Origin of the sequence: Amycolatopsis sp. NPDC051061, assembly GCF_040682935.1 — a bacterium.
Lineage (GTDB): Bacteria > Actinomycetota > Actinomycetes > Mycobacteriales > Pseudonocardiaceae > Amycolatopsis.
Genome location: NZ_JBFBBZ010000065.1, coordinates 1 through 46,419, shown reverse-complemented (window position 1 = coordinate 46,419; position 46,419 = coordinate 1). Strand labels below are relative to the sequence as shown.

47 protein-coding genes and 5 pseudogenes are annotated in these 46,419 nt (G+C 69.6%); 29 read left to right on the top strand and 23 right to left on the bottom strand.

Going from position 1 to position 46,419, the window contains the following annotated elements:
• Positions 1-566: 566 nt before the first annotated feature.
• Both rlmN and AB0N03_RS46530 read left to right on the top strand, forming a co-directional pair.
• A pseudogene (gene rlmN / locus AB0N03_RS46535) lies at positions 567-1,139 on the top strand (23S rRNA (adenine(2503)-C(2))-methyltransferase RlmN); the annotation flags it as partial.
• Positions 1,140-1,360: 221 nt separating this feature from the next.
• Positions 1,361-1,648 carry a hypothetical protein gene (locus tag AB0N03_RS46530; protein WP_364386897.1) on the top strand — a complete coding sequence of 96 codons (288 nt, stop codon included), beginning with the start codon at positions 1,361-1,363 and terminating at the stop codon, positions 1,646-1,648.
• An 87-nt stretch (positions 1,649-1,735) separates the two neighbouring features.
• On the opposite strand, the gene AB0N03_RS46525 is transcribed toward AB0N03_RS46530, so the two are convergent.
• The gene (locus tag AB0N03_RS46525; RefSeq protein WP_364386895.1) at positions 1,736-2,377 is read right to left on the bottom strand and encodes a DUF6000 family protein; all 642 of its coding nucleotides are present in this window, start codon (positions 2,375-2,377) and stop codon (positions 1,736-1,738) included.
• Positions 2,378-2,626: 249 nt separating this feature from the next.
• Here AB0N03_RS46525 and AB0N03_RS46520 point away from each other — a divergent pair, with 249 nt between their 5' ends.
• Both AB0N03_RS46520 and AB0N03_RS46515 read left to right on the top strand, forming a co-directional pair.
• Complete coding sequence (locus AB0N03_RS46520; protein WP_364386893.1) at positions 2,627-3,382, top strand: class I SAM-dependent methyltransferase; 756 nt, start codon at positions 2,627-2,629, stop codon at positions 3,380-3,382.
• Between the two features lie 112 nt (positions 3,383-3,494).
• Positions 3,495-4,286: a hypothetical protein gene (locus tag AB0N03_RS46515; RefSeq protein ID WP_364386891.1), complete on the top strand. Its 792-nt coding sequence runs from the start codon at positions 3,495-3,497 to the stop codon at positions 4,284-4,286.
• A gap of 105 nt (positions 4,287-4,391) precedes the next feature.
• Here AB0N03_RS46515 and AB0N03_RS46510 read toward each other — a convergent pair whose 3' ends face one another.
• The gene (locus tag AB0N03_RS46510; RefSeq protein ID WP_364386889.1) at positions 4,392-4,646 is read right to left on the bottom strand and encodes a hypothetical protein; all 255 of its coding nucleotides are present in this window, start codon (positions 4,644-4,646) and stop codon (positions 4,392-4,394) included.
• 529 nt (positions 4,647-5,175) lie between these two features.
• Here AB0N03_RS46510 and AB0N03_RS46505 point away from each other — a divergent pair.
• Positions 5,176-6,371: pseudogene (locus AB0N03_RS46505) on the top strand (IS701 family transposase).
• A gap of 38 nt (positions 6,372-6,409) precedes the next feature.
• Here the strand turns inward: AB0N03_RS46505 and AB0N03_RS46500 are convergent.
• Positions 6,410-7,015: a phosphotransferase gene (locus tag AB0N03_RS46500; protein ID WP_364386887.1), complete on the bottom strand. Its 606-nt coding sequence runs from the start codon at positions 7,013-7,015 to the stop codon at positions 6,410-6,412.
• 182 nt (positions 7,016-7,197) lie between these two features.
• Between AB0N03_RS46500 and AB0N03_RS46495 the strand changes: the two genes are divergently transcribed.
• Together AB0N03_RS46495 and AB0N03_RS46490 are read left to right on the top strand one after the other, a co-directional pair.
• Positions 7,198-7,920, top strand: coding sequence for a class I SAM-dependent methyltransferase (locus tag AB0N03_RS46495; RefSeq protein ID WP_364386885.1), 723 nt, complete (start codon positions 7,198-7,200; stop codon positions 7,918-7,920).
• A gap of 28 nt (positions 7,921-7,948) precedes the next feature.
• On the top strand, positions 7,949-8,221 hold the full coding sequence (locus AB0N03_RS46490; protein ID WP_364386883.1) for a hypothetical protein: 273 nt from the start codon (positions 7,949-7,951) through the stop codon (positions 8,219-8,221).
• Between the two features lie 142 nt (positions 8,222-8,363).
• Here AB0N03_RS46490 and AB0N03_RS46485 read toward each other — a convergent pair whose 3' ends face one another.
• Complete coding sequence (locus AB0N03_RS46485) at positions 8,364-10,271, bottom strand: prolyl oligopeptidase family serine peptidase (RefSeq protein ID WP_364386881.1); 1,908 nt, start codon at positions 10,269-10,271, stop codon at positions 8,364-8,366.
• Between the two features lie 1,138 nt (positions 10,272-11,409).
• A complete protein-coding gene (locus AB0N03_RS46480; RefSeq protein WP_364386879.1) occupies positions 11,410-11,892 on the bottom strand; it encodes a nitroreductase/quinone reductase family protein in 483 nt (160 codons plus the stop codon).
• Between the two features lie 135 nt (positions 11,893-12,027).
• Here AB0N03_RS46480 and AB0N03_RS46475 point away from each other — a divergent pair, with 135 nt between their 5' ends.
• The gene (locus AB0N03_RS46475; RefSeq protein WP_364386877.1) at positions 12,028-12,645 is read left to right on the top strand and encodes a TetR family transcriptional regulator; all 618 of its coding nucleotides are present in this window, start codon (positions 12,028-12,030) and stop codon (positions 12,643-12,645) included.
• 75 nt (positions 12,646-12,720) lie between these two features.
• Here the strand turns inward: AB0N03_RS46475 and AB0N03_RS46470 are convergent, their stop codons facing one another.
• From AB0N03_RS46470 to AB0N03_RS46460, 3 genes are all read right to left on the bottom strand, one after another.
• Positions 12,721-12,927 (bottom strand): hypothetical protein, encoded by a 207-nt coding sequence (locus AB0N03_RS46470; protein WP_364386875.1) that lies wholly within the window; start codon positions 12,925-12,927, stop codon positions 12,721-12,723.
• 433 nt (positions 12,928-13,360) lie between these two features.
• The gene (locus AB0N03_RS46465; protein ID WP_364386873.1) at positions 13,361-14,017 is read right to left on the bottom strand and encodes a response regulator transcription factor; all 657 of its coding nucleotides are present in this window, start codon (positions 14,015-14,017) and stop codon (positions 13,361-13,363) included.
• Positions 14,005-15,288, bottom strand: coding sequence for a sensor histidine kinase (locus AB0N03_RS46460; RefSeq protein WP_364386871.1), 1,284 nt, complete (start codon positions 15,286-15,288; stop codon positions 14,005-14,007). Before AB0N03_RS46460 ends, AB0N03_RS46465 begins: the two co-directional genes overlap by 13 nt.
• A gap of 186 nt (positions 15,289-15,474) precedes the next feature.
• Here AB0N03_RS46460 and AB0N03_RS46455 point away from each other — a divergent pair, with 186 nt between their 5' ends.
• Positions 15,475-15,966: a hypothetical protein gene (locus tag AB0N03_RS46455; RefSeq protein ID WP_364386869.1), complete on the top strand. Its 492-nt coding sequence runs from the start codon at positions 15,475-15,477 to the stop codon at positions 15,964-15,966.
• A 492-nt stretch (positions 15,967-16,458) separates the two neighbouring features.
• Here the strand turns inward: AB0N03_RS46455 and AB0N03_RS46450 are convergent.
• A pseudogene (locus AB0N03_RS46450) lies at positions 16,459-17,333 on the bottom strand (aldo/keto reductase family oxidoreductase); the annotation flags it as partial.
• A 282-nt stretch (positions 17,334-17,615) separates the two neighbouring features.
• On the opposite strand from AB0N03_RS46450, the gene AB0N03_RS46445 reads away from it, so the two are divergent.
• Complete coding sequence (locus AB0N03_RS46445) at positions 17,616-18,299, top strand: recombinase family protein (protein WP_364386867.1); 684 nt, start codon at positions 17,616-17,618, stop codon at positions 18,297-18,299.
• Positions 18,266-19,051 carry a zinc ribbon domain-containing protein gene (locus AB0N03_RS46440; protein ID WP_364386863.1) on the top strand — a complete coding sequence of 262 codons (786 nt, stop codon included), beginning with the start codon at positions 18,266-18,268 and terminating at the stop codon, positions 19,049-19,051. Before AB0N03_RS46445 ends, AB0N03_RS46440 begins: the two co-directional genes overlap by 34 nt.
• Positions 19,052-19,280: 229 nt before the next feature.
• Here the strand turns inward: AB0N03_RS46440 and AB0N03_RS46435 are convergent, their stop codons facing one another.
• From AB0N03_RS46435 to AB0N03_RS46425, 3 genes are all read right to left on the bottom strand, one after another.
• Positions 19,281-19,628: a beta/gamma crystallin domain-containing protein gene (locus AB0N03_RS46435; protein ID WP_364386861.1), complete on the bottom strand. Its 348-nt coding sequence runs from the start codon at positions 19,626-19,628 to the stop codon at positions 19,281-19,283.
• Positions 19,629-19,931: 303 nt separating this feature from the next.
• Positions 19,932-20,372, bottom strand: a complete 441-nt coding sequence (locus AB0N03_RS46430; RefSeq protein ID WP_364386859.1) for a hypothetical protein — start codon at positions 20,370-20,372, stop codon at positions 19,932-19,934.
• Between the two features lie 78 nt (positions 20,373-20,450).
• Positions 20,451-20,858: a hypothetical protein gene (locus tag AB0N03_RS46425; RefSeq protein WP_364386857.1), complete on the bottom strand. Its 408-nt coding sequence runs from the start codon at positions 20,856-20,858 to the stop codon at positions 20,451-20,453.
• On the opposite strand from AB0N03_RS46425, the gene AB0N03_RS46420 reads away from it, so the two are divergent.
• Together AB0N03_RS46420 and AB0N03_RS46415 are read left to right on the top strand one after the other, a co-directional pair.
• Positions 20,853-21,326 carry a hypothetical protein gene (locus AB0N03_RS46420; protein WP_364386855.1) on the top strand — a complete coding sequence of 158 codons (474 nt, stop codon included), beginning with the start codon at positions 20,853-20,855 and terminating at the stop codon, positions 21,324-21,326. The two genes, AB0N03_RS46425 and AB0N03_RS46420, sit on opposite strands and share 6 nt — an antisense overlap.
• Positions 21,327-21,685: 359 nt before the next feature.
• A complete protein-coding gene (locus tag AB0N03_RS46415) occupies positions 21,686-22,513 on the top strand; it encodes a methyltransferase domain-containing protein (protein ID WP_364386853.1) in 828 nt (275 codons plus the stop codon).
• A 323-nt stretch (positions 22,514-22,836) separates the two neighbouring features.
• Here the strand turns inward: AB0N03_RS46415 and AB0N03_RS46410 are convergent, their stop codons facing one another.
• Together AB0N03_RS46410 and AB0N03_RS46405 are read right to left on the bottom strand one after the other, a co-directional pair.
• Positions 22,837-23,169 (bottom strand): hypothetical protein, encoded by a 333-nt coding sequence (locus AB0N03_RS46410; RefSeq protein WP_364386852.1) that lies wholly within the window; start codon positions 23,167-23,169, stop codon positions 22,837-22,839.
• Positions 23,170-23,217: 48 nt separating this feature from the next.
• The gene (locus tag AB0N03_RS46405) at positions 23,218-23,346 is read right to left on the bottom strand and encodes a hypothetical protein (RefSeq protein ID WP_364386850.1); all 129 of its coding nucleotides are present in this window, start codon (positions 23,344-23,346) and stop codon (positions 23,218-23,220) included.
• A 214-nt stretch (positions 23,347-23,560) separates the two neighbouring features.
• Here AB0N03_RS46405 and AB0N03_RS46400 point away from each other — a divergent pair.
• The 3 genes and pseudogenes from AB0N03_RS46400 to AB0N03_RS46390 form a co-directional block, all read left to right on the top strand.
• A pseudogene (locus tag AB0N03_RS46400) lies at positions 23,561-24,134 on the top strand (radical SAM protein); the annotation flags it as partial.
• A gap of 32 nt (positions 24,135-24,166) precedes the next feature.
• The gene (locus AB0N03_RS46395; protein ID WP_364386899.1) at positions 24,167-24,433 is read left to right on the top strand and encodes a hypothetical protein; all 267 of its coding nucleotides are present in this window, start codon (positions 24,167-24,169) and stop codon (positions 24,431-24,433) included.
• Between the two features lie 173 nt (positions 24,434-24,606).
• Positions 24,607-25,167, top strand: a complete 561-nt coding sequence (locus tag AB0N03_RS46390; protein WP_364386848.1) for a DivIVA domain-containing protein — start codon at positions 24,607-24,609, stop codon at positions 25,165-25,167.
• A gap of 1 nt (position 25,168) precedes the next feature.
• Here AB0N03_RS46390 and AB0N03_RS46385 read toward each other — a convergent pair whose 3' ends face one another.
• From AB0N03_RS46385 to AB0N03_RS46350, 8 genes are all read right to left on the bottom strand, one after another.
• Positions 25,169-25,606, bottom strand: coding sequence for a hypothetical protein (locus AB0N03_RS46385; protein ID WP_364386846.1), 438 nt, complete (start codon positions 25,604-25,606; stop codon positions 25,169-25,171).
• Positions 25,603-26,097, bottom strand: coding sequence for a MarR family transcriptional regulator (locus tag AB0N03_RS46380; RefSeq protein WP_364386844.1), 495 nt, complete (start codon positions 26,095-26,097; stop codon positions 25,603-25,605). Before AB0N03_RS46380 ends, AB0N03_RS46385 begins: the two co-directional genes overlap by 4 nt.
• 149 nt (positions 26,098-26,246) lie before the next feature.
• Positions 26,247-27,044 (bottom strand): arginine deiminase-related protein, encoded by a 798-nt coding sequence (locus AB0N03_RS46375; protein WP_364386842.1) that lies wholly within the window; start codon positions 27,042-27,044, stop codon positions 26,247-26,249.
• A gap of 86 nt (positions 27,045-27,130) precedes the next feature.
• Positions 27,131-27,277, bottom strand: a complete 147-nt coding sequence (locus AB0N03_RS46370; RefSeq protein ID WP_364386840.1) for a hypothetical protein — start codon at positions 27,275-27,277, stop codon at positions 27,131-27,133.
• 90 nt (positions 27,278-27,367) lie between these two features.
• The gene (locus AB0N03_RS46365; protein ID WP_364386838.1) at positions 27,368-27,850 is read right to left on the bottom strand and encodes a hypothetical protein; all 483 of its coding nucleotides are present in this window, start codon (positions 27,848-27,850) and stop codon (positions 27,368-27,370) included.
• A gap of 301 nt (positions 27,851-28,151) precedes the next feature.
• Positions 28,152-29,477, bottom strand: coding sequence for a helix-turn-helix domain-containing protein (locus AB0N03_RS46360; RefSeq protein ID WP_364386836.1), 1,326 nt, complete (start codon positions 29,475-29,477; stop codon positions 28,152-28,154).
• 203 nt (positions 29,478-29,680) lie between these two features.
• On the bottom strand, positions 29,681-30,895 hold the full coding sequence (locus tag AB0N03_RS46355; protein ID WP_364386834.1) for an MFS transporter: 1,215 nt from the start codon (positions 30,893-30,895) through the stop codon (positions 29,681-29,683).
• Between the two features lie 234 nt (positions 30,896-31,129).
• On the bottom strand, positions 31,130-31,426 hold the full coding sequence (locus AB0N03_RS46350) for an antibiotic biosynthesis monooxygenase (RefSeq protein WP_364386832.1): 297 nt from the start codon (positions 31,424-31,426) through the stop codon (positions 31,130-31,132).
• Positions 31,427-31,637: 211 nt separating this feature from the next.
• Between AB0N03_RS46350 and AB0N03_RS46345 the strand changes: the two genes are divergently transcribed.
• The 13 genes from AB0N03_RS46345 to AB0N03_RS46285 all read left to right on the top strand — a co-directional run bounded on the left by AB0N03_RS46345 (position 31,638) and on the right by AB0N03_RS46285 (position 46,038).
• Positions 31,638-33,023 carry an AlkA N-terminal domain-containing protein gene (locus tag AB0N03_RS46345; RefSeq protein ID WP_364386830.1) on the top strand — a complete coding sequence of 462 codons (1,386 nt, stop codon included), beginning with the start codon at positions 31,638-31,640 and terminating at the stop codon, positions 33,021-33,023.
• Between the two features lie 22 nt (positions 33,024-33,045).
• Positions 33,046-33,876: an isocitrate lyase/phosphoenolpyruvate mutase family protein gene (locus AB0N03_RS46340; protein ID WP_364386828.1), complete on the top strand. Its 831-nt coding sequence runs from the start codon at positions 33,046-33,048 to the stop codon at positions 33,874-33,876.
• A gap of 162 nt (positions 33,877-34,038) precedes the next feature.
• A complete protein-coding gene (locus tag AB0N03_RS46335) occupies positions 34,039-35,214 on the top strand; it encodes an acyl-CoA dehydrogenase family protein (RefSeq protein WP_364386826.1) in 1,176 nt (391 codons plus the stop codon).
• A gap of 36 nt (positions 35,215-35,250) precedes the next feature.
• Positions 35,251-36,915: an ABC transporter substrate-binding protein gene (locus AB0N03_RS46330; RefSeq protein ID WP_364386824.1), complete on the top strand. Its 1,665-nt coding sequence runs from the start codon at positions 35,251-35,253 to the stop codon at positions 36,913-36,915.
• Positions 36,916-36,974: 59 nt separating this feature from the next.
• Positions 36,975-38,321: a SidA/IucD/PvdA family monooxygenase gene (locus tag AB0N03_RS46325; RefSeq protein WP_364386823.1), complete on the top strand. Its 1,347-nt coding sequence runs from the start codon at positions 36,975-36,977 to the stop codon at positions 38,319-38,321.
• On the top strand, positions 38,318-38,689 hold the full coding sequence (locus AB0N03_RS46320) for a cupin domain-containing protein (RefSeq protein ID WP_364386821.1): 372 nt from the start codon (positions 38,318-38,320) through the stop codon (positions 38,687-38,689). The genes AB0N03_RS46325 and AB0N03_RS46320 overlap by 4 nt, the downstream gene beginning before the upstream one ends.
• A complete protein-coding gene (locus tag AB0N03_RS46315; protein ID WP_364386819.1) occupies positions 38,686-40,224 on the top strand; it encodes a class I tRNA ligase family protein in 1,539 nt (512 codons plus the stop codon). The genes AB0N03_RS46320 and AB0N03_RS46315 overlap by 4 nt, the downstream gene beginning before the upstream one ends.
• An 86-nt stretch (positions 40,225-40,310) precedes the next feature.
• Positions 40,311-41,426 (top strand): FAD-dependent oxidoreductase, encoded by a 1,116-nt coding sequence (locus tag AB0N03_RS46310; protein ID WP_364386817.1) that lies wholly within the window; start codon positions 40,311-40,313, stop codon positions 41,424-41,426.
• Positions 41,423-42,721, top strand: a complete 1,299-nt coding sequence (locus tag AB0N03_RS46305; protein WP_364386815.1) for an ATP-grasp domain-containing protein — start codon at positions 41,423-41,425, stop codon at positions 42,719-42,721. Before AB0N03_RS46310 ends, AB0N03_RS46305 begins: the two co-directional genes overlap by 4 nt.
• Complete coding sequence (locus tag AB0N03_RS46300; RefSeq protein WP_364386813.1) at positions 42,718-43,056, top strand: hypothetical protein; 339 nt, start codon at positions 42,718-42,720, stop codon at positions 43,054-43,056. Before AB0N03_RS46305 ends, AB0N03_RS46300 begins: the two co-directional genes overlap by 4 nt.
• Entirely contained in the window at positions 43,053-44,399 is a 1,347-nt protein-coding gene (locus AB0N03_RS46295) for an FAD-binding oxidoreductase (RefSeq protein WP_364386811.1), read from the top strand. The genes AB0N03_RS46300 and AB0N03_RS46295 overlap by 4 nt, the downstream gene beginning before the upstream one ends.
• Positions 44,400-44,422: 23 nt before the next feature.
• Positions 44,423-44,929 (top strand): flavin reductase family protein, encoded by a 507-nt coding sequence (locus AB0N03_RS46290; protein ID WP_364386809.1) that lies wholly within the window; start codon positions 44,423-44,425, stop codon positions 44,927-44,929.
• A 56-nt stretch (positions 44,930-44,985) separates the two neighbouring features.
• Positions 44,986-46,038, top strand: a complete 1,053-nt coding sequence (locus AB0N03_RS46285; protein WP_364386807.1) for a radical SAM protein — start codon at positions 44,986-44,988, stop codon at positions 46,036-46,038.
• Between the two features lie 117 nt (positions 46,039-46,155).
• Here AB0N03_RS46285 and AB0N03_RS46280 read toward each other — a convergent pair.
• A pseudogene (locus AB0N03_RS46280) lies at positions 46,156-46,419 on the bottom strand (hypothetical protein); the annotation flags it as partial.

Here is a 46,419-nt window from a genome sequence, read left to right as displayed (position 1 = left end):
GGGAGAAAACTTTCGACGCCGTTCCGGCATTGATCATCCTCCATTCCAGACTGGACCTTATTAGGTCCACTGTCCGGAAAGCAGGAGGCGCGCCAAGAAACGTCCGCTCATCGGCTACCTAAGGCGGGCCGGTAGGACGGGTTCGGCTGGTTGGTGAGCAATCGAGCAGCGCGGATGCGGCGGTCCGGATCTCTTCGTCCTCGGTGAAACGCGCCAGCCGCCAAAGTAGGCGATCCAGTGGAGTTGTTGGTGATCGCGTGAGCCACCGCCGTTACGTGATATTGACGATCACCATGTCGGCGAGGTGGCGCAGTGCGGCGATGCGGACGGGCAGGCACTTGCCCTAGGACCATCACGTTGATAACGCTTATCGGTCTGTAAGACAGACACGCTGGAACAACTGCACATGGCCGCAATGCGACGACCCCGGAAGCGGCCCCTGGAGTCCGCCGCTTCGGGAGTGGTCAAGCTGGACAAAGTCGACGCGCGTCAGAGTGACGAGGAACACACGCGAGTGTGCAGCGCTCTGACCTGCGTGAACATCAGTCTCAGTGCTTTGTAAAAGGGTAGGCATGGGTGAACCACTCGCGAATTTTCGTCGCGTTATATCGGCGATATATCGAATCGTTGATACGACTCCTGCCGGGCTTGGTATTTCGCAGCGGTCGGTGACGGTGTCGACGGTAGGTTTGGCGCCGGCGATTCGGAAGCTGGCGGACGAGAACATGCAGGTGCGCCTCGCGGTGTCGCTGCACACGCCGGACGACGAGCTGCGCGACACGCTGGTGCCGGTGAACAACCGGTGGTCGATCGACGAGGTGCTGTCGGCCGCGCGGTACTACGCGGACACCTCGGGCCGCCGGGTGTCGATCGAGTACGCGCTGATCCGGGACATCAATGACCAGCCGTGGCGGGCGGAGCTGTTGGCGAAGCGGCTGCGGAAGCACTTGGGTCAGTTGGTGCATGTGAACGTGATTCCGCTGAACCCGACGCCGGGTTCGAAGTGGGATGCGTCGCCGAAGTCGGTTGAGCGGGAGTTCGTGCGACTGGTCAACGCGGGCGGTGTCGCGTGCACGGTCCGGGACACTCGGGGCCAAGACATCGCCGCTGCTTGCGGGCAGCTCGCCGCCGAGGGGTAGGCCCTTGTGACGTGGGATGTGTAGTTGGCAGCCCGACAACGCTCGCTCAGCGGCATGACAGTGCGTTCGGGGAGAGCGGCTCCGTGCGACATGATGGTTCGATGTTGGTTCATGTGGAGAGGCTCACCCGGTCTCCGGGTGACACCGCGCTGGTCGAGGTGCGAACCTCGGTCGGGACGGTAGCAGCCCGATGGTGCGGAGGTCCCGAGGCAGCACCAGGGGTGCACCATGTCGAGTGGGAACTGGACGACGAGTTTCGGTGGGGAATCAATTGCGCACAGGTCGAGATCGAGGAACCGTGCCTGTCTCAGGCGGAGCGCGGAGTCTTCTTCCGCGGCCGGCTGGGGGTTGTCGGAACCGCGTCGGAGCCGGCGTTGACGCACTTGGAGCTGGCTGACGCGGTGATCGATCTCGGCCATATCGATGCCCTGCCTGACGGCATGGCCGGCTCATGGGTCGAGCTCTATCTCGCACCCGAGAAGATCAAGGTGTACCCCTTCCTGGTTTGACTTGCCGTCACCGCGACTTGTTCGCTCATCGGCAATAGCGGACGTTGGATTGTCAGTTCAGCTGTGGCCGTCTGGCAGTAGTCTTGGTCAGTGGTGGTCGTGACGATCGTCTAATGATCCGGATCGTGCGCTTTCCCTTGCGAGTGCGCACATCTGCTGATGGACCACTGTGCGCCTTGCGGTGACGGTATCCAGGCCCTGCGGGGTAGCGCGGCGCCGGAATTGCCACCAGAGACCGTCCGGTTCGACGAAGCGTGTGGCGTGGCCGGTGCCGAGTGCCTCGTCGAGGCACAAGAGTGCACCCAGGGCCTCGGGCTGGTCGTAGTTGAGGTCCGGCCGGAGCAGGTATCTGTCGAGGTAGGCGATGAGGTGGGTCGCGTCGGCGTCGGTGCCAAGGCAGGTCAGAGCCATGCAGTACGCCCTGCCGGCCCTGGGGCCTTCGCTGGCGAGGAGAAGGGAGCCGAGCTTGTCGCGAAACTGGTTCCGGTCGGTGACGGCGATGAACCACGCGGCGGTCCAGCGTTCGCGCCATCCACCGTCATCCAGTAGCACCTCGAGTTCTGTGTCGGTGATTTGCCGGGCGGCCTCGGCGAGTTCCCGCAGGAACGCAGCGCGGTCGGTGACCTGGGTCCGCAACAGTCCTCCGCCGAGTCGAAGGTAACGCCGTCCCGGCGTGACGTAGCGCGGGATCAATTCCGCCAGCGTGGGGGCGTCATCGGGGTGGTGCATGGATGCCATCGTGCCGGGGAGGTTCGGGTTCTGCCAGCGGTTTCCGGAGTGCCGACGCTTCCGGCTGAGGGCGGTAGGGGGGCAGTTCGTCGAGGACCCACGACGAGCCGGCATCTGGTGCTGGTCGGAGTGCCCGACCAGCGGCATGAGCGGACGGGTTGCCCCGGCGAAAACTATTGGTGAACCGACTTGCTCCGCTGATGTACTGATGTGCCACCGTGAGTGGGCCACGTGACGGAGGTAGTAGTTGTGACGGGTTATGACGCGCTTACCGAGGTGTACGAGTGGCTCATCTCCGATGCGAAGCTGGCTCCGGCCGAGTTCGCTGCGTCGTTCGATGACGTCCTCAGCCTCCTGCCGTCCAACGCTCACGTCCTCGATTGCTCGTGCGGAACCGGTCAGTTAGCGGTTGGCCTGGCCGGTCTTGGCATCCAGGTTGTCGCAACTGACGCCAGCGAAGCGATGGTTCGTCGGACTGCGAAGCTGTCTGAGGAGTTCGGGGCATCTGTCCGGACAGTGCGGGCGGACTGGGAAGAGTTGTCCGACCATTTCGATGACGTCACCTTCGACATGGTGTTCTGCGTTGGCAACTCGCTGCACCATGCCGTGGGCGCGAGAGGCAGGGTTGCTGCTCTGGAGTCGATGTCACGGCTTCTGCGCCGTGGCGGGCGCTTGGTGCTCACCTCCCGTACGTGGGAACTCGTGAGGGCCAGAGGTTCCCGACTGAACATCAGTGACCGACTCGTCCGCCGGAACGGTCGCGATGCCGTCGTGGTCTACCGCTGGGAGATTGCACCGCTTTGGGAGGAGGAGCACCACATCGAGATTGCAGTCGCGCAAGTTGATGCGGCTGGGTCGGTTCTTGTCCGCTCTGAACTGCTGTCGTGCTGGCCCTACCGATACGACGAACTCGAAGTCGAGTTGCGCCGGGTCGGTCTTCGGACGGAAATGAGCACGTTCAACCCTGAGGCCGAGAACTACATGGTGGTGGCGAGCAAAGTATAGAAATCGGGCTCAACTACCCGGAAAGCCAGTTTCGATCATTCGCTCATCGGCATGTCCGGGCACCGCGGTCGATGGGCGGCTGGTCATGTGGAAGTCTGCGGTTGTGGACTCAGTGACGCTGCACGTGGCGGCCCGTCGGTACCTGATGGATCGCTACGACGAGCTGGTCGACCAATACGCCGCGCTCCCTGACCAGGGACGCGCCGGGTTCGGCTACCGCCCCGAGGCCTATCGGATTTTCCCGCGCTACAACGTGGTCGCGGCGATCCTGGCGCAAGTCGAGCGGCTCGATCCGGATCGGCTTCCCGAGCAGTCCAGCCTGCTGGCCTGGCTTGTCGAGGCTGCAGCCACTGTCCAGTCCCCGTTCACCGAGCCGGAGCGCAACGAGGTGGCCGCGACGGTGATGGCCGAGGAACGGCGGCTGTTCTCCTCGGTCGTGAGGGAGTTGGCCGGCCGAGGCGATCTGCAAGTACAGCCACTGCCGTACCGGCGTGTGCTCACATCGGCTGAATCGGTCGCCCGGCAGCAGCAACTACAGGGGTGCTGGGGGCTGGTCGAACGATCGTGGCATCCGATGATCGCTGCCGAGGCCCCGCCGGAGGTGCTGATATTGGTCGACGCGGTCATGTGGGACGTCCCGGAAGCCGTCACGCACGTGCGTACGGCGCTGCGGGCGGCAGGCGGTGGTCGCGTGACCGAGTTGCGCGAATACGGCGAGGAGTACCTCATCGATGTGGACTTGGTCGCGCCTCGGTACACCGGTGCTGAAGGTGTGTGGAGCGACGACACGCTCACCTGGGTCGCTTACGCCTCCCACGAAGGAACCGTCGCCTTCGGTGGCCAGCTCGCCGCTGCCCTGCCTGCCCTCTGGCCCGACCTGGACCGATGGCGCTGGTCTCCCTGAAGGCCGTCTCCTGCCTCGGAGTGCATCGACCGCTCATCGGCGTGAGCGCGTCCCGGTGGACGACCGGTCAGCGGCAGAAGAGGACGTTCGGGCAGTTGTCACCGCTCACTGGCCGTAGGAGTAACGAAGATCGGCGAACAGCAGCTGGTTGAGCCTTCGCCGGAGGTGTCCGGTCTTGCTCTGGTCGGGTGCTTCGTCGGGCGTGAGCAAGGTAAATCTCAGCAAGGTCCCGCCGTCGCGCGAGGCCGTCAGCACGAAATGCACCTGATCATCGGGCCGGCTTGGCCACAGTGATGACCACACCACCTGGCTGGGCTTCTCTGCGGCCAGGACTCTGGGATCGACTTCGTCGGCCAGCAAGTGGAGCCACGGACGGGCTCCTGGCCGACGAGGCTCCACGAGTGAGTCCCGGACGACAGACGGAGGTGCCGGCAGTGTGCGTGCCCGCGAGCCGATCTCGATCACACGAGCAGAGTATGTCGATCTGCCAACGTGCACACGCTCAATTCGGCATGAGCGCGGGTCTCGACGTGATGCCCGATGACGCGCCTGATCTTCCTTGCGAGTCAGGTGATCCGGCGGTCGCTGGTGACGAGGCCGTCGAGCCCGCCGTCCGGTTGCTTGCAGGGGCTGGTCCGGGCGTGGGCCGGGATGCCGACGATCAGTTTTCAAACTTGTCCCGAATGCCGTCACCCGCGCTGAGGGCCGGACCTGCGTGTCGCCGACGCCGCCTGGCACGTCTGGGCCTGGTCATGCTTCCGCCGCCGACGACACCAGCAATCCCGTCTCAGTCGCTACGAACTCCGCGGCAACCACTCGTCTGACTGCCGTTGCGGTACTAGTACTCCAGCGGCACTTCGTGATACTGACGGTGCAGTGTGTCGATCTTGTGCTGAGTGATGATGACCTGGCTGCCTGGGTGTCGGGGTTGGATGACCTGTTTGCGCAGGTCGCGGGACGGTTCCATCGGGCGGAACCTCGACGCAGGGCCCGTGCCTACGTGCGTGGCCTGCTGGCGCCGCTGGCCGGCAAGAACGGCTGGACGCTGGCCGAGGCCGCCGGTGACATCACCCCGGACGGGATGCAACGCCTGCTCAACGCCGCAGCCTGGGACGCCGACGGTGTCCGTGACGACGTCCGCGACTACGCGGTCAGGCACCTGGGTGAGCGTGACGGTGTGCTGATCGTGGACGAGACCGGATTCCTTAAGAAAGGCACCAAATCCGCTGGGGTGCAACGCCAGTATTCCGGCACCGCCGGACGCATCGAGAACTGTCAGCTCGGCGTGTTTTGTGCCTACGCGACCAGCAAAGGCCGCACCTTGATCGACCGCGAGCTGTACGTGCCGAAATCCTGGACCGCCGATCGGGAACGCTGCCGCGAGGCGGCCGTTCCCGACGAGATCGAGTTCGCGACCAAGCCCGTGCTCGCTCAACAGATGCTCGCCCGCGCCCTGGACGCCGCGTCCCCGCCACCTGGGTCACCGCCGACGAAGCCTACGGCGGCGACTCAAAATTCCGTCGCTGGCTGGAAGACCGGCGGATCGGCTATGTCGTGGCCGTGCCCAGCAACCAGACCATTCCCGCGGTGGCCGGCACGTCCCGTGCCGACGCGCTCGTCACCCACGCCCCCGATGACGCGTGGAAACGCCGCAGCTGCGGCGACGGCGCCAAAGGACCACGGATGTTCGACTGGGCCGTCGCCGAGCTGCCTGCCTATTCCGACACCACCCCGCCCGGCTGGGGGCGTTGGTTGCTGGCCCGCCGTTCACTGACCCGCAACAGCAAGGGCACCTTCGAGATCGCTTACTACTTGTGTTGTGCCCCAACGGGAACGACCGATAAGGATGTGATCCGGGTAGCCGGTGCGCGGTGGGCGATCGAGGATTGTTTCCAGACCGCGAAGACCGACGTCGGCCTCGACCAGTACCAGGTTCGCCGCTACGACGCCTGGTACCGGCACGTCACCCTGGCCATGCTCGCCCACACCTATCTGGCCGTCACCGCCGCGATCGCCCCACAAGCCCTGGTAGCGGCCTCATCCCCATCACACTGGGCGAGGTCAAGCGTCTCCTGGCACACCTGATCACCACCCCGTTCGACCGCCTCGCGACCTGGGCCTGGTCACACTGGCGCCGACGCCATCAATACCGCGAGCCGGGCCTGAGTGTCCAGCAGCGCCTCGCAGCGTTGAATCGCCCGCCGCCACGCGGCCTGGCCGATTCGGGCGCCGATGGCCGGATCGGCCAGCCGCCGGCCGACCCGGGCGAAGGCTTCGTCACACCGGCCGCGCAGATCCCACGGCCAGCGCGCGGGCGGGGCCACCGCGTGCAGCGCGGCAAGCAACTCTCCCCACCGCGGCGGCAACGACGTCTGCGGAAGCTCGCCGGCCTCGGTACCGGGCCGGACCTCCTCCAGCACCATCGCGCCCGCCTCGACGTCCGCGGACAACACCGCCGGCACCCGGCCCGAGGATGCGAACACGCGCAGCATCTCCACCTGCCTGCCCAGCAGTGTCCGATCCGGACTGAGCTTGAGCACCGCCGGCGTTCCGTTCGGCCATAGACATCGCATGACGACCGAGGACGCTCCACTCGTGAACAATTCACCGAGCACGAGGCCCCACCGGGAGGCCAGCCGCGTGGCGAGGGCCGGAACCTCGTCGAGCCATCCCTCGGCTTCGGGACCGAATCGACTCACCAACCGTGCGCCAGCTTCTCCGATGTCCACTCCGGCAGTCTCGCACCCGATCGGCCGTGGGACTGAGCGTCCCGGACGGACGACGGCGACGGTGCCCGGACTACGGCAAGTTCGTGCACCCACCAGAGCGTGGAGGGATGTGAGATGGTCGAAGGGTGGCGAGGAGTGCTGGGGAGTTCGACAGCTGGTACGCGGATCGGATCGAGTCGCCGGTGGCCGATGAGCTGGTGCGGCGGGTGCTGGGGCTTCCGCCGGATCAGCAGTCCACCAGTCTGCTGGGCGGAGCCGGGCTCGATGAGGTCGTGACGGTGCTTGACCTGCGTGCTGGGCGGGTTCTGGTGGATCTGGCGTGCGGTCGTGGCGGGTACGGGCTGGAGATCGCGCGGCGCAGTGGCTGCCGGGTTGTCGGGGTCGACTTTTCCGCGGTCGCGATCGAGCACGCCCGGCGCCGGGCGCGGGTGTTGAGGCTGGCGGATCGAGCTGACTTCCGGGTGGGTGAGCTGACCGCCACGGGGCTGAGCGCGGCGTCGGCCGACGCGGTGCTTGTCGTTGATTCCCTCCAGTTCGCCGAGCCGCTGCCGGACGCGTTGCAGGAGTGTCGTCGCATTCTTCGCCCCGGCGGACGTGTGATCGTCACGTGCTGGGAAGCCCTCGACGCGGACGACGAGCGATTGTCGCCGCGACTGCGGCAGCTGGATCTGGGCCGGCAATTGCCGCGCGCCGGCTTCGTGGATGTTGAGGTCGTCGACAAACCGGGGTGGCGTCTGGCCGAGCAAGCGCTGTGGCAGGAAGCCCTCACCATCGAGGCCGGCAATGACGCTGCGATGCGGTCGATGCAAGATGAGGCACAACGAATGCTGGCGACCTTTGACGGGTTGCGCCGTGTCCTGGCCACGGCACGCGCACCTCACTCAACCAAGGTGTCGCCGCCGTAGTCAGCCCGTGTCCCGGATTCCACAGCGGATGTTCGCAATCCTGATCACCGGCTGTGGGCGCCGATTTGTGGAGAAGGGTGCGCTGGGCATCGTTACTGTGGGCGGCGTGGAACGCCGTATCGACCTCAGCAACCTTGACCTGGACCGGGCGGCCGTGATGGTGGCCGCCCGGTGCGCCGGCTGGGCTGACGTGATCATCATTCATCCGGGCATCGACGAGCCGGCCAGCGAGTATGTCGAACTGGGCGACGTCGAGGAGTTCGGGCCCGTGTTCGACCGCGTCGTCGGGCCCCTTGTTTGAACCGGTCGAGCGCGAGGTCGGTCATCGAACGCCTCGAGGCTTGCGGGCAACCTCTACCCGGCACGACCGAACGTTCAGCAGAGTCTAATTGAGTCTCGCTGGCGCTTGATACAAGACTGAAAATTCCCGGAATTGTTCCCGCTCAGGGCCTGAGCCAGCGGTCGAACCAGGCACGGGTGCGACGCAGGACGTCGAGTTGGTGGTTGCGTTCTCGGATCGAGTGGCCCTCCCTGGGGTAGATCACGAATTCGTGCTCGGCACCGAAGTAGCGCAATGCCCGGTGAAAGTACACGGCTTGGCCGAGCGGGACGTTGGTGTCCTCGGCGCCGTGCAGGATGAGCACCGGGGTGCGGACCCGGCTGGCAAAGGAGACCGGGCTGACCGCGTCATGCGGGTGTGGGCCGATCCCCTCCCACCCGATACTGCCGCTAAGCGCGCCGTCGAGCTGGCCGTACTCCCCGGTCGCAGCGAGCATCCCCCAGTCGACGATACCCGCGTCGACCAGCGCGGCGCGAAACCGGTTCGTCTGCCCGATCGCCCAGGCGGCCATGAACCCGCCGTGGCTCCCACCGGCGATGCCCAGCCGATCGGGGTCGGCGATGCCCTCGGCGATGAGCAGGTCGATGCCGGTCAGGACGTCGGACCACTCCTCCCGGCCAACTCTGCCTGCGACGCTGGCCGCGAACTCGTGACCGTGGCCCTGGCCGCCGCGCGGGTTGGGCAGGAACACCGCGTATCCGGCGGTGGCCAGCCATTGTGCCCGTGCGCTGGGGAACGAGAACAATTGGAGGCGATCGGCGTACCGGTCGTCGGGGCCTCCGTGCACGACTGTGACGAGCGGGAACGGACCGTCCGAGGCGGATTTCCCGACGGGCAGCACGAGCAGACCGTCCAGATCGAGGCCGTCGGCGGCTCGATAGGCCAGCGGTCGCTGAGTGCCGAACGCGATGCCGTCCAGTTCGGGGCGGGTGTCCGTGATCTTGCGCAGCGGCCCGGTTGGTGGCCCGACGTGAACATTCGTGGGTTCGTAACGGGTGCCGGTCAATGCCGCGATCGCCGTGCCGTCGGGAGTGGTGGTGAGGGCGTCGAGGTGGCCGGGGTGCTGCGACAGTGGCGTGGGGCCGTCGGGGTCGAGCTGGGCCAGGGTCGTGTTCAGACCGTCGGCGAACACCACCAGAGGGGCGGCGTCGGTCTGACACAGTTCGGTGGGACACATCGGCAGGTCGGCGGTGCGGTTGCGTCGGACGCGGCTGCTCATAGCCAGGTCAAACACGGCGGTGCCGGCGTGAAGAACCGGTGGGGTGAGGGCGACGTAGCCGAGGTGCCAACCGTCTTCAGCCGGCCACCAGGCCAGGGATTGTGCGTCGACCTCGACCGGTCCGAAGTCTTCCGCAGTCCCTGTGGCGGGGTCGAACAGGTGCAGCTGGCCGGTGCGGGGGCCGTAGTCCTTGTCGGCGCTGGCCTGCGTGAGCACGGCGAGCGGGCCACCGTCGGGTCGTTGCCGCAGTTCCACGACGTGCCGGCCATCGAACACGCTCGGGGTGGTGACCTGGCCGGTGCGCAGGTCGAGCAGGCGCAACCGGGCACGCGGTTCGCGTTCGCCGACGACAATGGCGTCGTCACGGTCCCGGGCGCGGCGGGTGTCCTGTTCGGTGGGCTCGTCGTTGGCGAGCAGCGCGACCAGGTCGGGATCGGCGAGCGGCAGGTGGTCGACGATGCCAGCGCGCCAGCCGGTCAACACGATCACCACGCCGTCGGCGGGGGTGAGCCGGCGCAGTTGCGGAGTGCCACGCTCGGCGCGGTCGGACAGGAAGTACAGCGTGCGCGAGTCCGCGGACCAGCGAGGCCGGGACTCCGTCGCGGTGTCGGCCGTCGGCCGCCGCCACGCACCGTCGCCTTTGATGTCGGCGAGCCAGAGTGCGGTGTCGAGGTGGTCACCGGTGCGGCTGGTGGGGGCGAGGACGTAGCAGAGCAGATGCCCGTTCGGAGCGAGAGCCGGGGTCTGCGGGACGCGGCCCTCGACCACGAGTTCGGCAGTCAGATCTGTCATGCGATCAGTCTGCCAATGTCAACGGCGCACCACGTGGACGAGCCAGCGCGCTCGGACGAAGCGTGCAACCGCATCGACGGCATCGACCTGAAGCCGCCACCGTGCGGTGGTTACGAACCCGGCTGACGGTGCGCCGAACATCGCCGGGTAGGCGGGACGCATTGCTGCGCCCCGCCCCCCTCAGAACCGTGCGTGCATCTCGTCGATGCACACGGCTCAAGCAAGCCCTGGGGGCGATTCAGGAATGCAGGTTCCTGACCTTGGGCCAGTCCCATCCTTCGTCGCCGTGAAGATCCTGCCCCGTAGCCGCCGTACGTTGTCCTCGTGGAGCCGCCAGTCAATGGCGTCCCAGGTGAGGATGTCGTCCTCAGGTCCGTTCACCGCCATGGGTGTCTAACTTGCCCTTCGGTTCCGGCGGGTACGGTGCTTCGTCGTCACGGGCTCACCCGCCACGTGTCAGCCTGCTTTCGCAGCCGGGCACCAGGCCCGGTATCCGGCCAGTTATGCGGAAGGCAACCGGTGGAGGGCCGGTCACATCGCGTCCGTTTTCCTGCTGCCTTTCGGCCGCCGGCGTTCGCTTCTTGGGCGTCCTGTTCCCGCCCGGGGATTGGGCTCTCCTTGCGGTCGGCTTACCGCGACACCTCGGAGGTTTCGCGGACCTGGACGGGGTTTCCACGTTCTGCACGCGTGAGATGCGGCCGGGTCGGATGTCCTCTGTACCCCGGAGGCGACGGTGTTCCCACGGCCGTAGGAGCGTCCTCGGCCGTCGTCTGCCGACTTTCAGCGGCTGGCCTCTTATCTTCTCCGGCACTGCAACCCGACCCGGGAGTTTGCCGTAACGAGGCATCAGCGAGGGTTCACTGGCGTTCACCCTTCCGGCCTTCCCCTCACCTGTGGTCCCCGGACTGAGCGGGAACCCTTGGGCTTTTCCCTGAGCTTCGCACCCAGCCATTACTGGCCACGCACCTCAAGGCGGGGACCGGTCACGAACACTGACCAGGAGCTACGTCTCCGGCACTGGACCGAACCTCCAATCGACGAACTCACTCACCCCGTGCGACCTCGTGTCGCAACGCTCGTCGGCATGAGGAAAGCGGGCGGAGAGCCAGCCGGTGTGACGGCATTCAGGGCGTCACGTTCACCAGTGGTGGGCATCCGGATAGCGCTTGGACTCGGGCCGGCCGTGGAAACGCGAGGATGGCCGCTCCGGCCCGAACTGTTCACCGGCGGGTTCGAGCACGACCACAGGAATCTTCCGTGCGGTGTAGGTCGCATAGGCCGCGTAAGGCTGGTAGATCGCTACCGCTCGCTTCCACAAATCGACCCGCTCCGTGCCCTCGGCGACCCGCGGGCGGACTCGCCGCCGTTCGCCGCCGGGCAGCTCCACCTCCGTGGTCGCCATCGCCATCACGTTGTGGAACCACGCCGGATGTGCGTCCACGCCGCCTTTCGATGCGACGACGACCAGCTGCGGCGAGTCGTCGAGGTAGATCAGGGGGCTGATCCGGGCCTCGCCGGACTTGCGGCCGACATGGTGGAGCAGCAGCACGGGGGCGCCGCCGAAGAACGACCCGCCCACCTTGCCGCCCGTTTTGCGGAACAGGAACGTGTTGAGCCGCACCAGCTGTCGCTGCAGTGTCCAGTAGCGAGACGTCGGCGGGGGAGGCTTGGGCATGTCGGAATTCTGTCATGCTATGACAACTGTCGTCAAATGACAAAAGGCTGGCGATGACGTGATGGTCGTAAGCTGGACGGTATGGAGAAGCTCGGCCTGCGGGAACGGAAGAAGCAGCGGACACGGGAGGCGCTGATCGACGCGGCCCAAGCGCTGTTCTGCGTCCACGGCTTCGAGGCCACGACGATCGACCAGATCGCCGAATCGGTTGAAGTCTCGTCGCGAACGTTCTTCCGGTACTTCACTTCGAAGGAGGACGTCGCGCTGGCCCTCGCGGACGACCAGATCACGGCGGTGCTCGAGGCGTTCGCCGCGCAACCGGCCGGTCTGCCGGTGCTGACCGCGATGCGGACGGCCGCGGTCGAAGTCGTCCGGACGTACGAGACCGACGCGCGCTTCAACGGCCTGCAGGGCTTGATCTCGGCCAACCCGGCGCTGACGGCCGCGCGTATCGAGCGGGCGACCGCCCGGTTCGACGAGGTGGCGCGTCTGATCGGCGCCCGGATGGGGGTCGACCCGGCGGCGGATCCCCGGCCGTACCTGGTGGCCTCGGTAGCGCTTTGCGCGGTGCAGACGGCAGTCGTCGCTTGGCGGGCGGCCGGAGATCAAGCGCCGGAGTCAGAGCTGACCAGGCAGGCGTTCGACCTGTTGTCCACCGGCCTCGACTACCCCGCGGGGCCGACGGTCACCCGTCGCTAGCCGATAACGGCACCACGCTGTCGCCAGACGCTGAGTTCGCTCCCGGTCGCGTTCTGGTGAGTCGGCAGCGTCGTGTCAAGCGCTGGTGGGGTCCGTGGCGAAGCGGCCGGGGTGGGCTGGGCGGATGTAGCTCACGGCCTTGGTGACGCCGAGTCCGAACACGCGGATGAGCTGGCCAGGGTCGGCGGTGTGGTGGGCCTCGTCGAGGATGTGGTCGGTGCGCAACTGCCGCGCGGTGATCCCGTGCTGCCGGAACGGGGCGCTGAGGCCGTGCCGGCTCATCGGGTTTGCTCGTGCGCGGTGAGGCGGGTGATGAGCAGGTGCGGTTCAGGTTGAAGGGGCCGGTGCTCGTAGCCACTCGGCCGTCAAACGGGCGGCAATGGTGTCCAGAACGAACGTGAACGGCAGGCCGGGCGGGACCGAGTAGGTGTGCCGCGGAAGGTGACCAGGGCCTGCGGGCTGACGGTGCGGGCGAGGTCGGACTCGGCCGGGAACGCGACCAGCGGAGCCGGGTGCAGCCGCTCGGCTGCGGCGGCTCACCGACCGTGGTGCGCTCGCTGTCGCGGACCCGGCGCCGGCCGTCGTGCGCCACCAGTGCTGCGCAGCCGAGTGGTTTGCGTTCTCCGCCACGCCTCTGCGGTTCCCGCGCCGGGGTGGGCAGGTCACCGATCGGACCCCGTAGTGCTTGGCGACCTGCGTGACCCCCGCCCACGCTTCACCCGGTCGGCGACGCGCGCTCCAGGAATCGCAGCACGGCCAGGACTCGCCGGTGATTGCCCTCCGAGGCGGGCAGGTCGAGCTTGGTGAAGATGCTGTTGATGTGCTTGGCCACGGCGCTCTCGCTGACCACGAGCTTCTCCGCGATCCCGGCGTTGGACCGCCCCTCGGCCATCAGCCCGAGCACCTCCCGCTCCCGCCCGGTGAGCCGGTCCAACGGGGTGTTCTGCCGCCGCACCAGCAGCTGCGCCACCACCTCGGGGTCCAGCGCGGTGCCGCCCGCGGCCACCCGGCGCAGCGACTCCAGGAAGACGCCGACGTCCGCGACCCGGTCCTTGAGCAGGTAGCCGACGCCGGTGGTGCTCGTGGAGAGCAGGTCGGCGGCGTAGCGCTCCTCGACGTACTGGGACAGCACCATGATCGCCACCTCGGGCCACTGCAGCCGCACCACCAGGGCGGCGCGGATCCCCTCGTCGGTGAAGGTCGGCGGCATCCGCACGTCCGCGATCACCAGTTCCGGGCGGTGCCGCTCCACCGCGGCCAGCAGCCCGGCGGCGTCGTCCACCGCGGCGGCCACCTCGAAGCCGGTGGTCTCCAGCAGCTTGATCAGCCCGGCGCGCAGCAGCACCGAGTCCTCGGCGATCACAGTTCGCACGGCAGCTCCACCACTACCGTGGTCGGCCCGCCGACCGGGCTGACTATCTCGAACCCGCCGTCCACCGAGGCCGCGCGCTGCGCCAGGCCGGTCAGCCCGGAGCCGCGGGCGGCGTCGGCGCCGCCGATCCCGTCGTCCGCGACGGACAGCCGCAGCCGGGCGCCGTCCAGCCACACGTCCACCCGGGCTGCGGACGCCTGGGCGTGCTTGGCCACGTTGGCCAGGGCCTCCGAGACCATGAAGTACGCCACCGCCTCGACCGTCGGCGGGACCCGCCGGGGCACGTCCACCGCCAACCGCACCGGCACCGGGGAGCGGGCCGCGATGCCGGAGAGCGCCGCGTCCAGGCCGCGGTCCTCAAGGACCACCGGGTGCAGGCCGCGGACGAGGTTGCGCAGCTCGCCCAGGGCCTCCTTGGCCTCCTCGTGCGCCTCGGCCAGCGCGGTCCGGGCGTCCTCGGGCAGGTCCTTCAGGGTCGCCCGGGCCAGGCCCAGGTTCATCGCCAGGGACACCAGCCGCTGCTGGGCGCCGTCGTGCAGGTCGCGCTCGATCCGGCGGCGCTCGGCGTCGGCGGCGTCCACCACCGCGGCCCGGCTCTCGGTCAGGTCGGTCACCCGGCGGGCCAGCCGCTCCGCCCGGCTGGGGCCGAGCAGGTCGGTGGCGAACTTCAGATCCCAGCGCACCGAGGCCATGACCAGCCAGGGTGAGAGGTAGACCACGACCAGGCACACGAGCGCCCACCAAAGCGCCAGGGACGTCGCCATCGGCAGCCAATTCCAGTTCGGGCCCAAGACGATCGCCGCGCCCAGCCAGCCGAAGAAGATGAGCCCGGAGACCCACGTGGTGCCCGCGATCACGCCGACCAGGTTGGCCGCCGGTCCCGCGATCAGGTGGTAGCAGCCCTGCCGCCAGGTGCGCGGGTGGCGCAGCCGCGCGCGCATCCGCTGGAGGAACGGCGCGTCCGCGGACGCCGCGTCCCGGGCCGTGTGCGGGGCCCGGGGGATCTGGGCGCCCCGGATCTCGTAGTACGCGTACCGGCGCAGCGTCGTGAGCTGCGGGCCTAGCAGCACCGCCGCCAGCGGCGGGAGGAAGGCGCAGGCGAGGATCGACGGCAGGTAGCTGGGGGCGAAGAACGCCCACGGCACCCCGATCAGACCCAGCGGCAGCAGGCTCAGCGCCGAGGAGAGGATCACGAACCACAGGTCGCGCCACGCCCGCCCGCGCCAGGGCGCCAGCAGGAAGCGGCCGATCGGCGCAAGGACGGTGTGCATGGCCCCGACGGTATTCGACCACGTGACCGGCGCTCCATGGCGCTGGTGCCCGCTTCGGCCTGTACCTGGCACCACCCCCGGAACGGAAAGCCACGCTACTGATTCGCCGGGCCGCGGTGGCCAGAGTGGTGATCGTGCCCGGCGCACCACCAGACGCCGACGCTGGGCGGAGAGGGGACGACCGCCATGTTCGCTGTCACGGGCCGCCTCGACCGCGACCCCGTCCTCGGCCGGTTCGGGTCCGAGCCCGGGCCCCGGCCGGGGCCCGGGCGTGCGGACGCCCGCCCCGGCAGACGCCGGCCGAGTGCGCTCGGTGCCGCCTTCGTGCTGGCCGGGCTCGCGATGATCCCGTGGGTGTGCTACCTCTCGGCCACCCTGCCGGCCAGTGCGCGAGACGCGCACTGGTCGCTCGCCTGGGTCGGCCTGGACAGCTGCGAGGCGCTGGCGCTGTTCGCCACCGGCCGGTTCCTGCTGCGGCGGGACGACCGGTGCGTGCTGACCGCGGTCGGCACCGCGGTGCTGCTGCTCGTGGACGCCTGGTTCGACGTCACCTCGGCGGCGCCCGGCCCGGACCTGGCCACTGCGATCGTCATGGCGGTCTTCGTCGAGATCCCGATCGCGCTGGTCTGCGCCGTGCTCGCCGCGCGCGTCCTGCGCACCCCGTTCCCGCGCGGCTGACCGGCCGCCTCGTATCCGTTCCGTCCGCGCCCTGTCGCGCGTCACCGGGCAGAGAAGACCGACGCCGCCCGTCAGCCGTCCCTCGCGCAAGACCGCCCTCGCCGCCGCCACCGGAGCTGCCGCCGTCGCTACGGGTGCACGGTGGTTCAGCGACCGCGCACCGTATCCGCATTCACAGCGTCGCCTGTTGGATCTGGAGCTGCCCTTCCTGGGGCTGTCCGATCTGGACGCGGCGCCTGGACATCGTGGACGTGCAACAGGAAATGCTCGACCACGTGATGCGCCGGGCGAAGGAGGAGTTGCGAGCGGGTAGGAACGCGGCGAGCACGTGGCGGCAGCGATCGTGGCCGCCGTGGATCGAGGTCGGACCTTGCCGACGCGGGGGCCTGTCGGCAGGCCGGCCGAGGTTCAGGCGCGTGGCTTGACACTGCTCGCCGTCGGAGAGACTGCGCGTGCGGAGGTGGCAGGCTGGCCAGTAACGCCGTGCCCGGGGCTGACCTGGTCCAGCTCGGCCAGGTCGTTGCCGGAGAGCTGAATTCCCGCGCCGACGACGTTCTCGGTCAGGTGCGCCACCGACGAGGTGCCGGGAATGAGCAGGATGTTCGACGATCGTTGCAGCAGCCAGGCCAGTGCGACCGACATCGGTGTCGTGTTGAGCCGCGAGGCGACAGCCGACAGCGTCGAGGACTGCAGCGGGCTGAACCCACCGAGCGGGAAGAAGGGCACGTAGGCGATCCCCTTTCCGGCGAGCTCGTCGATCACAGCCGATCGTCATGCCGGTGGGCGAGGTTGTACATGTTCTGCACGCACACTATCGGCGCGATCGCCTGGGCTTCGGCGACCTGGTCCAGGGTGGCGTTGGAAACGCCGAGGTGCCGGATCCGGCCCTGCTGCTGGAGCTCGGCCAAGGTGCCGAACGCCTCGGCGAGTGAGCCGGCCTGGGGTCCCCGTGCGTCGCCGAGCCGGAGGTTGACCAGATCGAGCCGCTCGAGGCCGAGGGTTTCCAGGTTCTCGTGGACAGCGAGGCGCAGATCCGCGGGCCGCCGGGCCGGGGGCCAGCCACCCTGCTCGTCGCGGCGCGCGCCGACCTTGGTCACGATGCGCACCGACTCGGAGTAGGGGTGCAGCGCTTCGCGGATCAGCTCGTTGGTGACGCGCGGGCCGTACGCGCCGGAGGTGTCGATGTGGGTGATGCCGAGGTCGACGGCCTTGCGCAGGACGGCGATCGCGCCCTCGCGGTCGGCGGGCGGGCCCATGACCCCGGGGCCGGCCAGCTGCATGGCGCCGTAGCCGAACCGGGTGACGGTCAGCTCGCCCAGGGACCAGGTGCCGCCGGTCAGGGGAACAGCGGGTTCGTCAGTGCTCATGCCGTCGATCTTCACTCGCGGCCCGACGAGGGGGCCAACACCGATCCGGTGAGCTGTGATACCTGAGGAGTATCACAGCGAGCTATGCTGTGGCATGGACACCGTGGAGACCCGCGAGCTGCGGTACTTCGTCGCCGTAGCTACGACTCTTCTAGTGCACACTGGCTGTCATGGGACCTTCACAGCCACTCCGTGAGCGGGGCCGGACGCTGATTGAGCATGCCCCTGACCAGCTAGTTTGGATCCTCCAGGCCCGTGAATCCAGGGTTGTGCCGGGGCAGGATGCCCCGGGGTGAGGGACAGGTCGACTACCAGCTCAGCGACCTGCGGAAGTTCGTCAAGACGATTGGCGGCCGGGTCGAGCGTGAGGTTCCCGAGCCCAACGTGTCGTCGTTCAAGCGGCGGCGCGTGCTGCTGCCTGACGGCACCTACGGCTATCGCGTGGTCCGCCCGGATTGGGAGTCGATTCTCACCGCTTTACGCCGGGATGAGTGCAACGCTCTTGCTTGCGCCGACATCGACCGGGCAACCCGTGATCCACGCATCTTGGAAGACCTCATTGACGCGGTTGAGTTGTGCGGCATTTACGTCGTGAGCATGACCGGGAACATCAACCTCACGACCGATGACGGAATCGACTCAGCGCGACGTCTGGTCGGTCAGCGAAACTCGGAGTCTCGCAATACTTCGCGGCGCGTCACCAAAGGTAAGCGCCGAGCCGCGCATGAGGGAAAAAACCATGGCGGCCCACTGCGGCCGTTCGGCTGGCGAAAAGATCGAATCAAAGTAAACAAGCGAGAATCGAAGCACATCTTGGCGGCAGTTCCGCGCATCATTGCGGGTTTAAGTCCGTTGACGTTGGCGCAGGAATGGAATAAGCGCAAATACCGACTGTTACCGGGGTCGAGTGGCGGGCGGCGACGGTTCGAAATATGTTCACCCGCCCGCGCATTTGCGGAATGGTGACCTATCGCAACACGGTTCTCCGAGGTGAAGACGAAAAGCCGGTTCGGGGTCAATGGGAGCCGATCCTTACCGACGATCAGTACGCAGCCGTGATGCGTGCGTGGAAGCCAGCACAGACGCAAGAACAGTCCCGCGTCGGCGGGAAGGGGCGCGGATATCGGACTAATCATTTGCTGTCGCCGTTCGTTAGATGCGGCAAGTGCACTGCCCGAATGGTGGGTTCCAGTAGGCGCGACCAGCGTTCGGGAGAATTGGTTGAGATCTACCGGTGCCCATCGAAAGGGCAAGGCGGCTGTTCCGGCGTCTCGCGCGACGCGGCGCCTGTGGACGCTTGTATCAGGGCTTTGGTGCTAGCCGAGCATCGAAAGATCCAATCGCGGAAGCTGGAAAAGCTACCGCCGTGGCCGAAAGAGAAGGAACTCGCCGACCTGAAAGCTCGAATGCGGGAATCGACGATGCGCTACGAGGCTGGCACCTACTCAGGGGAAAGCTACTTTCCCAGCCTGGCGCGCATGGAAGCCACGGAGGCCACGTTGAAACGAGAGAAACGTAAGTACGCCGTCCGGCAGGATGCCCGCGACGCGGCGGTCGCGAACCTTGACGAGCAATGGGAAAAGCCGAGCTTCAGTATCGAATTGAAACAAGCGGCTATTGCCGAAACCCTTACGGCTGTGGTGATCTCACCCGCCGGGAAGGGTGTTCGGTTCCATCCGGACCAAATCAAGCCGATTTTCCGCGACGAGAACGACTGAGCTTCCACGCAGGACACGACAACGGCGGGGCGTCGGGCCAGCAGGCCCGACGCCCCGCCGCTTTGCGTCACGAGTAGCAACCCGGCCGGATTCGAATACCTTAAGCTGCCGAGATTTAATTTGATAGCTACCAAGCTTGAAAACCCGTGACCGCCGCACCTAACTTCTGGCAACTTCCGACACGATCAAATAGTCTTCAAATGCCGCTTAAGCATCGCAATGCCGCCTGCTAATGAATGTTGATGGCGTCTACATCCGGCGGATTGTTCGGAAAGGTGACAATGTTCCAGCGTGAAATTGAAACAACGCTACCATTGAAGTCAAAGTAGGTGATATCATTATTACCCGTGGAGATCTTGTCGACCCAAGCGCGTACCGTGACGGTCCCACTATTGGCAAAGCACTCATGGGCGCTTGCGTCACCGGAATGAGAATGCCACCAAATCTCAAGAAGGTCGGATCCAGTGCAGGGTACCTTGGTGGCGGCAGAGGCTGTTCCTGCTGTTACAAACAGGGAGCACAGAGCTACGGCGGCAGCGGTAAGTGTTACCGCTGCCTTTCGCGCGTGCAAATTCATGGTTCTCCTCGTCGAACCTCGGTACAATTTCTGTCCGTTATTTTCTAGCACGTTATCAACACTTACCGTCAAGGTCGGCAGCTTACTTTTGGGAACCATGGAAACCTTCATTCGGCGCAGTTGCACGAGTGCGTCCCACGCCAGGGACGGGGTCGTGGAAGGTGGTCCAGGTGAGTCCTTCCGAAGCGACGCCGGGTGCCCAGCGGGTGAGTGCGGCGGAGTCGGAAATCCCCTCGAGGACCGTGACGGTGAGGAACAGCAGCCCGGCCGTGAGGGCGGCCGCGCCCGCGGTGTGCCGGACGATCAGGCCGATCGCGGCGCCGAGCAGGGCGACGGTGCCGACGTAGAACCTTGGCCCAGTACGGCGCGCAGGACGTTCGGCTCGCCGAGGCCGACGTCGAGGTGCTTGCCGGCCAGGCCGGCCTGCCCGGCGAAGAAGGTGAAGAATGCCAGTAGTTCCCCGGCCACGAACGCGGTCCCGCCGACGACGAGCAGTTTGGCGGCCATGACCCGGCCGCGTCGCGGGGTGGCGGCGAAGGTGGCGCGGATCGTGCCCGTGCCGTATTCCGCGGTGACGGCGAGGACACCGAGCAGCCCGAAAGCGAACTGGGCCAGCTGGAAACCGGTGAAGGTGCCGAACACGGGATCGAATTCCGCGCGGGCCCGCGGTCCCCAGGTGTCCCAGGCGTGGACGGCGGAGCGCGCTTGGAACACGGCGAGGGAGAGCGTCGCGGCGGCTGCCACGACGAGGATCAAACGAGGTCGAGCGCAGCGAGCGGAGTTTCGTCCACTCGGCGGCCAGCAGACCGCGGCCGGACGGGCTCATCGGGCGTCCTCTCGGGGGTCTTGGGTGCGGTACTGCAGTTCCGGGGCGGTGATGCGCCGGACGACGTCCTCGAGCGAGGGCGCGCGCAGGGTCAGTTCGAGCAGCGAAATGCCGTGTGCGGCAGCGATCGCGGCGGTGTCGCCGGGGGCGAGAGCGATGACCGCGAGGCGGTTGCCGGGTTCGGCGGTGACAGTGGCCCCGCGCGCGGTGAGCAACGACGCGAGGGGTGTGTCCGCCGCGGCGCAGACCAGGTCGGCCATGGGCGAGTCCGACAGCAGCCGTCCTCGGCCGAGGATCAGGACGTGGTCGGCCGTCAGCTGCAGTTCGCTGATCAGGTGACTGGAGATCGGCACCGTGCGGCCTTCCGCGGCCAGCGACCGGAGCAGGCCACGGATCCAGTGCACACCGTCGGGATCGAGACCATTGACGGGTTCGTCGAAAACGAGGGATGGACGGCATCGAGGCGACCCGCCGGATCACGGGGTCTGCTCCCGCCGGGGGACCACCCGCACTGCTTCAGCGAGCGCAAGTTCCGGCGGCTGTTCACCGACACCGCCGACGTCGTGTTCGCCTTCCACGGTTATCCCCGGGCCGTGCACCAGCTGCTGCACGGCCGCCCCGGCCCCGGCCGCTTCCACGTCCGCGGGTACACCGAGCGGGGCAGCACCACGACGCCGTTCGACATGGTCGTGCTCAACCGGATGAGCCGCTACCACCTCGTCCTCGATGCACTGCGCAGGTCGCGCCGGGTGCCCGAAGGCGGGGCGGCGCTGGCGGAGCACTGCGACACCATGCTCGCCCGCCACCACGGCTACATCCGCGAACACTTCGAGGACATGCCGGAAGTCCGCGATTGGACCTGGGCCGGCTGACCGGCGGCACGACACCCGTGCGCGGCTCCCCGCCCACCGCCTCGGTGAGCGCCTGCCCGGCGAGGACTGGCGAGGCTCGCCGTGCGGCCCCGCGAGACCGTCGGCGGGATCCAGTCCGAGGATGGCGAGCAGCGTCGCACAGTCGCGGCGTTGTCCGCCGAGCCGCGACGACCGGGGTGGTGCGGGCCCTTGCCGAGCGACCGCACCAGCTCGCTGCCCGACAGCTCCGGGAACTCCACGCCAGGCCCTGGAAGGGACGGTTCCCGGCGGAGAACGTCGTGGTGCCGGTGAGCGCGGTCCCATCGCGCGGACCCGTCCTGGCGCTGGCCTCGGGACGGTTGTGGTGGCAAGGTACCGCTATGGCTGCACCCGAGGGGATCGCCGGCGTGTTCGACCGGGCCGCCGACACCTACGACGATGTCGGCGTGCCGTGGTTCCGGCCGATCGCCGCGGGGCTGGTCGAGGAACTGGCTGTGCAGCCGGGTGAGCGGGTGCTCGACGTCGGCTGCGGGCGTGGGGCGCTGCTCGCTCCACTGGCCGGTGCCGCCGGGCCGACGGGGCGGGTGCTCGGCGTCGATCTCGCGCCGCGGATGGTGAGCCGCACGGCGGAGGACTTCCGCGACGTTCCGCAGGTCGAGGTGCGGGTCGCCGACGCCGCCGCGCCCGGCCTGCCCTTGTCGTCGTTCGACGTCGTCGGGTCGTCGCTGGTGCTGTTCTTCCTGCCCGACCCCGCCGCCGCGGTCCGCTCGTGGGCGGACCTGCTGGTGGCCGGGGGCCGGATGGGCGTGACGACCTTCGGGCCCCAGGACGAGCGGTGGCGAAAGGTCGACGCCGTCTTCACGCCGTACCTTCCGCCGGAGATGCTGGACGCGCGGACAAGCGGCAGTCGCGGACCGTTCGCGTCCGACGAAGGCGTTGAGAGGTTGCTCCGCGAGGGCGGCCTGGTCGAGGTGCGCACGGCGCACCGAGTGGTCGAGGCGGTCTTCCGCGACGCTGAGCACCTGGTGGCGTTCTCCTGGTCGCACGGACAGCGCGCGATGTGGGAAGCGGTGCCGGTGCACGAGCACCCCGCACTGCGGCAGCAGCTGCTCGAGCTCGCCGGCGGGTTCGGCGACGAGTCGGGCCGGTTCTCGTTCACCCAGCACGTCCGGCACACGCTGGGGCACCGCGCCCCTGAAGGGTCTTAACCCGGTGGCAGGCTGACCAAGGCCACGGTTGAACACGTTGGCGTGCGCCGGTGAACACAGCGTCGCGGCCGGAGTGGGACGCCCCGTTCATCGGGTCAGTTACCTGTTTGGCCCCTCACCTGCTTGCCTTGCGTGTTGGCGAGTCCCGTCCCGGCGAAGGTCGAGCGGGACGGTTGTGTCACCGCAGGGGTGCGTTGCCCGGCTTGGGCGTCTCGGTCGGCGAGGGCATGGCGGACATCAGCACTCCGGCTCCGACCGGCGCGTGGTGCCGTCTGCGGTGTCCAGCGCTGCCCAGGTCCGGCGCAACTGGGCAACGAGGCCGGCTATCCGGTCGTTTCGGTCTGGGAGATGCCGAGCATTTCCTTGATCGCCTCGTCGGTCACTCGGGTGAAGTCGGTCTGCGCTGCGGCAACTTGGGCCCGGGCGGTGTCTATGCTGTTGTGGTCGCCGGTTTGCTCGGCTGTCCACAGTGCAGCCTGGGCGGCCGAAAGCCGTTGGGCGGCCGCGTCCTGGCCCGCGAGCAGCGTCTTGCCTCGAGTGTGGGCGACGAGGCGCTCCGTGGAGCTGACCGCGATCTCCTCCGCCGGCGCCCGCTGTTCAGCTTCGGCGGCCGCTGACGGCCGCTCTTCGGGAACTCCTCCGGCCGAGTCGACCACACTTCCTTTCTGCCGGTCCCGCGCTCCGTGTCGTTCGTGGCCGGGTGCTCAGGCTCCGAGGCGGCTGTAGATGCGGCTGGCCAGCGACGCGGCCAGCTGACTCACCGCGGCCAGCGGGTTGAGCTGCGCGAAGTGCCCAAGCAGCTCCGCCGCCGCGTACGCTTCGGCCTCCGACAACACAGCCGCGCATCGCTCACGCCGGCCCCGCTCCAGTAACCGCGTCAAGGCCTCCGCGTACTCGCCCAGGTCACGCACTCCGACCAGCCCGTACCGCTTTGATCCTCGTCAAAGGGCATTGCCCAGAAGAGGACCGTCGGTGTGACGGAGGACACAGAAGCAGCTTCGTGTCTCCTGACCTGCTCGGATGCGAAGTCGGTGAAGTTTGTAAAGAGTAGGGATGGGTGAACCTTTAGCGAACTTTGTCCGAGTTGTGAAGGCTGTCCGTCGGATCACGGACCCCGCTCCGGGCGGGCTGGGGATCGGGCAGCGTTCGGTGACGGTGTCGACGGTGGGTCTGGCGCCGGCGATCCGGAAGCTGGCCGACGAGAAAGATGCAGGTCCGCCTCGCGGTGTCGCTGCACACGCCGGACGACGAGCTGCGCGACACGCTGGTGCCGGTGAACGAGCGGTGGTCGGTGGACGAGGTGCTGTCGGCGGCTCGGTACTGCGCCGACACTTCCGGGCGGCGGGTGTCCATCGAGTACGCGCTGATCCGGGACATCAACGACCAGTCGTGGCGAGCCGAGCTGCTGGCGAAGCGGCTGCGGAAGCACCTGGGGCAGCTGGTCCACGTCAACGTCATCCCGCTGAATCCCACCCCGGGCTCGAAGTGGGACGCGTCGCCGAAGCCGGTGGAGCGGGAGTTCGTGCGGCTGGTCAACGCGGGCGGAGTAGCGTGCACGGTGCGCGATACGCGCGGCCAGGAGATCGCCGCGGCTTGTGGTCAGCTCGCCGCCGAAGGCTGAGTTTTCGCTTCTATGATGGAGAAATCGTCGTGATGTATGCCCCCAGCCTGTTGGACCCGGCTGCGGAGGAGCTTCGGCTCGCGGACTTCACCGGCGCGACGGACGTCGCCCGTGAGGCGCGGACGCTGCTCGGTGAGCGGTTCAGCTCGGTGACGTTCATGTACGTGTTGATGCGTGCCTTCGAGGTCGAGTACACGGCGGCGTGTGATGCTTCGCGGTGGCACGAGTTCCACGGCGGGCCGCGTGCGTTGTCGGACGCCGACCTGGAGACGCTGCTGGCTCCTTGGCTGGACCGCTGACCCCGAGTCGCCCGGAGAAACTGCGCTTGCACCACATCGGGTGAACTTCCTTCGTCGGATCGGTGCCGAAACGAGCGGTCGCCGTCGGCGATGATCCACCGAAAGTGCACCCTGGGTTGCGTCCTGCGCGCTCTCGGATTGCCGGTCATCCGGCTGTTGCCGACACTCGGTGCATGGACAACATGGTTTCCGAGGCCGACACAGTGCCGGAGTCCGACGTCCGGTTCCCGGTCGTCCTGCGGGGGTACGACCGGCGGCAGGTGGACGAGTACGTGCGGGTCGCGGAAAAGCGGGTGGACCGGCACGAGAAGGCGCGCCGGACGCTGGAGCGCCGGCTGGCCAAGGCTCAGGTCCCCGCGCCTCGCGCCGCCGAGGCCGATCCGGCCAGTGGTCTGGGCAAGCGGATCGAGAAGATTCTCGAGCTCACCAAATCGGAGGCCGAGGAGATCAAGCAGCAGGCCCGCAAAGAGAGCGCGGACCTGCTGACGGCCGCGGAGAAGACGGTTGCCGACGCGGAAAGCGCCCGTGGGGAAACCGAACGCGCGGCGCAGCGGGAAGCGCGGCTCATCGTCTCCCGGGCGGAAGAGGAAGCCGCCGCCATCCGGACGACGCACCAGGCGGTGCTCGCCCAGCTGGGCCTGATCGCCGAGGTCATCGATGAGCTGCGTGAGCGATTCGGTGGCGAAGCGGAGGCGGAGAGCCCGGCTGAGACGCCTGTGCCCGCCACCGAGTGAGCTACCGGAGAGCCGCCAGCTCCGCGTTGGCGCGCTCGGTGACCAAGGCCAGGACGCGGCCGGCGGCGGCCAGGTCCTCGGCGGGAATCCCCTGCCAGATGCGGGCGGAGCTGGGTGCGACCTCCGCGCCGACGGTGGCGAGCAGCTCGTGCGCCGCGTCCGTGGGGCGAACGTGCGTGCCGTCCGTCACGAGCAGCTGCCGGGCGAGCAACTCGTCGAGAGCCGTGCGGATGTCGGCCGGATCGGCCTTGAGGGAGTCCTGGACCTGGGTGACGACGTCGTCCGGCGTCCGCGGGACGTCGGCGATGGCGGCGCGCAGGGCGATCTGGTGCTGGAAGGTGAGGCCGCGGCGGGCCAGGAAGTGCTCCAAGACGCTGCGGGCGGCGTAGTGGGCCAGGCCGAGCGCGCGGGCGTCGGCGACGGGTGCGGTGGTGGTCATGGCGTTCTCCCGTGGGCGTTGTCGTCGTTCGGTGCGGAGGCCAAGAGAGGCACGTCGAGCAGGGTCGTCAGCTCGTCGGTGAAGGCGCGCGTGCGGGGGGTGCCGACGCCGCCGAACGGCTCCAGCAGCTGCTGAAGCAGTTCCTGGACCACCGCGATGGCCCGCCGCGTGACCGCCTGCCCCTCCTCGGTGAGGGCGAGCTGGACGGCGCGCGGGTCGCGGGGATCGCGGGTGCGCTCGATCAGGCCGGCCGACTCCAGGGTGCGCGCCAGCTTCGAGACGTAGAGGGCCTCCAGGCCGGTGTGGTCGGCGAGCCGGCGCTGACTGGGCCGCTCGCCGGCGCGCTGGAGGCCGTACAGCGACGCGACCAGTACGTACTGCGCGTGGGTGAGGCCCAGCGGAGCCATCGCGCGATCGACCGCGACGCGCCACTTGGTGGCCAGCCGCCACACCAGGTAACCGGGGGTGGGACCCCGTGAACCTTCGCTCATGAAAATAGAGTACATGGACTCTATAGCCATGGCTACTATCTCGTGGGTGCTAACGAGACGGCGGTCGCCCACCTGCGGGAGGCGAAACGAACAATGCGGACGAACCGGAGTGCGCCTGGCGAGAGACAGCCCCCGCCAGGCACCGCGCGTCAGGCCGGGTTGTCCAGTGTCAACGCCGTGCAGCGGATTCCGCCGCCGCCCTTGCGGAGCTCCGTCGTGTCCAGCTCCGTCACCGTCAGCCCCAGCGACCTCAGGTCCGCCGCCAGCCGCGGGGCTCCCGACGTCATCGTCACCGTCCGGCCGTCGCTGATCAGGTTCAGCGCGAACGCCGCCGCCTCGGCGGGCGACACCTCGATCAGCTCCGTGCCCAGCCCCCGCAGGGTGCGCAGGCTCGGTCCGTCCAACGCCCGCGGGTTGTAGGCCAGGACCGAAGGAGCGATCACCGCCACCGCCAGGTCCAGGTCGTACCACCGGGAACTCGTCGTGCGGAGCGGGACGATCTCGGCGTCCAGGTGCCGCGCGAGAGTGCGGAACGCCCGGATGTCCGTGCGCTGCCCGTGCGCGGCCAGCAGCAGCGGCCCGCACGCCAAGGCGTCACCCTGGCCGCTGAACGCGTACCGCGTCGAAGCCACCTCGAACTCGTGGGATTCCAGCCAGGCCCGGTGGTGCGGGGTTTCCGGTGCCCGCTCGGGAGGCAGCGTCGCCAGCACCGCACGGTTTCCCCGGACCACCGCCGCGTTGGCGGTGTAGGTCATGTCGGGACAGGACGGGTCCGCGTCGACGAACTCGATCTTGCGGCCCGCCGCCAGGTGCGCTTCCACGATGTTCTCGTGTTCGGTGATGGCGGCGTCGACGTCGGGCTGGACGCCGACGTGCATGTACGGGTTGATTTCGTAGTCGATGCGGAAATACCGCGGGGAACACATCAGGAGCCGTTGGTGGGTCATGGGTCACTCGTTTCGTAGGCGGGCGGTCCGGGCTGGGGGACAACCCCGCCCGGGAGGCGCGCGGCCGGCGAAGCGAGCGAGCCGCGTCAGCCCAGGCCGCGCAAGCGGAACAGCTCGATCGTCATGAGGTAGTCCGGCCGCGAGCGGGCCGCGTCGATGCGCTGCGCGACCGTTGTGGCCGACGGGGCCGGACGCAGGGCCGAACTCACCGCACGCACCAGTTTGGCGATCATTTCTTTTCCCTTTCTTCGAAGGAACCGGGGGAAACCCAGGGTGCCGGGGCGCGTGGTCGCGGGTCTGGCCGGATTCGGACAGCTTGCCGGTCATCGGGTCGCGTTCAGGAAGCCGATGACGACGGCGCCCCACCAGCACAGCTGCGAAACCGCGGTGGTGAGCCCGCCCTGGACGAGCAGGCGGGCGGGGACCGGGTCCTCGAGGAGGGTCATCCGGTGGCCCAGCACCGTCGCGCGCACGCCGTTGACGGCGAGCACGCCGACGAGGCACAGCTTCACGACGGTGGCCGTGGAACCGAGGTCGGGGGAGAGCAACGCGCCGCTCGCGACCAGGCCCGTCAACCCGCCCCAGACCAGCAGGTGCAGCCGGGAAGCGCTGTGGACGGCTTCGGCGAACGACGCGCGCCCGAGCGCCCACAGGGCGAAGAGGTAGTCCGCGACCAGGACCGCGCCGAAGCCGACCACGAGCGAAGCCAGGTGCGCGAACAACGCGACGTCGTGCCACGCCGGGTTCGGCCGGACCCGCGTCGACAGCCAGATCGCACCGGCGAGCAGCATGATCGAAGCAGACATGGCGTAATAGGCCGCGTAGCGTCGGTGAACACCGGGCCCCGGCGGACGCGGGGTGGGCGGGATCCGTACCGGGATGCCGTTGTCGAGCATGACCTGTTCCTTCCGGGAAATCCGTGGGGGAACGGGTTCCGCCGGAACGACCGGTGCGTCCGACCTGCCTGCGTCAGCGAAAAACCCGTGCTGTGCTGATTACAGGCCATCGCGGACTTGGCTGGGAGCGTTGTCCGCAAAGGACAATCAATCCCGGGCGGCCGTGGAGAAGACAAGGGGACGGCGGCTCCGTTGCCGGACCGTCCCGGTGCTAGGCGGACACGGGCCCGGCGAGGGCCGAGAGATCGTGTCCGCGGGGCTCGACGGTGCTGAGCACGAAGTCGCGCACCGGCGGGGACACCCCGTGGCCGTCGAGGTACGGGTCGGCGTGGGTCAGCAGACCGGCGTCGGCGATCTCCTCGACGAGCTCGTCCAGCGCCGCCGACACCGCGTCGAGCCCGCCGGGCGGGGTCCGCGCCAGCCGTTCCAGCAGCTCCCGCGCGGGCGGGCTGAGCGTGCGGTAGGCGGACTCCAGGGAGTCGCGCAGGGAAAGGTCCCCGACGCTCAGCCAGTCCACGGTGTTGCCGTTCAGGCGCCACTCTTCGACGACCCGCCGCAGCGTCAGCCGTGGCCGCGAGGCGATCTTGCGCAGCGCCAGGTCGAGCGCGAGCGGCAGGTCGCCGCACAGCTCGGCGAGGCGGTCGCAGTCGCGGCCGGCGGAGACGGCGACGTGCGGCAGCGCCGCGGTGATCATCGCGATCGAGTCGCCGCGCGGCAGCGGGGTCAGCTGCAGCCGGTGGACGTCGCGCAGGCCCAGCAGCCGTTTGCGGCTGACCAGCAGCGTCGTGCTCGTGGTGGTCTCGGCGAGCAGCGGGCGCACCTGCTGCTCGTCCTGGACGTTGTCGAGCACGACCACGAGCCGGCGTTCGGCCAGCAGCGTGCGGTACAGCCCGGCCCGGTGGTCGAAGGTGCCCGACAGCTGGTCGTCGTCGACGCCGAGCGCGCGCAGGAACCCGTCGAGGACGTCGGCGGTCGCGGGTGCGGGTGGCGCGCCGCCGCCGTGGCGCAGGCCGCCGAGGTCGGCGTAGAGCTGCCCGTCGGTCTGCTCCGGCGCGATCGCGTGCGCGTAGTGCAGCGCGAGGTCGCTCTTCCCTACGCCGGCCGGGCCGCTGAGCACCAGCGGGGTGTCGCGCGGGGACCGCAGCCAGGCCAGCTCGGCCGTCCGGCCGGTAAAGCCCCGGGGTCGCTGCGGTAGCTGCGCCGGGTGTGGTGGGTTCCCGCGCCGCTGGAACAGCGTCGGTCTTCTCTTGCGCCCCCCGAACGGAGGCTGCGTATAGCCGCTCGTCGCGACGTGCCAGTGCCGGCGCCACGCCTCGTCGTCGCCGCCACACGCGGCGACGAACGCGAGCGTCACCTGCAGCGACGGCATCCGGTTGCCGCTCGCCGCGCTGGAGAGCACCGACGACGAGAACATCGCCGACCGGGCCATTTCCCGGTAGGTCGGGTTGCCGGCCCGCGCGCGCAGTTCCCGCAATTCCCGAGCGAACTGGGTGGCGATGCCACCGGAGGTGTTTACGGGCTTTTCTGGTCTGCCCATGTTAATCCCCTTCCCCTCACTCACTCAGCGTCGCTCTTCGCGGCCGGTGTCTCTTCCGCTGTCTGGCTGTCTTGTTAGCCCGTTCGTGCATTGCTCTGACTCTTCGTGGATCATTTCCGGTGCTTTCTTACGTCTTTCCGGTGAATTGTGGCAACGCTCGACGGCCGCCCGCGCGCAGCGGACGGCCGTCGGGATTCCGGGTTTCAGGGGGTGGCGGGGCGGGCCGTCATGCCGAGCAGGGCGCACAGCGCGGCCACCAGGCCGAGCACGCCGCACACCCACCAGACGCCGTTGCCGAGCGCCACCCACGCGGCGACGCCGAACAGCGGGCCGAGCGCCATGCCCAGGCCGAAAGTCGCCTGGTGGGCGCTGATGTAGCGGGCCTTGACGGCGGTGGGGAACGTCGACGGGTAGGCGAACATCGTCGGCCCGTTGATCATGATCCCGAAGACGAACACGACCGTGCACGCGACGAGCGCGACCGCCGAGCCGCCGCTGAGGCCGAACCCGGCGACGCCGAGGCCCATCAGCACGGTCCCGGCTGTGGCGGCGACGTGCCCCGGCCAGCGCGTGACGTACGAGGTGATCTTCAGCTCGCACAGGATCAGCACGGCCGACGCGGTCACGAGCACGACGCTGTAGAGACCGGCGGAATGGCCCTCGGCGGTGATCTTCAACGGCAGCGAAACCGTGTACTGGACGTAGATGACGGACCCGATCAGCACCGAGGCCAGGAAGAACCAGAACCGCCCGTCGCGCAGCAGGATCCCGTACGCGGCCCGGGTTCCGCTCGCGGCCGGTTCCGACGCCTCGCGCCCGACCCGGCGGTCGGGCAGCAGCCGGAGAGCCAGCACCGCGTAGAGCAGCGCCGTCGCCGCGTCGAACCACAGCAGGAGGTTCCAGTCGAGCAGGATCAGCCCCGCCGCGATCAGCGGGCTGAGCGCCGCGCCGAGGTTGAGGGCGATCCGCATCATCGAGAAGCCCATGACGCGGTCGGCGCCGGGCATCAGCTCGCTGAGCAGGACGGCGGCCGCGGGCCGGTAGCTCTGGGTCGCGAGCCCCGCGAGCAGCATCGCGGCCATCAGCGCGGCGATGAGCCCGGGGCGCCCGAAGAACGGGACGAGCGCGAGGATCACGGCCGAACCCGACATCGCGGCGGTGATCGTGGCGCGCGGGCCGATCCGGTGGACGAGCTCGCCGCCGACGAGCCCGCCGAGGACCGAGCCGATGCTGTAGGCGGCGAGGACGAGGCCGGCCTGCCCCGCGGAGAAGCCGCGGAAGACCAGGTACAGCACCATGAACGTCTGGACGAACGCGCCGAGCTGGTTGACGAACACGCCGCCGAGCAGGTAGCGGACGGGCGTGGGCGTCCGGCGCAGGACGGCCAGTACGCCGGCGGGTCTTTCGGTGGTGGTCACGGCCGAGCCTCCAGGTGGCTTGCGAAGGGGTGCCGCACCGCGATCGGTGGTGCCGGCTTCCTCATTGCAGCGGCCTGGCCGGTTGACCGGCAGAGTTGTTTCCGCCGGAAAATCAATTCCGGGGTGACGTGGGCTACGCGGATTATCGGAGCGTGACGCCATTGTCGCGGAATTCGACTTACCCGCGCCCGGCCGGACGCGGCGATTGCTGCATCCGGCCGGTAAGCGGGGAAATCAGAGCCCGACGACCAGTTCGTGGTCGATTTCGACGAACTCGGTGATCAGGCCGGCGAACCGGCCGGCGATCAGTTCCTTGTAGACGGCCGAGCCGGTGTGCGCGTCGTAGGCGGCCTGGTCGGCGAAGTGCTCGACGAACAGCAGGAAGTCCGGCTTGGCGGGGTCGCGGTAGACGCGGAAGGACAGGGTGCCGTCCTCCTGCCCGGGGCCGAGCGGCGCGAACTCGTGCACGAGCCGCTCGGCCTCGGCCTGCTTGCCCGGCTTGAGGGGGATCGGGAACACCTTCGCCAGCATGGGAAAACCTCTCGTAGTGCGGTGCTTGGTCCGGCGACCACTCTGCCGAGCGTGCGCGGTCGCGTCCGGCCAGATCCGGACACGTCTCTGTTGATTCGGGGCTTCGCCACCCGGACCCCCACAGGGAAGTCTTCTTCCGGGGTGCGCACCTGTCGCGGTCGTGTCCGGATCTGGCTAGCGCGGCCCCCGCCCGATCGCCTACACCTGGGACATGACGACTTTTTCGGCCGTGGTCACGACCGGCATCTACTGTCGTCCCGGGTGCGGGGCGAAGCCGCTCGCCGAGAACGTGAAGACGTTCGAGCTGGCTGCCGAGGCCGAGGCGGCCGGGTTCCGGGCGTGCCTGCGCTGCCGCCCCTACCGCGTCGCCGGCCCGGTCGGCGCGGACGCGCCGGAGCTCGTCTGCCGCGCGGTGCAGCTGATCATCGCCGGGGCGCTGGACACCGGCACTGAGGCGGCGCTCGGGCAGCGGCTGGCGGTGTCGCCGCGGCACCTGCGCCGGCTCTTCCACGACCACCTCGGCGTGACGCCGGACCAGCTCGCCCGGTCGCGGCGCGCGCACTTCGCGCGCCGCCTGCTCGACGACTCCGACCTGACCGTCGCGGACGTGGCGTTCGCCGCCGGGTTCGGCAGCCTGCGCCAGTTCAACCGGGACATGAAGCTGGTCTTCCGCGCGTCCCCGGTCGAGCTGCGCAACCGGCGCCGGCGCACCGACCGGCTCGCCGCGGACGGCGGCCTGATGATGCGGCTGCCGTTCGCGCCACCCTTGCACTGGGAGGCGCTCGGCACGTTCCTGGCCGAGCACGCGGTCCCCGGCGTCGAGTCGGTGCGCGACGGCGTCTACCGGCGGACGATCAGCCTCGACGGCGAGGCGGGCGTCATCGAGCTGAGCCGCGGGAGCGAGGACCACCTGCTGCTGACCGCGCACATACCGTTCTGGGAGGGCCTGATCCACGTCGTCGACCGCGTCGGGCGGATGGTCGGCGTCGACGCCGACACCGCGCCCGCCGAGGCCGCCCTCGCCGAAGACCCGGTCCTGGGGCCGCTCCTGCGGAAGCGGCCCGGCCTGCGGGTGCCGGGCGCCTGGGGTTTCTTCGAGGTCGCGGTGGAAGCCGTGCTGAGCCAGTACAGCGTCCGCGCGCGGGTGCGCCGGCAGCTGGGTGCGCTGGTCGAAGCGGCGGGCCAGCGCGTACCGGGCCTCGAGCACGGCCTGACGCACCTCTTCCCGTCGGCCGAGACCTTGGCCCAGGCGGACCTGGAGGGAGCCCGGCTGCCCGCGACGACCGCGCGGACGTTGCGCGGGCTCGCCACCGCGGTGGCCGAGGACGAGACCCTGCTCGACCCGGGGGCGAGCCTGGCCGACTGCACCGCCGCGCTGACGGCGTTGCCCGGCATCGAGCGCAGCACCGCCCAGGAGATCGCGCTGCGGCTGGGGCACGCCGACGCCTTCCCGGCCACCGAGCGCACGCTCGAGACGATCCTGCTCGAGCACGACGTCTCCGCCGACGCCGGCCGGCTGGCCGCCGCCTGGCACCCGTGGCGTGCCTTCGCCGCGACCCACCTGATCGCCGCCGGCTCACCGACGCCGGCCGCTTGACCACCCAGAAGGAGAACAACGGATGTCCACCAACCGGCGCGAGCTCGCCGAACGGCTGCGCGCCCTGCACACCGACCGCACGCTGGTGCTGCCGAACGCCTGGGACGCCGCCAGCGCGGCCCTCATCGCGCGGGCCGGTGCCCCGGCGATCGCCACCACCAGCGGCGGGGTCGCCTGGTCCGCCGGACGGCCCGACGGGCACGGCCTCACGCGCGAGGAGATGGCGGAGCTGGTCACGCGGATCGTGCGCGTCGTCGACGTCCCGGTGACCGCCGACATCGAGGGCGGCTACGGGCCGTCCGAGGACGACGTCGCGGCCACCGTCCGCGCGATCGTCGAGGCCGGCGCGGCCGGGATCAACCTGGAGGACTCGACCGCCCCCGGCGGCCCGCTCTTCGACGTCCCGGCGCAGGTCGGGCGGGTCCGCGCGGCTCGGGACGCGGCGACGGCGGCCGGCCTGCCCGAGCTGTGGATCAACATCCGCACCGACGTCTACCTCTTCGGCATCGGCGAACCCGAAGGCCGCCTGGACGACGTCCTGACGCGGGCGGGCGCGTACGCCGCCGCGGGCGCGGACAGCCTCTTCGTGCCGGGCCTGATCGACCTCGAGACGCTCCGAGTCCTCGTCAAGGAGAGCCCGCTGCCGGTGAACGTGATGGTGTGGCCGGGCGCGCCGACGGTGGCGGAGCTGGAAGCGGTCGGCGTCCGCCGGATCAGCGTCGGCACGGCGATCGCGCAGGGCGCCTACGCCGTCGCCCAGCGCGCGGCGGTGGAACTGCTGGAGCAGGGCACCTACACCGCTTTGGAGGGCGGACTGGACTTCGGCGCCGTCAACAGCGCCGTGACCGCCTGATCCTTCCCCCGGGCAGGGCAGCGATGGAAGTCCGTCGCTGCCCTGTCTACTTCCTTTTTGCACCCCGTTGATTTTCCTTGGTGGCCAACCGTTTCCATCAATTAAAGCGCTGGCTTCAATCACTTCCACGACCGAGAAGAAGACCTCGAGGGAAGTGATGTGATGACCGTAGTCGAGCCGCCGGCCGTCCGGCCGCCCGAGACCGCCTCGGAGATCCTCGCCCGGGCGCAGGCCCTGGCCCCGGTGCTGCGGGACCGCGCCGAAGAGATCGAACGGGCCCGGCGGCTGCCCGCGGATGTAGTGGATCTCCTGCGCGGCACCGGAGTGTTCCGGATGGGGTTCTCCCGCGCTCACGGCGGTCCCGAGCTGACCTCGATCGAGCAGACCGAGGTGATCGAGGCCCTGGCCCACGGCGACGCCGGGGCCGGGTGGTGCGCGATGATCGGGTCGGACACCGGTCTCTACGCGTCGTTCCTGGACCACGCCGTCGCCGAAGAGATGTTCCCCAGCCTGGACATGGCGACCGCGGGGCTGCTCTTTCCGAACGGCCGCGCGGAAATCGTCCCCGGCGGCTACCGCTTGACCGGCCGTTGGCAGTTCGGCAGCGGTGTCACGCACGCCGACTGGGTCGTCTCCGGAGCGTTCCTGTACCGCGACGGTGAGCCCGCGCACGACTCGATCCTGCTCATGGTGCCAAAGGCCGACGTCGAGGTCGTCGACACCTGGCACACCACCGGCCTGGCGGGCAGCGGCAGCTGCGACTACACGATCACCGACGTGTTCGTGCCCGCCGAGCACACGCTCACCTTCGCCGACGTCCGCGGGGGTTCGGGTCCGCTGGCCCAGCCCGAGGTGCACATGCGGAACATGCCGGGCGTCGCGCTCGGCGTCGCCCGCGCCGCGCTCGACCACGCCACGGACGCTGCCGTCTCCGCGGGCCGGGAGGACGACTACCGCACGCAGACCACCCTGGCCGACTGCGAAGGCGACTTCGCGGCGGCTCGCGAAGGTGTGTACGGCGCTTTGCGGCGCCAGCACGAGGTCCTGTCCGCGGGCGGTTCCCTCGACGACCTGACCCCGCGCGAGCGGGCCGCGCTGCCGCTGTCACGGCGGCACGCGTTCCGCACCGCCCGCTCGATCGTCACCCGCCTCTACGACCTCGTGCAGACCACCGCGATCTACCGGCCGTCGCCGCTGGACCGCTGGCTGCGCGACACCACCACGATGTGCCAGCACATCGTGGCGCAGGACCGGATCCTGCAGACCGCCGGCGCCCACCTCCTCGGTGGCCGCCCCGCGTTCCCGCTGGCCCTCGGCATCACCTCCGGCCGGCGCTGACTCCGCCTCAGCTCACCCCACAGAAGGAAGACACCCATGCGAAAGCTCCGGGCCGCCGTGTGCGCGGCCGCCGTGCTGGCCGTGACGCTCAGCGCGTGCAGCACCCCGGGCGGCACCACCGCCGCTCCCTCGCCGGACGGTGCCGCCGCGCCCGCCGCGGCGAACATCGACCGCGACGCGGTGATCAGCTACAGCGAGACCGAGCCGGCCGACCCGCTCGTGCCGGGCAACACCACCGAGGTCGGCGGCATCAGCGTGCTGGGCACGCTCTTCCGCGGCCTCATCGAGTACGACGCCAAGACGGCCGCCCCGCACAACGCCGTCGCGGACTCGGTCACCACCACCGACTCCAAGCTGTGGACGATCAAGCTCAAGGACGGCTGGACGTTCCACGACGGCACGCCGGTGACCGCCAAGAGCTTCGTCGACGCGTGGAACTACACCGCGTATTCCCCGAACCTGATGGCCGGCGCCAGCTACTTCTCGCACGTCGTGGGCTTCGCCCAGGTCGACAACGCGACCGCGGACGGCAAGCAGCCGGCGACCCTGCCGGCGGCGAAGGAGCTCTCGGGCCTGAAGGTCGTCGACGACAAGACGTTCACCGTCACCCTCGACGCGCCGTTCTCGGAGTTCGGCGTCCAGCTCGGGTACGCGGCGTTCTTCCCGATGCCGGCGAGCTTCTTCGCCGACCGCAAGGCGTTCGAGGCACACCCGATCGGCAACGGGCCGTTCGAGTTCGAGTCGTACACGCCGGGCAAGGACCTCGTCGTCAAGCGGTTCGACGGCTTCGCCGGTGCGCAGAAGCCGAACGTCGGCGGCATCGACTTCCGCTTCTACACCGACCTCGACCAGGCCTACGCCGACGTCATCGCGAACAAGCTCGACTTCCTCTCCTTCACGCCGTGGACGTCCACCCAGGGCGGCAAGATCAAGAAGGACCTGCCCGACGACCGGCGCAAGACCTACACCTACCTCGGCTACCAGGCGATCGCGTTCCCCCTGTTCGACAAGCGCTACGCCAGCCCGCAGTTCCGCCAGGCGATCTCCATGGGCATCGACCGGAAGGCGCTCATCCAGCAGGTGTTCAACGGCGCCCGCACGCCGGCCGACGGCCTGGTCGCCCCGAACGTCCAGGGCCACCTCGACAACCAGTGCGGCGAGCTGTGCACCTACCAGCCGCAGAAGGCCAAGCAGCTGTTCGACGCGTCGGGCTTCCAGGGTGACATCGAGCTGACGTCCAACATCGACTCCGGCAACCAGGAGTGGATGGAGGTCATCTGCCGCCAGATCCAGGCGTCGCTCGGCCGCGCCTGCAAGTTCACCCCGCAGACGACGCTCGGCGACTTCCGCTCGAAGCTCAACGACCGGTCCGTCACGGGCATCTACCGCTCGGCGTGGGTCGCGGACTACCCGTCGATCGAGAACTTCCTCAACCCGCTGTTCCGCACCGGGGCCGCCTCCAACGTCGGCCAGTACTCGAACGCGAAGGTCGACGCCCTGCTCCAGCAGGCCGACGCCGCGCCTTCGCAGCAGCAGGGCCAGGCGCTCTACCAGCAGGCCGAAAAGCTCGTCCTGCAGGACATGCCGACCGTCCCGATCTGGTGGCAGTCCGGCACCGCGGCCTGGGCGTCCCGGCTGCACAACGTCCAGCCGACCCAGTTCCGCGAGCTCGACCTGTTCAGCGTCACCGTCAGCAAGTAGCTCCCTGCGGCGCGCCGCGACCCGGCGCGCCGCAGGTCGATCCGGAAAGCAGTGATGACATGACCGTCCACGAAGTGGATGTCCTGATGATCGGGGCCGGCCCGGCGAACCTGGCGCTGGCCGTGGCCCTCGAGGAGTGCGGGCGGGCCGGCGTGGCCCGCTCCGCGATGATCCTCGAACAGCACGAAGACGTGAAGTGGCAGCGCAACCTGATGCTGCCGTGGGCGCGCAGCCAGGTGTCGTACGTGAAGGACCTGGTGACCCTGCGCAACCCGCGCAGCCGCTTCTCCTTCCTCAACTTCATGCACGAGCGCGGCGAGCTCGACGAGTTCGTCAACCTCGGCACGTTCAACCCGTTCCGCTGGCAGATCTCGGCGTACTTGCAGTGGGTGGCCGATTCGCTGGAGCAGGTCCGGGTGCGCTACAACGCCCGCGCCCAGCGGGTCCTGCCGATCCACTCGGAGTCGGGCCAGGTGCTCGGCTTCACCGTCCCGCTGTCCGACGGCGACACGATCCTCTGCCGCGACCTGGTCGTCGGCGGCGGCCGCGACGCCCACGTGCCGGACGTCTTCCGCGGGCTGCCGGCCGAGCGCGTCGTGCACAGCACCCAGTTCAGCACCCGGGTCGGTTCGACGGTCCGGCTGGCCCGCCCGGGCAAGCCGCTGCGGCCGGTCGTCGTCGGCGGCGCGCAGAGCGCGGCCGAGATGTTCATGGCCCTGCACCAGGAAGCGCCCGGTTCGTCTCCGACGCTGCTGCTGCGCTCGATCGCCCTCAAGGACTACCAGACCAGCAAGTTCGTCAACGAGCTGTTCTTCCCGTCCTTCGTGGACGAGTTCTTCACCATGTCCGACGAGGCGCGGGCGAAGGTGCTCGCGGAGATGCACCTGACCAACTACGGCGGCCTGGCCGCGCCGTTCCTCGAAGAGCTCTACACGATGCTCTACAAGCAGAAGATGCTCGGCGAGCCCGTTTCGACGATCCGCGGCTCCACCGACGTCGTCGGCTCCCGGACGGAACCCCGGCCGGGCGGCGGCGAGGAGGTCGTGCTCGACGTCCGCGACCTCAAGCACGACACGGTCGAGCAGGTCCGCTGCGACGCGGTGTTCCTCGGCACGGGCTTCGACCCGCGGATGCCGTCGATGGTCCGCGGCCTGGCCGACGCGATCGGCCTGAACGGGATCTCCGTCGACCGCCGCTACCGCGCCGACCTCGGCGCCGGTGCCTTCGGCGCCCTGTACCTGCAGGGCGTCAACGAGGCGACGCACGGCATCTCGGACTCGCTGATCAGCGTGCTGGCCCAGCGGTCGGCCGAGATCGCCGGGGACATCGTCGAACGCCGCGTCGCGGGCAAGGGCCCCGACGAGGACCTCCGCCGCTCCGACGAGTCAGTGGGGGTGGGGGTGTGATCGACCTCCGCCGGCTCGACCGCGACCACTTGGAGCGCGCGTACGGGCTCGACTCGCAGCGGCTGCTGCCCTGGCCGGAGCTCAACGCGCCGTTCGAGGGCGCCTGGTGCGTCCTGCGCCCGGGCACCACCTCCACCCCGCACTCCCACCACGAGTACGAGATCTTCATCGCCGTCTCGGGCACCGCGACGCTGGTCGTGGACGACGAGCCGCACCCGTTCTCCGCCGGCGACGTCGTCCGGCTGCCGCCGGGTTCGACGCACTGCGTCACCAACCAGGGGGACGAGGACTTCGAGTACTACGGCGTCTGGTGGGACCCCGAGATGGCCGCGCTGTTCACGGCTCGCCACGAAGCGAGCGTGTCATGAGCGCCCGGACCGTCGTCATCTCGCCCGCCCCGACGGCGAACGGGGACCTGCACCTGGGGCACATCGCCGGCCCGTTCCTGGCCGCGGACGTGCATACCCGCTACGCGCGGTCGCAGGGCCGGGAAGTGTTGCTGGGCACGGGGTTCCAGGACACCTCGACGTTCGTGGTGACGACGGCGCACCGGCGCGGCGTCACCCCGGCGGAGCTGGTCGCCACGTCGGCCGCGCAGATTTCCGCCAGCCTCGAGGCCATGGGCATCGGCGTCGACGGCTACACCGGCGACGACGACCGGTTCACCAAGTGGGTCGTCGACTTCGTCGGCCGGCTGTACTCGGCGGGCAAGCTGGAACTGCGCACGATGAAGTTCCCGTACTCGTCGCGGTCGGGTGAGTTCCTCGTGGACGGCTTCGCGTCCGGCAGCTGCCCGGAGTGCCTCGCCGAGGGCTGCGCGGGGCTCTGCGAGAGCTGCGGGCAGCTGGTCGCCGCGGGGGACCTGCTGGACGTCCGGTCCACTTTGGACCCGTCGGACCCGGTGGTGCTGCGCGAAGCCGACGTGCTCGTGCTGCCGGTCGAGCGGTACCGGGCGCGGCTGCAGGCGCATTTCGCGGCGCACGCCTCGGGAATGCGGCCGCACATGGCGCAGGCGATGGCCACCATGCTGTCGAAGCCGTTGCCGGACTTCCCGGTGACGTACCCGATCTCGTGGGGCATCGAGGTGCCTTTCCCGGAGGTCGCCGGGCAGCGCGTCAACCCCAACGCCGAGCCGATGGCGTGGAGCATGCACTGTTCCGCGCTGTCCGCGGAGAAGCGTTCGGGCTCGGTGTCTTCGGAAGACGCGTTGTGGCTGGCCGGCGCGGATTCGGAGATCGTGTACTTCCTCGGGTTCGACAACATCTACCCGTTCGCGATCGCCGGCCCGGCGATGCTCTTGGCGCTGGACGGCCGCTACGACCTGCCGACGCGGTACCTCACCAACGAGTTCTACGAGCTGGACCACCGGAAGTTCTCCACCAGCCGCGGGCACGTGGTGGGGAGCCGGGAGCTGGCCGCCGAGGTGCCGCGGGACCTGATCCGGTTCCACCTGGCCGCGACGAGTCCCGAGCACCAGCGGACCAGCTTCAGCCGGGACGGGCTGGCGCGGGTGACTTCGTCGCGGCTCGTTTCGCCGTGGAACCGCGTGGCCGACAAGGTCAACCGGTGGGTCGGCCTCGGCCCGCTGCCGGTGTCGTCGCGGTCACGGCGCGCGGCTTCGCTGATGGCTTCGCGGTTCGCGGAGTCGTACGAGCTGGCCGGGTTCAGCCTGAACCGCGCGGCGGAGACGATCGCGGAGCAGCTGGCCCGCCTGGACGGCCGCGCGGTGACGGGCGCGAACGCGGGCGACTTCTGCTTCGAGGTCGACCGGCTGCTGCGCGGGGCGGCGCCGATCCTGGTGGATCTGGCATCGCAGGTGCTCGGCGAGGACGCGGGGGTGGACGCGGAGTCGTTCACGCCGGCGGCACTGCCGCGGCTGAGGGAAGCGGAGGCCGGCAGATGAGCGCCGCCACCCGGCAAGAAATCGCGGCGTCAGGCCCGGCCTCGTCACTTCCACGTGAAAGCTATGCCCCAGATGGTCGCTTTCACGTGAAAGCAACGCCTCCCCGGGCCCGGCGCGGCAGGCTGCGCGTCGTCGTGGTCGGTGGGGGCATCACCGGACTTCTCACCGCCATCCGGTGCGTCCTCGCCGGGCACCGCGTCGTCCTCCTCGAACGCGGGCCCGTGCCGCACCCCGGGGCGACCTCCTTCGACCAGCACCGCGCGCTGCGGGCCCTCGTCGTCGGGGATCGGGCGGCCACCCGCCGGGCCGCCGAGCTGCACCGCCGGTGGCGGGAGCTCGACGCCCTCCTGTGCGACCACCTGCCGGGTGCCGGGCTCTACCGGCGCGTCGGGGTGCTGCAGGCCCTGCCGCCCGGGCTCGTGCCGGCGGCCGTCGCCACCGCGTCGGCCGCCGGCGTGCCCCTCCGGATCGTGCACCCGTCCGCCTACCCGCTCATCGGGTTCCCGCGGGGCAGCGGCGCCGTGTTCGAGCCGCACGCCGGGACGCTGCTCGCCGACCGGGTGCTGCACGCCGCCGCGCGCTGGCTGCGCCACCACCCGGACGCCGAGCTGCGGCCGGGCCGGGAGGCCGTCGAGGTCGACCCGGACCGGGCGAAGGTCCGCTTAGCCGACGGCACGGCCGTGACCGGTGACGTCGTCCTCGTCGCCGCCGGGCCCTGGACCGGGGCGCTGCTCGACCGGCCGGTCGAGCTGCACCGGCAGACGATGGTCTACCTGCGTCCGCCCGCCGCGCTCGCCCACGCCTGGGCGGCGACGCCCACCGCGGGCGGCCTCGGCGCCGACGGGCGGGCGTGGCTGCTGCCCTCGGTGGCGGGCACGCTGCTCAAGGTGAGCACCGACGCCGTCCGGCGCGAGGTGACCACCCTCTCCGGCCCCGACGACGATGCGGGCTGGGCGGCCCGCGTCCTGTCCGCCGGTGTCGTGTCCGATGTGGACGGTTATGCCGTCGTGCGCGTCAAGCACTGCCACTACGCCACCTCCGAGGGCGGCGACACCGGCTTCGTCCGCATCGGGCCCGCCGCCTGGGCCCGCCCGGCCAGCGGCCCCGACGGCTTTCGCACGGCTCCGCCGGCCGCCGACGCCGTTGTCGCCGAGCTCGCCGGCCAGGCCCTCGTCCCCTCGATCCGAAAGGACTTTCGATGACCCCGAACCCGGGCGCGCTGCTCGTCATCGGCAGCGGCCTCAAGCTCTACCGCGAGTACCTCGTCCGTTCCGTCGCCCGCCGCGCCCGCGAAAACGGCCTGCGGCTGGTGCTGATCAACAACCTCAAGCCGACCTGGCAGAACGAGTACTTCGACGACATCACCGTGGTCAACGTCTTCGACCACGCCCTGCTCGCCGAGACCGCCCGTGAGCTGGCGAACCGCTACACGGTGGCCGGCGTGCTCTGCTGGGACGAGCCGCTGGTCATGCCCGCGGCCGAGCTGGCCGACGAGTTCGGCGTGCCCGGCCTGAGCATCCCCGGCGTGCACGGCTGCCGCGACAAGCACAGCTGCCGCGTCCGACTCACCGCCGCCGGCCTGCCCCAGCCCGGCTTCCACCTGGCCATCGACCTCGGCGACGCCCGCGCGGCCGTCGCCCGCATCGGCTTCCCGGTGGTCGTCAAGCCCCGCGCGCTCGGCGCCAGCATGGGTGTTTCCCTCGCCCGGGACGCGGGGGAGTTCGACGCCGCCTACCGCGTCGCCCACGAGGCCAGCCTCGTCGGCGACGAGCCCTACCGCGGCGGCGCCCTCATCGAAGGCTTCGCCGACGGCCCGGAGATCAGCGTGGACGGCGCCGTCCACAAGGGCGAGTACCTGCCGATGTTCGTCGCCCGCAAGAGCACCGGGATGCCGCCGTTCTTCGAGGAGACCGGCCACCTCGTCGACGCGGGCGACCCGCTGCTGCGCGACGAAGAACTGCTGCGCGTCCTGGCCGACGCCCACCGCGTGCTCGGCATCGAGGACGGCATCACCCACACCGAGGTGCGGCTGACCGCCCGCGGCCCGGTGATCATCGAGGTCAACGGCCGGCTCGGCGGCGACCTCATCCCGCTCCTCGGCAAGACGGCCACCGGCATCGACCCGGGCAGCGTGCTGTTCGACGTCGCCACCGGCCAGCGCCCCGACGTCACCCCGACGCGGTCCGGGGTCGCCGGCATCCGGTTCGGCTACCCGGACCACGACTGCGTCGTGCACTCGGTCGAGGTGCCGTGGGACGCCCCGGGGCTGGTCATGGCCTCGCCCATGGTCGAGCCGGGCACCACGCTGCGGCTGCCGCCGGGCGGCTACATCGCGCGTCACTCGTTCGTCGCGTGCGAGGCGGACGACGCCGCGACGTGCCGGCAGCGGCTGGCGCACGCGACCTCGCTGGTCGAGGTGGACTCGGTCGAGATCGAGCCGCCGCCGGCCGGCACGACGCTGGCGATGCCGGCCGGGCTCCTGGACGTGGACGAATGAGCATCCACTACGACGGCCGCCGGTTCCACGCGCTGGGCGGCGGCGACGGCACGTACGCGGAGTACCGCCAGCAGGGCGACCTGGTGTGGGCCGAATTCGAAGGCGGGCACGTCCGGCGCGGCACGGTGACCGGCACCTGCGACGCCGCCGGCGTCCTGCGGCTGGCCTACACGATGGTCCTGGCGAGCGGCGAGGTGATCGCCGGGCACAGCACCACCACCCCGCAGTGGCACGGCGGCACCCTCGTGCTGCGCGAGGTCTGGGAGCGCTACGGCGAGCACGCGGCCACCGGCGTCTCCTTCCTCGAAGAAGTTCACGTGGCGGTGGCGTCGTGACCGCGTGGGACGGGCTGCGCGGCCTGGGCGAGCTCCGGTTCCCCGGCGACCCCGGCTTCGCGGCCGTGGCGCCGGTGAACCGGCGGTTCGCCGCCGCCCGGCCCGCGGCGGTGCTCTCGGTCGCCGACGCGGGCGACGTCGCCCGGGCCGTCGAGTGGGCCCGGGCGGAGTCGGTGCCCGTGGCGGTCCGCGGCGGCGGGCACAGCTACGCGGGCCACTCGGCGGGCCCGGGCCTGGTGCTCGACCTCGAGCGGCTGTCCGGGATCCGCGTCGACCGCGGCACCGGGCTGGTCACCGTCGGCGGCGGGACGCCGATGAAGGCGCTCTACGCGGGGTTGCGGCCGTGGGACCTGACGTTCCCGCTCGGCAACTCCGACACCGTCGGCATCGGCGGCCTGACCCTCGGCGGCGGCGTCACGACGATCTCCCGCGCGCACGGCCTCACGTGCGACGCGCTCGTGTCGACCGACGTCGTGCTCGCTTCCGGCGAGGTCGTCACGGCGTCGGACGCGGAACATCCGGACCTGTTCTGGGCCTGCCGCGGCGGCGGGGGCGGCAACTTCGGCGTGAACACGAGCTTCACGTTCCAGGCGCGCCCGGCCCCGGCCGGCTCGACCTGCGTTGTGCTCTGGGCGCGGCCGCACGCGGTCGAGGTCCTCGCCGCGATGCAGGAGATCATGCTCGGCGCGCCGGAGGAGTTCTCCGCGCGGATCGGTATCGCGCGTTCGGTGGGAGACGACGGCGTCGTCTCCGTGGTGGGCCACCACCTCGGCCCGGCTTCGGAACTGCGTGAGCTGCTGGCGCCGGCCTTCGCCGTCGCGGCTCCCGACCGGGTCGACATCGAAGACCGGGACTTCTGGGCCGCGGCCTCCTTCCTGCACCACTCGAGCGAGGGTGGGGCCTTCGCCGTCCGCACGCGGTGCACCCCGCACGCGTTCGCGGACGCCGGACTGGAGGCGCTCGTCCGGGCCGTCGAGAAGTGGCCCGGCAACGGTAACCCCGACGGCGCCGGGGCCGCGTTGTTCGCGTGGGGCGGGGCGATCGGCCGCGTCCCGGTGACCGGCACCGCGTTCCCGCACCGGGACACGAGGTTCCTGCTGAGCCTGGACACGTCGTGGACCGAGCAGGACGCGCCGGACGTCGTGCGAGCGAACCTGGACTGGCTGCACGCGCTGCACGCCGAGACGGGCGAGTTCGCGCCGGACGCGTCGTACGTCAACTTCACCGATCCGGACCTCGAGGACTGGCGCGGCGCCTACTACGGCCCGAACGCCGCCCGCCTCGCCGAGGTCAAGCGCCGGTACGACCCGGACCGGTTCTTCTCGCACCCGCAGGGGTTGTGATGGCTCCCGATCTCCGTGGTGCGATGCGCACCTTCGCGACCGGCGTGTGCGTCGCCACGACGTACCGCGACACCCCCGGCGGCCGGCGGCACGACGCCGTGACCGTCAACTCCCTGGGGTCGATCTCCCTCGACCCGCCCCTGGTTTCGCTGTCCTTCCGCAAGGAGTCGGCGTTCCTGGCGGATCTGGTGGAAACCGGCCGCTGGGTGGTGTCGATCCTCCCGGCGGACGCGCGCGATGTTGCTCGCCGGTTCGCCGGCCCGCGTGCGTCGCGCGTTTCCGAAATCGCTGTGTTGGAGGCGAAGCCGGGGGAGCGGACCGGGGCGCTCGTGCTGGCCGGCGCGAGCTGGCTGGAGTGCGCCGTGGCCGAGAAGTTCGACCTGGGCGACCACACGCTGGTGGTCGGCGAGGTACTGGCCACGGGCCACGACCGCCACGCGCCGGCGCTGGTGTTCGTCCACGGCGGCTACCACGCCGTCACCGACCCGCGCCACGTTTCCGGGCCGGGACAGTGGGGCGAAGCGCTCTGACGGTCGTGTCCGAATCTGGCTAGCCCGGCCTCCGCGAGGTCGGGCATGCTCGGCCGGTGAGCGAAGACGAGATGCGCTGGAGCGGCCAGCGCACGGACCGGATCGACGAGGGAACGCTGCCGGGACTGGCCCGGCTGACGGGGTTCGTGCGCAGCGTCCGGACCCCGGAGTTCCGCGACGTGACGTTCCACGAGGTGCTCACGAAGAGCGCGTTGAACCACGTCCCGGCGGACGCGCGCATGTTGCCGGGCGAGTACACGATCAACCCGTATCGAGGGTGTACGCACGCGTGCCAGTACTGCTTCGCGCGTCCGACGCACACGCGTCTCGGCCTCGATGCCGGCGGCGACTTCGACAACGAGATCATCGTCAAGACGAACATCGTGGAGGTGCTGCGCACCGAGCTGGCCCGCAAGCGCAAGCTCCCGCCGAGGGTGGCGTTCGGTACGAACACGGACGTGTACCAGCGCGCGGAGGGCCGGTACGAGCTGATGCCGGGCATCATCGACGCGCTGGCGGGACACCGGGTGCCGTTCTCGATCCTGACGAAGGGACCGCTGATCCGCCGCGATCTTCCCCGGTTGGCGCGCGCTTCACGGGCCGCCACGGTCCACTTGGGTGTGTCGCTGTCGATGCTGGACGAGCAGTTGCAGCAGTCGGTGGAGTTCGGCACGGCAACGACCACGGCCCGCTTGGCAACGGTCCGCGCGATCCGCGACGCGGGGCTCGAGTGCACGGTGTTCCTGTCGCCGATCCTGCCGTTCCTGTCGGATTCGGTCACGCAGCTGGATTCTTTGGTGGCGGCGGTGGCGTCCGCCGGGGCGACGGATGTGCTGTACCACCCGCTGTACCTGACTTCCGGCGTCAAGGACGTGTTCTTCGCGTGGCTGCGTCGGGAGTATCCGTCGTTGGTGGCGGAGTACACGCGGTTGTATTCGTCGGGCTCGGAGACTCCGTACCGGCACGAAATCGGGGAACGGATCCGGCCGTTGATCGCGAAGTACGGGTTTCCGGAGCCGGACAAGACGATCGAGGACAAGTTCGCGTTGAACGGCCGGCGGGGGCAGCAGCCTCCTCCGGAGGAGCCGGCCCAGGCAACGCTGTTCTGACTCGCACCGGTCGCTCGGCTGGTGGCGGGCGTCTCGAGGTGATGATCGTTCTGCCGGCTTTGAACGTGGGTGCAGGCCCGGAGCCGGTGGCTGCGGGCCTTTCCCACGTGCGGTTGTCTACGCCGCGAACGGCAACGGTTGGTGCAGGTTGTTGCGCCTGGGTTTTCGGCGTTTGTCCAGGAACACTGGTGGCAGGAATTCGGGGAGGCCGTCGGCGGCGATGCGGACTTGCCAGCCGGAGCGGTGCAGGAGCCGGTGGTGGTGGGCGCACATCAGCACCATGTTGCCTAGGGCCTGTATCGAAGTCGCCTCGAGCAGGTTGAGCTGGAGTTGGTGTTGCTGGGCGTGTCGGTGCTCGACATAGGTGAGGTCTCCGGTAGT

What these genes read in the sequence shown, in the direction of transcription:
- AB0N03_RS46300 (WP_364386813.1), top strand. Translation starts at nt 42,718, where the DNA reads ATGAGCATCCACTACGACGGCCGCCGGTTCCACGCGCTGGGCGGCGGC.
- AB0N03_RS46455 (WP_364386869.1), top strand. Translation starts at nt 15,475, where the DNA reads ATGTTCGCTGTCACGGGCCGCCTCGACCGCGACCCCGTCCTCGGCCGG.
- AB0N03_RS46470 (WP_364386875.1), bottom strand. Translation starts at nt 12,927, where the DNA reads ATGAGCCGGCACGGCCTCAGCGCCCCGTTCCGGCAGCACGGGATCACC.
- AB0N03_RS46330 (WP_364386824.1), top strand. Translation starts at nt 35,251, where the DNA reads ATGCGAAAGCTCCGGGCCGCCGTGTGCGCGGCCGCCGTGCTGGCCGTG.
- AB0N03_RS46325 (WP_364386823.1), top strand. Translation starts at nt 36,975, where the DNA reads ATGACCGTCCACGAAGTGGATGTCCTGATGATCGGGGCCGGCCCGGCG.
- AB0N03_RS46395 (WP_364386899.1), top strand. Translation starts at nt 24,167, where the DNA reads ATGTATGCCCCCAGCCTGTTGGACCCGGCTGCGGAGGAGCTTCGGCTC.
- AB0N03_RS46345 (WP_364386830.1), top strand. Translation starts at nt 31,638, where the DNA reads ATGACGACTTTTTCGGCCGTGGTCACGACCGGCATCTACTGTCGTCCC.
- AB0N03_RS46335 (WP_364386826.1), top strand. Translation starts at nt 34,039, where the DNA reads ATGACCGTAGTCGAGCCGCCGGCCGTCCGGCCGCCCGAGACCGCCTCG.
- AB0N03_RS46315 (WP_364386819.1), top strand. Translation starts at nt 38,686, where the DNA reads ATGAGCGCCCGGACCGTCGTCATCTCGCCCGCCCCGACGGCGAACGGG.
- AB0N03_RS46445 (WP_364386867.1), top strand. Translation starts at nt 17,616, where the DNA reads ATGCCCCGGGGTGAGGGACAGGTCGACTACCAGCTCAGCGACCTGCGG.
- AB0N03_RS46415 (WP_364386853.1), top strand. Translation starts at nt 21,686, where the DNA reads ATGGCTGCACCCGAGGGGATCGCCGGCGTGTTCGACCGGGCCGCCGAC.
- AB0N03_RS46525 (WP_364386895.1), bottom strand. Translation starts at nt 2,377, where the DNA reads ATGCACCACCCCGATGACGCCCCCACGCTGGCGGAATTGATCCCGCGC.
- AB0N03_RS46435 (WP_364386861.1), bottom strand. Translation starts at nt 19,628, where the DNA reads ATGAATTTGCACGCGCGAAAGGCAGCGGTAACACTTACCGCTGCCGCC.
- AB0N03_RS46490 (WP_364386883.1), top strand. Translation starts at nt 7,949, where the DNA reads ATGTTCGCAATCCTGATCACCGGCTGTGGGCGCCGATTTGTGGAGAAG.
- AB0N03_RS46385 (WP_364386846.1), bottom strand. Translation starts at nt 25,606, where the DNA reads ATGACCACCACCGCACCCGTCGCCGACGCCCGCGCGCTCGGCCTGGCC.
- AB0N03_RS46305 (WP_364386815.1), top strand. Translation starts at nt 41,423, where the DNA reads ATGACCCCGAACCCGGGCGCGCTGCTCGTCATCGGCAGCGGCCTCAAG.
- AB0N03_RS46360 (WP_364386836.1), bottom strand. Translation starts at nt 29,477, where the DNA reads ATGGGCAGACCAGAAAAGCCCGTAAACACCTCCGGTGGCATCGCCACC.
- AB0N03_RS46290 (WP_364386809.1), top strand. Translation starts at nt 44,423, where the DNA reads ATGCGCACCTTCGCGACCGGCGTGTGCGTCGCCACGACGTACCGCGAC.
- AB0N03_RS46365 (WP_364386838.1), bottom strand. Translation starts at nt 27,850, where the DNA reads ATGTCTGCTTCGATCATGCTGCTCGCCGGTGCGATCTGGCTGTCGACG.
- AB0N03_RS46370 (WP_364386840.1), bottom strand. Translation starts at nt 27,277, where the DNA reads ATGATCGCCAAACTGGTGCGTGCGGTGAGTTCGGCCCTGCGTCCGGCC.
- AB0N03_RS46375 (WP_364386842.1), bottom strand. Translation starts at nt 27,044, where the DNA reads ATGACCCACCAACGGCTCCTGATGTGTTCCCCGCGGTATTTCCGCATC.
- AB0N03_RS46340 (WP_364386828.1), top strand. Translation starts at nt 33,046, where the DNA reads ATGTCCACCAACCGGCGCGAGCTCGCCGAACGGCTGCGCGCCCTGCAC.
- AB0N03_RS46475 (WP_364386877.1), top strand. Translation starts at nt 12,028, where the DNA reads ATGGAGAAGCTCGGCCTGCGGGAACGGAAGAAGCAGCGGACACGGGAG.
- AB0N03_RS46460 (WP_364386871.1), bottom strand. Translation starts at nt 15,288, where the DNA reads ATGCACACCGTCCTTGCGCCGATCGGCCGCTTCCTGCTGGCGCCCTGG.
- AB0N03_RS46440 (WP_364386863.1), top strand. Translation starts at nt 18,266, where the DNA reads ATGTTCACCCGCCCGCGCATTTGCGGAATGGTGACCTATCGCAACACG.
- AB0N03_RS46390 (WP_364386848.1), top strand. Translation starts at nt 24,607, where the DNA reads ATGGACAACATGGTTTCCGAGGCCGACACAGTGCCGGAGTCCGACGTC.
- AB0N03_RS46485 (WP_364386881.1), bottom strand. Translation starts at nt 10,271, where the DNA reads ATGACAGATCTGACTGCCGAACTCGTGGTCGAGGGCCGCGTCCCGCAG.
- AB0N03_RS46380 (WP_364386844.1), bottom strand. Translation starts at nt 26,097, where the DNA reads ATGAGCGAAGGTTCACGGGGTCCCACCCCCGGTTACCTGGTGTGGCGG.
- AB0N03_RS46350 (WP_364386832.1), bottom strand. Translation starts at nt 31,426, where the DNA reads ATGCTGGCGAAGGTGTTCCCGATCCCCCTCAAGCCGGGCAAGCAGGCC.